Raw genomic sequence first — 56,078 nt, forward strand, 5'->3', positions numbered from 1 at the left:
AGCTCCTGGTACAGCCGCTGGGCCTCGGCGTGCTCGCCGCGCCGGGTGGCGGCGGCCGCGGCCAGGCGGCGGGTGTTGAGCGCGTCGGGCGAGTGGGCCAGGACGGCGGCGCACTGTTCGCCGACCTCCTCCCAGCGGCCCTGGGCGGCGGCCCAGCGGGCGCGCAGCCAGTGCGCGTCGGACGGGTCCTCGGGGCTGGCCGCGGCGAGCCGGGCGGCCAGCCGTTCGACGCCCTCGCCGTCCTCGGCGTCGATCAGCAACTGGCCGAGCATGCCGGTGAGGTACTCGTGGCCCGGGTCCAACTCCAGCTGCGCCCAGGCCAGTTCGGTGACGGCCCGGATGTGGCCGAGGGCGCCGAGGGCACCGGCCAGGTTGACCACCAGGACGGTGTCGGGCGTTCCGCCGAGGGCCAGTGCGGCGGCCAGCAGTTCGGCGCCGGTCTCCGGATCGGGGCGGTGCTCGGCCAGCCACTGCGGCAACTCCTCGACCGGAACCGGGAGTTCGGGCCGCGGCAGGGCCTCGGCGGCGGCCCGCAGCGCGGCCACCTGCTCGGCGACGCCCTCGGTGCGGCGGAGCTGCCCGAGCTTGCGCTCGCCGGTGCGGGCCAGGGTGAGGGCGACCTCGCGGGCGCCGCGGGCCAGGGCCAGCCGTCCGGCCCGCAACACCAGCTCCAGGCAAGGCCGGTGCGATCCCGCGACGTCCAACTCACCGGCCCAGGAGGCGAGTCGGGCGCCGAGCGCGGCGTCGTTCTCGAACTCCTTGGCGGCGACCAGCAGTTCGACGGCGGAGGACCAGCGGTGACGGATGTCGGGGTACCGGTCGGCCTCCTCGGCGTCCGGCAGCAGCTCCAGCGCGTGGTCGGTGCGGCCGAGCGCGGCGAACTGCAGGGCGCGGCCGGCCGCGAGCTTGCGCCGGTCGTCGTCGTCCAGCCGGTTCCCGGCGGCGACGTAGGCGCGCTCGGCGGTGTCGTAGGCGTCCAGCGCGTCCTGGTGGCGGCCGAGCCGGTACAGGGCGGAGGCGCGGCTGTGCGCGAAGGACAGCGAGGTGCGCTCGCCCGCCGCCCGGATCCGGGTCTCGGCCCGGTCCAGGTGGGTGAGCGCGTCGGCGGGGCGGCCGTCGTCCTCCAGGGTGTCGGCGTACTCGCGGGAGAGGCAGTCGAAGCAGGCCCGGGCCGGTTCGACCCGCTGCAGCGCCTCCTCCAGCACGGCGAGCCGCTCCGGGACGTAGCCGGGGCCGTCGATGTTGGCGTGGCAGATGGTGAAGTCCTGGACGGCGCACACCGACTGCGGGCAGGACGCGGTCTCCTCGCGGTGCGCGAACTCCAGCAGCGACACCGCCTCGGACATCGCGGCCTCGCCCTGGTGGCGCTTGTTCAGCAGGTTCTGCAGCCGCCAGTGCCGCAGGAACACCTCCACCCAGGGCAGGCCCAGCGCCCGCGCCGAGGCCAGCGCCTCCGGGAACATCGCGTCCAGCTGCTCGTTGCGGCCCTCGACGGCGTGCCCGGCGATCTCGGCGAGCGCGTCGGCCAGCCGGTGCTGGCCGGACTCGGCGAGCTGGCGGTGGGTGTCGTGCACCCAGGACCAGATGTCGGTGGTCATCGTTCCTCGTCCCCTCGCGGAAGGTCTGCTGCGGAGATGGTGTCGGGCACCGCCGACACGCCGTCGGCGGGGACGGGCGCGGTGAGCGCGGCCACCGCGGTGGAGATCCCGGACAGCGCCGCCCCCAGGTCGCCGCCCGCGGAGCCGGAGGCCGCCGCCATGATGACCTTCAGCGAGCGCAGCAGCGCCGCCGCGGTGGCCGCCCCGGTGCGCCCGTCCCGGTACGCGGCCAGCAGGTCGCGGACGGCCGGCGAGGCCAGGTTCAGGTACAGCCGGGCCTTGACCGCGCCGTCGGTGCGCGCGGTGAACGCCCGCGCCAACTGCAGGGCCGCGGACGGGATCCGGGCGTCCGCCCGGTCGTCCTCGATCCGCGCCTTCAGCTCGGCCTCGCGGTCCGGCACCAGCACCAGCGGCAGCCCGGGCGGGTCGAACCTGGCGGGCACCAGCTGCTCGCCGTCCTCGGCCAGCGCGGCCGCCAGCCACGCCTGCTGCTCGGCGGGCAGCGGCACGTCCGGGGCCCGGAACAGCTCCTTGTTGCCGCTCTCGCTGCCCAGTTCGACGATCCGGCACTCGCGCAGCCGCGCGTAGCGGCGCAGGAACGGCAGCACCGCGTACCGGTCGCCGCGGGCGATCGGCACCTGCATCGCCCGGTACAGCATCTCCTCGAAGCCGCCGCCGCTGCCCAGCGCCACGTGCACCGCGCCGGAGCCCGCGGCCCGCAGCGCGCCCGCGGTCAGTTCGCCCTGCGAGGTCGGCACCGGGACGTCGTCGGCGAGCAGCGTGAACAGCCGCTCGTCGCAGAGCGCCGCGCCCAGCAGGTCCTGCCCGTGCCGGGCCAGGATCCGCCGCCAGGCCGCCGGGTGCAGCCGGGCGGTCTCGTACAGGCCGTCCACGATCGCGTCGGTCAGCGCCTGCTGGAGCGCCCGGTAGTGCTCGTCGCGCTGCAGGTCCTCGCGGCTGGCGGTGGGGGTGAGCCGGGACGACTCGACCACGCCGCCGATGAAACCGGCCCAACTGGGCAGCAGGTCACGGGCGTCGTCGGCGAGCAGCATGCCGCGCAGGTACACCGCGAGGTCCCGGTTGTCGCTCGACCCGTACGTCCCGCCGTCCTGCACCCACAGCAGCCCGACCGCGTCGGTGCGGCCCTCGACGGGCGCCACCGGGAAGGCGGTCAGCGGCTCGAAGCTGCGGGCGAACGCCGAGGCGAACCGCATCCGGTGCTGGTGCACCGGGCCCGGCAGGTCCTGCCGCCAGGGCACCGCCACGTCGTTGACCGGCTGCTCGTCCTCGCCGACGTACACCGCGATCGGCAGCAGCACGCAGTACCGCGCCAGCACCTCGCGCAGCGCGGACTCGTCCGCGAGGTGCGCGTGCTCGGCCTTCAGCCGCAGCCGCAGCACCGTCCCCGGCCCGGGCCGCGCCGGGGCGGGCTCCACGCTGTACTGCTCGCCGCCCCGGCTGCGGTAGGTGTGCGCGGCCAGCGGCTCGCGGTGCGAGGCGGTGGTCACGGTCACCTCCTCGGCCACCGAGAACGCCGAGAGGAAGCCCAGCCCGAACGCCCCGATCAGGTCCTGGTTGCCGGTGAGGTCGCGCAGCATCCGGGTGTAGCCGGTGCCGACGGTCGCCAGGTACGCGTGGATCTCCGGCTCGGTCAGCCCCGCCCCGTTGTCCTCGATCGCCACCGTCCGCGCCGCCGGGTCCCCGGTGACCCGGATCAGCGGGCGGTACGCCCCCTCCGGGTCCTCCAGCTTCCGCCGGGTGTGCGAGTCGTGGGCGTTCTGCACGAGTTCGCGCAGCGCCACCAGCGGCGTGGAGTACAGGTGCGTGGCGAGCACTCCGACCAGTCCGCCGAGATCGACCTCCGTGGTGCGGAGATTCGCCGAGTTCTCGGACGCGGGGAATTCGGCGCCGCTTCCGTCGGGCCCGGAAGCGGGGGGAAGACCATCAGACATAAGGCCCCAGTGTGCCAGTACGACAATCAGGCGACCACTGTTTTCTGATTTCCGGTTTCTGTCGATCCTCGGTCAAGCCGGTGTTGACGTGCAGGGACTCCGGCCGACCCGCCCGGAGCGGTGAAATCCCTTGTCAGCGTGGTGTTCCGGCGGTCACGGCCGGTTCCGGGGCTATTCCACGAGAGTGACACCTTCGAGCGAACCCGCGTGCCCCCGCTGGAACCCGAACGGCCCAGTGGGCAATCCTGATGACGCGACGTCAGGAACCGGCGCGGACGGGGCGGCCACCCCGCGGCGTCACATTCGCACCAGTTAGCAGGGAGACCACCGTGTCCCGTATTCGCGCAGTCGCCGTCGTCACCGCCCTCGGCGCCTTCCTCCTCGCGGGGGTCGGCACCGCCGCCGCCGACAACGGCGCCGGCGCCGACCACTCCTCCAACAGCAGCGTGGTCAGCAACATCGGCTCCAACAACATCGTCGGATCCGTCCACGGCAACGCCAACGGCTCCCAGCAGACCGCGACCGGCTCCGGCGCCGGCAACCAGAACAACACCCTCGGCGTCACCGGCAACTCCGGCGGCGTCGGCGCCCTCCAGTCCAACGCGAACCTGGCGCACACCGTCTACTACCCCTTCGTCCTGTACTGAGCCGCCCCGCGGGCGCACCGCCGGAACGCGCACCGCCAGGGGCGCGGGGAACCGCGCGAGCAACCCCGCACCCACCGCAGGATCGCGAGGTGACGTCGACTCACCGTCCACCTCGCGATCCTGCTGGCGTTCACCCCTCCCGCACCACCCCGCCCAGCGCCGCGGCCGCGTACGCCGCCACCGCCGCGGGTGTTCCCGCTCCGCTGCGGGCGGTGTCGATCGCGACCGCGATCATCGCGTGGACGCGCACCCGGGCCTCCGCCGACGGTTCGCCCGGCATCGAAGTGTGCTCGACCCAGGCGCGGAGGAACTCGCGGCGGAAGTCGACCGCGGCGCGGCGCTCACCCGGCGCGAGGCGTTCGGTCTCGGAGAGCATCACGCCGAGGTAGTCGCGTTCCCGCCAGGCGAACGCGGCGAAGGCCGCCACCGCGGGAGCGGGGCCCGCCGCGAGGACCGGCAGCACTTCGCGGCGCAGTTGCTCCCGGCCGCGGTCGAGGACGGCGGCGAGCAGCGCGGACTTCGTGCCGAAGTGCTTGTAGACGCTGGGCCCGGCGATGCCGACGGCCGCGCCGAGTTGCTCCATCGAGACGTTGTCGAAGCCGCGCCGGTGGAACAGCCGGGTCGCCGCCGCCACCAGAGCGTCCCGACGCCCCACCCCCTCCGACACCGACGGGCCGGGCGGGCCGGGCGGGCCGGGCGAACCGGACCGTCCGGGCACCACCGCCGCACCGAACTCCCGCACGGCCAACAGGCGTTCGCGCATCCCGCCCAGGAGCTCCAGGTACCGCCGCCGGGGCAGGACCACCCCGTGGTGGCTCAGGCTGCCGTAGGCGGAGAGCACCGCCCACCGGGCCAACTCGCCCTCCTCGCCCGCGGATTCACGCACCGCCGCACGCAACTGTCTTCGCAGCACTGCCCGTTGCCCCGGCGGCAGCAGTCTCGCGTCGCGCTGCCACAGCGTCCCGAACTCCCGCCGTTCCAGGGCGAGTTCGGCGAGCTCGACCGCCCCGCCGGAGGCGGTCGCCGCGCAGACCGCGTGCAGGCCGGACTCGACGGCGCGCAGCAGGAGTTCGGACTTGTTGCGGAAGTGCCGGTAGAGCGCGGGGGCGGTGATGCCGACCTCGGCGGCGATCTCGGCCATCGAGACCCGGTGGTAGCCGTCGCGGTGGAAGCGGGCGGCCGCGACGGCGAGGATCCGGGCCCGCCGACCGGGCGGCCTGCGCACCACCGGACGCCGCTGCACCACCGCGTTCCCCTCCCCGGCTGCTTCTCCCGCCCCTCACGGCCAGGCTAGCAACGGTTCACTTAACCCCCGCCGACGCCCGTCACCGAGCGGCTCGACGGGCACGTCGTCCGCCCTGGACACCGGAAGCTACCGGCGATTAACTTAACTGCGCGATCAGCCGCAGCCGAAGGGAGCGCACCGTGCGCCGCACCGTGTACAACGAGGACCACGAGGCGTTCCGGGAGACCATCCGGGACTTCATCGCCAACGAGGTCGTCCCGGTCTACGAGAGCTGGGAGGCGGCCGGCCACCCGCCGCGCGACTTCTACCGCAAGCTCGGCGAGCTCGGCGTGTTCGGCATCGAGGTCCCGGAGGAGTACGGCGGCGCGGGCGAGACCGGCTTCAAGTACCAGGCGGTGATCTACGAGGAGACCGCCCGCGCGGGCGTCACCTTCGGCTCCTCGGGCGTGCACACCGGCCTGGTGCTGCCGTACCTGATGGAGTACGCCAACGAGGAGCAGAAGCAGCGCTGGCTGCCGGGCTTCGTCTCGGGCGAGATCATGACGGCGATCGCGATGACCGAACCGGGCGCGGGCTCCGACCTGGCGGGCATCTCCACCACGGCGAAGCTGTCCGCGGACGGCACCCACTACGTGCTGAACGGCGCGAAGACCTTCATCACCGGCGGCGTGCTGGCCGACCTGGTGCTGGTGGTCTGCCGCACCGCCCCGTACGACCCGGCGGACCGCCGCGCGGGCCTGTCCATCCTGTGCGTGGACACCAAGTCCGAGGGCTACGCGGTCGGCCGCAAGCTGCAGAAGATCGGCCTGCGCACCTCGGACACCGCGGAGCTGTCCTTCAGCGACGTCAAGGTGCCGGTGGAGAACCTGCTCGGCGAGGAGGGCAGGGCGTTCTCCTACCTGACCCACAACCTGGTGCAGGAGCGCCTGGCGATCGCGGTCGGCGCGTACGCCTCGGCGGCCGCGGCGGTGCAGTTCGCGGTGAAGTACGTCAAGGAGCGCAAGGTGTTCGGCAAGGCCGTCGCCGAGTTCCAGAACACCAAGTTCTCGCTGGCCGACTGCCAGGCCCAGGTGCTCGCCCAGCAGGCGATGGTCGACCAGGCGCTGGAGCTCTACCAGAACGGCGAGCTGACGGTGGCGGACGCCGCCGCGGCCAAGCTGTTCTGCACCGAGTCGGCCTCCGAGGTGATCGACAAGTGCCTGCAGCTGCACGGCGGCTACGGCTACATCCTGGAGTACCCGATCGCCCGCCTCTACACCGACAACCGGGTGTTCCGGATCTACGGCGGCACCAGCGAGGTCATGCGGACGATCATCGCCAAGTCGCTCGGCCTGTGACCCGCCGCTGAGCGCCGGGACCGGCCGCGGACACGAGCCCGGCACCGGGCACGGCCGCAGCCCCGGGCACGGACACGGACACGGACACGGCGGAGGCGGGCACCCCCACCGGGTGCCCGCCTCCGTGCCGTCCCGCCGCCTCTCCGGTCAGTTGACGCTGCTGCGCCACGCCTCCAGTCCGGCCGCCGAGGCGGCCCTCGCCTGGTGCAGGGTGCGCTGCGCGAGTTCGGTGGGCGGGGTCTCCAGTGACCGGACCCACCCCCGGCCCGCGTTCGCCAGGGCGGCGCAGACCAGCGCCGTGCCGGTCAGTCCGACGACGGCGCCGAGCCCGGTGAGGGCCGCGCCGGCGGTGAGCATGCCGCGGTTCACCTGGAAACCGCCGAAGGTGATTTTCTGATTGGTCGCCATAGGGACACCTTCGGCCCGGTCCCGCCGCCCCGCACGCCGAGCGGCCCACTCCTTAACCCCTGCGCGTGACCCAGCGCGCGACACGCGCGGGGCGCGGCCTAGGGTCGGCCGCGGGCCCGGTCGGCGGGCCCGGTGGTGCGGGGGCCCGACGGAGGAGAACGCGATGACCGAGCAGCCGACCCGGATCGACCTGAACGCCCTGGCCGAGGAGCACGCCGCCAAGGCCGCCACCAGCCCGCACGGCCGCAGCGCCCACCTGCTGCTGCACGACGGCGTCCTGCGGCAGACCGTGATCGCCCTGCGGGCCGGGGCGGTGCTGGACGAGCACAACGCCCCGGTCGCCGCCAGCCTGCAGGTGCTGCGCGGCCGGGTCGCGCTGACCGTCGAGGGCCGCCGCCAGGAGGCGGGGCCGGGCGAGCTGCACTCGATCCCGCAGGAACGGCACGGCCTGCTGGCCCACACCGACGCGGTGGTGCTGCTCACGGCCGTCACCGCCTGACGCCCGCGCCCCCGCGCGCACCGGGCCCCGCCCCGGCCCCGTACCGGGCCGCGCCCGCCGCGCCCCCGTTCAGCCCCTCGCCGCGGTCCCCGCCGCCCCGGCCGCCGCCCCGACCGGCGCCTTCTCCCCGACCGGCACACCGCCGGGCACACCGCCGGGGACGCCGCCCAACACGTCGCCGCAGACCAGGGACAGCCCGCGCAGGTACTCCTCGCCGCTGGGCGCCAGTTCGGGCTTGATCAGCCACTGGGCGGCCTGCCCCAGCAGCAGCGACTGGTAGAAGACGCCGCGGGCCAGGTCCTCCGGCGTGTCCTCCTCCTCGGCCTTGCCGTGGAACAGCGCGGCCAGGCCCAGCCGGCCCGCCTTCTGTGCCGCGGCCAGCCGCTCGGCCAGCCCCGGCAGGCTGTCGAGCTGCCCGAGGATCTCGAACTGGACCGTCCAGAGCCCGCGGTTCGCGGCGAAGCTGTCGCGCACCGCGTCCCAGGCCCGGACGAAGCGCTCCTGCGGGTCGTCGACCTCCGCGGCGGCGGACAGCGCCCCGCCGATCGTGTCGCCCCACCGGCCCATCGCCTCCACCAGGGCCTCCACCAGCAGGGCGTCCTTGGAGCCGTAGTGGTAGCCGATCGCGGCCAGGCTGACTCCCGCACCGGAGGCGATGTCCCGGGCGGTGGTCCGCCCGTAGCCCTTCTCCTGCAGGCAGCGGGTGGCACTGGCCAGGAGGTCTTCGCGGTTTCCCATGCGCCCGATCGTACCGCGTCCAAGACGAATGTCTTGGTCAAACGTCTGGAACGATCGACTTAGACGCTTGTACTAGACAGATGTGCAAGACGCTCGTACAGTCATCGTCATGACCACCGACCAAGGCCCCGCGGGCCGCCGGGCCTGGCTCGGCCTCGCCCTCCTGCTGCTGCCGACCCTCGTCCTCGCCATGGACATGGGCGTGCTGTTCTTCGCCGTCCCCTTCATCGCCACCGACCTGCACCCCAGCGGCACCCAGCAGCTGTGGATCATGGACATGTACACGTTCCTGCTGGCCGGGATGCTGATCCCGATGGGCGCCCTGGGCGACCGGATCGGCCGCCGCAAGCTGCTGATCGCGGGCACCGCCGCCTTCGCGGGCGCCTCGCTGGTCGCCGCCTGGTCGAACGGGGCGAACCAGCTCATCGCCGCCCGCGCCCTGTTGGGCGTCGCGGGGGCGGTCTTCGGGCCCTCCACGCTGGCCCTGATCCGCAACATGTTCCCCGACCCCAAGCAGCGGCAGGGCGCGATCGGCGCCTGGAGCGGCGTGATGATGGCGGGCGCCACCCTCGGACCGGTGCTCGGCGGCGTGATGCTCAACCACTTCTGGTGGGGCTCGGTCTTCCTGATCGCGATCCCGGTGATGCTGCTGGTGATGGTCGCCGCACCGTTCCTGCTCCCCGAGTACCGCGCCCCGCAGGAGGGCCGCTTCGACCTGGTCGGCGCCGCGCTCTCGATCGCCACCGTGCTGCCGGTCGTCTACGGCGTCAAGGACCTCGCGGTGGACGGCTGGAACCTTCAGCCCGCCCTGGTGCTCGCCGCCGGACTCGCGGTCGGCGTCGCCCTGGTGCACCGGCTGCGGACGGCCGCCAACCCGCTGATCGACATCACCCTGTTCCGGATCCGCACCTACACCGGCGCGATCACCGTCAACACCATCGCGATGTTCGCGATGATGGGCTTCACCCTCTTCACCTCCCAGTACCTGCAACTGGTCAAGGGCTACAGCCCGCTGTCGGCCTCGCTCTGGGCCCTGCTGCCGAGCATCGGCGTCGGCGCGGCCGTCGGCGGCTTCGGCGCCCTGGCCGGCAAGGTGCGCCCCGCGGTCCTGCTGGTCGCCGGGTTCCTGGCCAGCGCCGCCGGGTTCGTCGCGATGGCCTTCGTCGTCCCCGACTCCTCGCTCGCCCTCCCGCTGGTCGCCGCCGGTGTGATCGCCGCCGGCTCGGTCGGCACCGTCAGCATCACCGGCGAGATGGTGCTCGCCGCCGCTCCCCCCGAGCGGGCCGGTGCGGCCGGCGCCACCTCCGAGACCGCCCAGGAGCTCGGCAGCTCGCTCGGCATCGCCGTCCTCGGCGCGGCCGGCGCGGCCGTCTACCGCTCGCAGATGGACGGTTCCGCCCCCGAGGCGGCCCGCGACACCCTCGGCGGGGCCGTCACCACCGCCGCCCACCTGTCCGGTGACGCCGCGGACCAGCTGCTCACCGGCGCCCGCAACGCCTTCGCCGACGGGATGCACGTCGCCGCGGTGGTCGGCGTGGTGGTCATGCTGGGCGCCGCCCTGGCCGCCCACCTGCTGATGCGCCACCTGCCCGCGTCGAGCGGCCCCGCCCCGGAGCCGGAGCCGGAGCAGCCGGAGGAGCAGGCCGTCGCCGCCTAGCGGCACAGCGGCCCGGCAGCACGGCGACCCGGACGCCCGACGGCCGGGACACCGGAGCGGGGCACCCGCGGGGAACCTCCCCGCGGGTGCCCCGCTCCCGCTCTGCGCGCCGCCCGCTCCCGCCCTAGGGTCGCCGTATGGCGGAGGAGGACGAGGAGCCGCAGGAGCTGGACTTCCGGTTCACGCTGGCGAACGAGCGGACGTTCCTGGCCTGGATCAGGACCGCGCTGGCGCTGCTCGCCGGGGCGGTGGGCCTGGACCAGCTGGCGCCGGACCTGGCGCCGGTGCCGGTCCGGGTGACGCTCTCGGTGCTGCTGGCCGCGGGCGGGGCCGGGCTCGGGGTGGCCGCGTACCACCGGTGGGTGCAGGTGGAGCGGGCGATGCGGGCGGGCGGGCCGCTGCCCGCGACCCGGATCATGCTGGTGCTGACGGTGTGCACGGCGGTCGCGGCGGCGGTCTTCTCGGTGCTGATCATCGGCTGGTCGCGGTGACCGCCGCCCCCCGCGACCCGGGCCTGCAGCCGGAGCGGACGCTGCTGGCGTGGAGCCGCACCGCGCTGGTGCTGGCCGCCGACGCGCTGCTGGTCCTGCGCACCGGCTACGTCCGGGGGCTGCCCGGACTGGCCGCGCTGGGCGGGCTGTTGGCGGTGGCGGCGGTCGGGCTGTACGTGCACGGGGTGCGGCGGCGCAGTGCGGTGGAACACAGTCCGCACGTCACGGCGGGCCGGTGGTGGATGCGCGGGCTGACCCTCGCGGCGGTGCTGGCGGCGGCCGGGTCGACCTGGTCGGTGCTGGTGAACCGGGGCGGGTGAGCCTCGGGCGGGCCCGCCGGGCCGGGCCGCCGGACCCGCCAGGTGGTACAGACCACATGACTCGGATCACCTGTTTTTCGGCGGCTGTTTGCCGACGGGTGTATACGTTCGCCGACAAGGCCAGGCATACTGGCCGAGTCGGGCGTTCCGCCCGAGCCCTTAGTCACAGCGAGAACTTCCACGAAAGGACCGGTGGTCAGGGATGTTCCGTAACGGTCTTGAGCCCTGGCACATCGCCATCATGGTGGTGGTGCTGGTCCTGCTGTTCGGCTCGAAGAAGCTGCCCGAGATGGCCCGCGGCCTCGGCAAGTCGATGCGCATCCTGAAGGCGGAGACCAAGGCCCTCCGCGAGGACGACGCCCCCGCGGAGACCCAGAACGGCACCGCCGCCTCGCAGGCCGAGCAGCCGCGCCCGGCCGTCGAGCCGACCAACGTCACCAAGGCCGCCGAGCCCACCAAGACCACCACGGCCTGACGCCGCGTCGGCCCCGGCCGACGCCGTCCGCCGTACCGGAGCCCCCGGCCCGTCGCTCCGACGGGCCGGGGGCTCCGGCGTGTCGGCACGCCCGAGTGGCTGACCGATTTGTTCTGTTATCTCCTGGTATCCAGCTGACGGCGGATCACCAGGGAGGCACGGATGGCGGCGGACCCGTCGGAGGAGCACGAGCTCGCGGAGCTGCGCGAGCGGATCGCCGTCCTGGAGGAGCAGAAGGCCCCCCGGCGGGAGCACCACCGGGTGCGGTCCTTCTTCGCGGTGCTGCTGATCGTGCTGGCCGCGGTGCTGACCCCGCTCGGGGTGGTCGCCGCCTGGAGCAAGTCGCAGGTCACCGACACCGACCGGTTCGTGTCCACGATGGCGCCGCTGGCCTCCGACCCGTCGGTGCAGAACGCGCTCACCAACCGGGTCACCGCCGCGGTGATGGAGCAGCTGCCGATCACCGACCTGCTGAACGACGTCGCGCCCGCCGACCGCCCGCTGCTGGACGCCGCGCTGGGCAAGCTCGGACCGGCGCTGACCAGCGGGCTGACCGGCTTCGTCCACGACCAGGTGCTGCGCTTCGTCCAGTCCGACGCGTTCGCCACCGTCTGGACCGGGGTGCTGCGCAACGCGCACGGCGCGTTCGACAAGGTGCTGACCGGGCAGGGCGGCGGGGCGGTGCAGGTCAAGGGCGACACCGTCAGCCTGGACCTGGGGCCGGTGGTCGCGGCGGTCAAGGACCGGCTGGTGGCCAACGGGCTGGGGCTGGCCTCGAAGATCCCCGAGGTGCACACCGACTACACGCTGGTGCAGTCGAGCGCGGTGCAGAAGGCGCAGACCGGGCTGCGGCTGCTCGACCTGGCCGGGTTCTGGGTGCCGGTGCTGGCGCTGCTGTGCGCGGTCGGCGGCGTCCTGCTGGCGGTGCACCACCGCCGGGCCGCCGTCGGGGCGGCGCTCGGCATGGCCGCCGCGGCGGGCCTGCTGGGCATCGGGCTGACCGTGTTCCGGGCGCTCTACCTGGACAAGCTGCCCGCGGGCGTCGACCAGGCCGCCGCGATGGCGGTGTACGACACCCTGGTGCGCTACCTGCGGGCCGCGGTCCGGATGCTGCTGGCGCTGGGCGTGGTGGTCGCGCTGGCGGCCTGGCTGACCGGACGGGGCCGCCGGGCCGGCTGGGTGCGGCACCTGTGGCAGGAGGGGCTGGGGGCGGTGCGGCGGGCCGCCGAGGGCATCGGCATGCGGCTGGGACCGGTCGGCCCGTTCGTCCACCGCTGGAAGGCCTGGCTGGGCTGGGGCGCGGTCGCGGTCGCCGCCGTGGTGCTGCTGACCTGGAGCTACCCGACCGGCGCGGTGGTGCTGTGGATCGCGGTGGTGCTGCTGGCCGGGCTGGCCGTGCTGGAGTTCCTCGACGCCCCCGCCGCCCCTACCGCCCCCGGCGCCCCGCCGACCGCCCCGCCGACCGCCGGGCCGCCCGCGGACCGCCCCGGCGGTGGGAAGGCCGCGGCGGCGTGAAGGACCTCGTCCGGACGTACGTCGGCCTGCTGGCCGGACCGGTGGTGCTGCTGGTCGCCTACTTCACGGTGCCGGTGGGCTGGTTCGGGCCGCACCACCCGCGGATCAGCTGGACGGCGTTCGGCGTGCTGCTGGCCGTGCTCGGCGCCGGGGTGCTGCGCGAGGTGCGGATGCAGGTGCTGGGGCAGTCCCGGCACCCGGTGCCGCGGATCCTGGTCCTGCTGTGCGGGGCGCTGGTGGTGTTCTCCACCGCCTACCTGGCGATGTCCAAGGAGCCGGGCGAGCTGGACGGGTTGGTCACCAAGGTCGACGCGCTGTACTTCACGGTGATCACGATGGCGACCGTCGGCTACGGCGACATCCACCCGGCCGGGCAGGCCGCCAGGATCGTGGTGATGATCCAACTCCTGTACACCGTGGTGTTCCTGACCACCGGGGTGACGGCGCTGACCAGGCAGGTGAAGACCAGGGCGGTGCAGCGGGCCCGCCACCGCGAGCAGCGGGACGACCGGCGCTAGTCCTGCTGGGCGGCCTGGGCGTGCACCAGCGCGGTGAGGGCGGTGAGCCGGGCCTGCCAGCCGATCAGGAGCGGGGCGTCCACGGCCTTGCGGCGCTGCAGGTCGTGGACCAGCTTCTGGGCGTCCTTGAGGGAGTCCTCGGCGTCCGCGGGCTGCTTGTCGTTGACGTCCTGGGTGGCCCGGTCGAGCAGGCCGGTCAGGTCGTCCTGCTTGTCCCGGTCGCGCTTGAAGTCGGCCTGCGCCACCTCGGCGCGCAGCTGGGCGAGTTGGGCGGCCACCGGGCCGCCCCTGGGGGTGGCGGAGGGCTTGGGCGAGGCGCTGGGCCTGGCGCCGGCGGACGCGGACGCGGAGGCGGACGGGGAGGGCGTCGGGGCGGCGGGGCTGCTGGCGGCGGCGGTCGGGGCGGGGGTGTGCGCGGCCTTCGGGGCGGGGTCGCCGCCGCCGAGCGAGAACGCGGCGATGCCCGCCACGACGGCGATCACGGCCGCGCCGATGCCCGCGTACACCAGCGGGTTGCGGGTGGACCGCGGCCCGGGCTCCTCGTCCTCGTAGCGGGCCGAGGGCAGCAGCGGGGCCTGCACCGGCGGCAGCACCGAGGTGCGCTGCGGCTCGGTCCACGGCTGCTGCGGCGGGGGCGGGGGCGCGGCCGGGAAGGCGGCGGCGGGGACGGGCGGCAGCACCTGGGTGGCCGCGCCGAGCAGTTGGGCGGTGCGGTCGGCGGGGGCGGCCGGGACGGCGGCGAGCAGCTCGGCGGCCGCGGACTGCGCGTCGGCGGGGCGCTGGTCCGGGTGCTTGGCGAGCAGCCGCAGCACCGCGGCGTCCAGCGCGGGCGGCACGTCGGGGCGGTGGACGGACACCGGGGCGGGGTACTCGGTGACGTGCTTGAAGGTCACCGCGACGGGGGTGTCGGCGGTGAACGGCGGCACGCCGGCCAGCATCTCGTACAGCACGCAGCCGACCGCGTACAGGTCGGCGCGGCCGTCGACCTGCCCGGCGGTGGCCTGCTCCGGGGAGAGGTAGGCGGCGGTGCCGAGCACCGAGGCGGTCTGGGTGAGCTGCTGGCCCGCGGAGGAGCCGGCCCGGGCGATGCCGAAGTCGACGACCTTCACCCCGCCGTCCTGGGTGATCATGACGTTGCCGGGCTTGATGTCGCGGTGCACCAGGCCCTGGGCGTGCGCGGCGGCCAGCGCGTCCAGCACGGCGGCGGCGGTGCCGACCGCGCGCTCCACCGGCAGCACGCCCTGCTCGGCGATCACCCGGCCCAGGGTCGCGCCGTGCACCAGCTCCATCACCAGGTACGGGGAGCCCTGGTCGACGCCGGAGTCGAAGACCGTGACGATCCGCGGGTGCGCCAGCAGCGCGGCCGACCGGGCCTCGCGGGCGAACCGCTCGGCGAACCGCGGGTCGTCGGCCAGGCCGCCGTTGAGCACCTTGACCGCGACCGGGCGGCCCAGCTGGTGGTCCAGGGCGCGGTACACGGTGGCCATGCCGCCGACGCCGAGGATCTCGCCGAGTTCGTAACGCCCGTTCAGCGCGCGTCCGATCATCGGATACTCCTCTCAACTCCGGGCGGGCACCCGTGAACCATAGCGGGCCCCGTCCGCCGGGGTTCACGGACGCTGGACGAGCAGCAGCGCGGCCAGCGCGGCGAGGGCCGCCGCCAGCAGGGTGCGGGGCACCGCCCGCGGGCCCCGGGCGGTGCGGCGGGCGGACCGGCGGACGGCGCGGCGGGCGGCGCGTTCGGCGGCGGGCGAGGTGCGGGGGAAGGTCATCGCGTCAACTCCGGTTCGCCGGGGCCTGGAGGGAGCCGTAGCGCTGCATCCGCTGCCAGCGCAGCCGGTTGCCGGCCAGCGCGGTCCACACCGACTGGATCACCACCAGGTACATCAGCTGGCGGTAGACCACCTGCTGGAGCGGCAACGTCCACAGCGGGCCCGGCCGTTCCCCGTCCAGCCGGAACGCGTAGCAGGCCGACAGCACCTGCAGCACCAGGAAGCCCAGCCAGACCGCGGCGATCCGCACCGGGTCGAGGAACAGCAGGCCGTAGACCGCGAACACGTCCACGGCCGGGGCCAGCAGCGGCAGCAGGACCTGGAACACCAGCAGGTAGACCAGCCCGCGGCGGCCCAGTTTGCCGGCCTGCCCGCGCTGGGCGAGCGCCCGGCGGTGCTTCCACATCGCCTGCAGGGTGCCGTAGCACCAGCGGTAGCGCTGGCGCCACAGCGCGGAGAGCGAGGCCGGGGCCTCCGTCCAGGCGATCGCCCGCTCCTCGTAGACCACCCGCCAGCCCGCCCGGCACAGCGCCATGGTGAGGTCGGTGTCCTCGGCCAGGGTCTCCTCGGCGACGCCGCCGAGCCGCAGCAGCGCCGAGCGGCGGAACGCGCCGACCGCGCCGGGGACGGTGGGCATGCACTGGGCGAGGTCGAAGAAGCGGCGGTCCAGGTTGAACCCGACCACGTACTCGATGTGCTGCCAGCGGCCGAGCAGCCCGCCCCGGTTGATCACCTTCGCGTTGCCCGACACCGCGCCGACCCGGCGGTCGGCGAACGGCTGCACCAGCAGCCGGACGGCGTCCGGCTCGAACACGGTGTCCCCGTCGACCATCACCACCAGCTCGCAACTCGCGTGCCGCAGACCGTTGTTGAGGGCCGCCGGCTTGCCCGCGTTGGTCTGCCGGAGCACCCGGACGCCGGGCAGGCCGAGCGACTCCACCAGGTCCGCGGTGCCGTCCGTGGAGCCGTCGTCGACCACGATCACCTCCACCGGGTGGTCGGAGGCCAGCAGCGAGCGCACCGCCGCCTCGATGCCCGCGCGCTCGTTGTACGCGGGCACGGTCACGGTGACCGGCTCGGTGACCGGCGGGCCCCAGCCCCGGCGGCGCAGGCGCCGGTGGCGCGCGGCGGCGAACAGCAGCACCACCGCGCGCAGCACGCTGACCGCCCCCGCCGCCCAGAGCAGCCAGCCCAGCACCGCCACCGCCAGGTCGCCGCCGGACAGGGCGAGCAGCAGCGCCCGGCCCTGCCAGTGCTCGGCGCCGCTCGCCGGGTGCGCGGCGTCCGCGATCGACGCGGTCTCGGAGACCGTCCCGACCCGCAGGCCCGCCTGCTTCAGCTTCGGCAGCAGCTCGGCCAGCGCCGCCACCGTCTGCGAGCGGTCGCCGCCCGCGTCGTGCATCAGCACGACCTGCCCGGCCGGGCCCTGCGGGGTGGCGTTCGCGACGATCCGGTCGACGCCCGGGCGCCGCCAGTCCTCGCTGTCCAGGGTGGTCAGCACCGTCAGGTAGCCGGACTGCCCGGCCTGCCGGACCGCCTGCCAGTCGGCGTCGGTGAGCGCGTCGTTGGTCGAGGAGTACGGGGGCCGCAGCAGCGCGGTGGTGGTGCCGGTCGCCCCGGCCACCGCGAGCTGCGCCTCGCGCAGTTCGAGCGAGCGGCGCCACGGCGCGGCCTGCGCGAGGTCGGCGTGGGTGAAGGTGTGGATGCCGAGCTGGTGGCCCTCGGCGAGGATCCGGCGGGCGAGCTCGGGGTGGTCGGCGACCTGGGTGCCGACCACGAAGAAGGTGGCGTGCACCCCCTGCTGCTTCAGCACGTCCAGGATCTTCGGCGTCCAGACCGGGTCGGGGCCGTCGTCGAAGGTCAGCGCGACGGTGCCCGGGGCGGGCCGGGCGGTGCGCGGCGTCGCGGCGGAGGCGTCGATCACCGGCCCGCCGTGGGCGGCCTCGGGGGGCACGGCGTACGCGGGCCCGGTGGGGCGGGCGGCGCCGTCGGGCGCCGATCCGTACAGGTGGCGGGTGTAGCCCTGCAGCAGCAGCGCCGCGGCCAGGGTCACCACCAGGGCGGTGAGCAGCAGCCAGTGGGTGCGGGGCGCGGGCTGCCGCACCACGCCCCGGCGGCCCCGGCGGCCGCGCGGGGCGGGGCCGCTGCGGCGGGGGGAGGTCCGGGGGAAGGTCATCGGGGCTCGCTAGGGGTTCTTGACGGGTTTGCGGCTGTTGCCGGGCGCCGCGGTGGGTCGGCCGTGCGAAGCCGTGGGGCCGGGCGTCGCGGCCGTGGCGGTGGCGGTGGCCGCGGTGGTGGCCGCCGCGGTGCTCCGGAGCGCGGAGCCCGCCGCGGCCGGGGCGAGGGGGGCCTGGGCCGGACGGGTCGCGGGGGCGCCGGTGCTGCCCGGCCCGGGCGTGGAGCGGCCGTCCGCCACCGGGTCGGGGGCCCCGGTGGGGACCGGGACGCTCGGCCCGGCCGGGGCGGCCGGCTTCGGCACGAACGGCGCGTCGAAGGACGGGCCGCCCAGCGCGCTGCTCGCCACCAGGGCCAGGTACCCGGCGGCCGGGACGGCCAGCAGCCACCCGATCCGCCGCGAACGGCGCTGGCGCCTGCCGCTGGCGTCGACGAACACCGGGGCCGCCGGGACGGCGGGCCGCGCTGCGCGCGGGGTTTCGGTCACCGGGGCTCCAGGGCGTTCGGGCGGTACGGCGGGGCTGGGCTCCGGACGGACGGCGGACCCGGGGGAGTTCGGTCGTCCGTCCGGAGCGGGTTCCCCGACCGGCCGCGGACCCGGGGGAGTCGTCGACCGGTCGGAGCTGTCCCGGACGGGTGGGGGCCCGGGGGAGCCCGGCACCCGTCCGGAGTCGGTCCGGGCGGACGACGGGTACAGGGGCCCATCGGCCGCCCGGAGGCGGTGCCCGGTCGGACGGGGCCCGGGGGAGCCCGCGGTCCGACCGGAGTGCGGTGTCAGTCCTGGCCGTTCCCCCCGGCGGTCGGACGGTCGGTCCCGGTGCGCCCCGCCTTGCCGGACGAGGGCGTGGCCGAGGGCGGCGCGGACTGGCCCGGGCCGGTCGTGGGCCGCCCGTGGTCGTTCCCGCCCGGCGTCTCCCCGCCGTGCGCGGAGAGCAGCGCGCAGAACCCGGCCACCTTCTCCGGTGCACCGGCCGCCTTCAGCAGCTCGGCCAGCGCCGGGTCGGCGGCCGCGTCCCTGGGCTTGCTGCCGCCCGCGACCCGGCCGGCGAAGCCCTCGCAGAGCTGCTTCAGCGCCGGCAGGTCGGCCGGGCCCGAAGCCTGCCCGGAGGAGGGCCGGGCCGGGCCGCCGGAGCGGCTCGGGCCCGCGGTGGGCCGGTCGGTGCGGTCGGCACCGGGGCTCGTGGACGGGCTGCCCGGCCCCCCGCTCGACGGTGCGGGCGCGGCGCTGGTGGCCGACGGGGCCGGGGCGGAACCGCCCAGCACCTCCGGCAGCCGGCCGGTGGAGGCCGCGACCGCGACGCCGCCCACGGCGGTCACGCCCAGGGCGACGGCCACGGCCTTCGCGCTGAGGGCCCGCGCGAGCGCGCTGTCCGCCATCTTCCGTCGTCTCCGGTGCTGCTGGGGGGTCGGCTGGCGACGAGCCTGCCGGAACGCGGCCAGGGCCCCCTCTTCGCCGGGCAGCGGGCCGTCGCCGGCCGCCTCGCTCGTCGCAGCGGCGGCGAGCAGGGCGGCGAGCTCCGGCCGTCCTGGCGCGGACTGCTGCCCGGCGGAGGGGTCCTGACCGGCCTCCGGGTCGACCGTGACACCGCCGAGCAGTTGCTCGGCGGCGGCGCGATCGATCCGGCGGGATCGGTTGGTGCTCATCTCATGTCCTTCAGCGTCGGCGCCTGCGCCGGTGTCACACCCTGCGCGGAAATTTTTTTCCCGGCCGTCCTCCAGGCCCCCTGGCGGGGCACCCCGGCGGCCGCTCCCCCGCTCTGCTCCAGCACCTTGGCCAGCCGCCTGAGCCCCCGGTGGGCGGCCATCCGGACGCTGCCGGAGCGCTTGCCGAGCACCTTCGCGGCGCTCTCCGCGTCCAGCCCGAGCACCACCCGCAGCAGCACCGCCTCGGCCTGGTCGGGCGGCAGCGAGGCGATCAGCGCGAGCGCGTCGGAGGTGGCGACGGTGGCCATCGCCTGGCCCGCGGTGTCCTCGGCCGCGGCCAGCTCGGCCAGGTACTCCACCGGCAGGTCGGCGACCGGGCGGCGGCGCACCCGGCGCAGGTGGTCCATGGCCCGGTTGCGGGCGACCGTCGCGGCCCAGCCGCGGAACCCGTCCGCGTCGCCGCGGAAGTCCGGCAGGTCGCGGGCGATCTGCAGCCAGGCCTCGGAGGCGATGTCCTCGGCGTCCTCGGCCCGGCCGCCGACCAGCACCCGCAGGTAGCGCAGCAGCCCCGGCTGGACGGCCCGGAACAGGACCCGGAACGCCTCCTCGTCGCCGTCCTGGGCGGCGCGGACGGCCGTCGCGAGGTCGGCCCGCCGGGTGGAGGGCCCGGCAGGGGGCCCGGCGGACGGTCCGGCGGGAGGACCGGCGGACGGGGACGGACCGGCGGGCGGACGGTCCGGTGCCTTCGGAGGGTCGAGCCGGTGCCCGGCGTCCGCCCCGTGGTGTTCAGCTCTGTGCACCCGCCACATCATGCGCCATCCGGGGGACCCCGCCCACCTCCGGGGCGGCGCCCCTCCGGTGACGGGCCGGTGAGGGCCCGGTGCGGACGCGGAACGGTGTGACGGCCCGTCAGCCCCGCCCGCCGGGACAGGACGAGGGGCCCGCGCCGGACCGACCTTCGTCCCGTCCGCTGCTGTCCTTCGCCCGCGGTTCGGGCCCGCTCCCCCGCCCTACCGTGCAGATAAGGGGCAAATCACCCCTTTTCGCCGCTGACCGAGGAGGCCGGAGCCGGCATGCCCACCGCCCAGGAGCTGTACACGACCGGGATCCGCGACCACTTCGCGCCCGCGCTGCGCGCGCTCGGCTTCCAGGGCTGGCGGCACTCCTTCTCGCTGCCGGACCGCGACCGCTGGGCGGTGCTCGGCGTGCAGGCGGTGTCCGGCGACGGACGGGTCCGCTACACCGTCAACCTCTCCGTCACCGACAAGGCCGCCTGGGACCGGCGGAGCATCCGACCGGACGCCAACTCTCCTACTGGGCTCGAGCGTTGGCGCTCCCCGATCGGCGAACTGCTGCCGGTCGGCGGCGAGGTCTGGTGGGAGGTCGCGCCCGGGCCGCGCTGGCTGATCGCCGTGGAGGACTCGGTCGCCGCCGTCCGCGGCTACGCACTGCCCGAACTGCGCCGCCGGCTGCGCACCGGGGAACGCGAGCACTACCTCGGCCAGGCCGAGCTCGACGGCGTCAACGGCGCCCTCGCCGCGGCCGCCGTCGCCCGCATCCAGCGCGCCGAACTCACCGACGGCACCCTGGAGTTGCACGGCGCATGGAGCCGCCACGACCCGGCCGCGCACGCCGTCCTGGCCGGCGCCGCCCGCGGCTTCCTCTCCGCCCGGGACGCCCGGTTCCACGCCGTCCGGGTGCTCGACACCCTCGGCCGGACGCTCTGGGAGTTCCGCCCCGCCGCCGACGGGAACCATCCCGAAGCGGGCTGAGTCCCTGTCAGTGGCGGTGGTGCGCGCGTGCACCACCGGGACGCGAGGAACGGCACGGGACGCACGGAGCGCGTGGGGCGCACGGGGCGTACGGAACACAGCGGGGGGCTGACATGACGGGGACCACGGCGATACCGCACGAGGAACGCCGGATCGACTGGGACGGCTGCCTGAACGTCCGCGACCTCGGCCTGCTCCCCACCCTGGACGGCCGGCGCACCCGCACCGGCGCGCTGGTCCGCGCCGACAACCTCGACCGGCTCACCGCCGAGGGCCAGAACTCCCTGCTCGCGTACGGTGTACGCACCGTCATCGACCTGCGCGACGCCGCCGAGTACCGGCCGCTGCTGCCCGCCCCCGACGGCATCGACCTGGTCCGCGTCCCGCTCGACGCCCTGGCCGGGTCCGACTGGTGGGCCCGCTTCGGCGCCCTGGACGGCACCCCGCTGTCCTTCCGCCCCTACCTCGACCACTGCCGCCCGGCCGTCGCCGAACTGGTCGCCGCCGTCGCCCGGGCCCGTCCCGGCACCGTCGTGGTGCACTGCGGCGCGGGCCGCGACCGCACCGGCCTGGCCGCCCTCGTCCTGCTCGCCCTCGCCGGGGCCACCCCCGCCGCGATCGCCGAGGACTACCTGCTCTCCGCCGAGAACCTCCGCCCGCTCTGGAGCATCCTCGACCGCCCCGAGGAGGAGGCCGGCATCGCCCGCGTCCTCGCCGACGCGGGCACCACCCCCGAGCAGGCCCTGCACGAGGTGGTGGCCGAGTTCGACGCCGAGCAGTGGCTGCCCGCCGAGGACGTCGCCGCCGTCCGGGCCCGCCTGCTCGGCTGAGCGGCCGGCCGAGCGGCCGGATTTAATCGCTCGCCCGCCCGTCCGGCCGCGGACGATACTCCCGGCATGACGGACTTCTCCCTGTTCGACACCCGCGGTTACCCCACCGTCGACGTCCGCACCGGCTACGCCGGGTGGGTCGACAGCTACGAGGACACGGTCCAGGACGCGATGGACGTCGACGTCCTGGCCCGGCTCGCCGTCCCGCGCTGGGCCGAGGCCGGCCTCGCCGTCGACCTCGGCTGCGGCACCGGCCGCACCGGCGCCTGGCTGCGCGCCCGCGGCGTCGGCACCGTCGACGGCATCGACCTCACCCCCGAGATGCTCGCCCGCGCGAAGGCCCGCGGCGCCCACCGCCTCCTCCTGGAGGGCGACCTCACCGCCACCGGCCTCCCCGACGGCGGCTACGACCTGGCCGCCTGCTCCCTCGTCGACGAGCACCTCGCCGACCTCGGCCCGCTCTACCGCGAGGCCCACCGCCTGGTCCGCCCCGGCGGCCTGTTCACCCTGGTCGGCCTCCACCCCGCCTTCATCATGGCCGCGGGCATGCCCACCCACTACGACGGCCCCGACGGCCCGGTCGCCATCACCACCCACGTCCACCTCGTCAGCGACCACGTCACCGCGGGCCTCGCCGCGGGCTGGCAGCTCGCCGAGATGCGGGAGGAGGTCGTCGGCGACCAGTGGACGGCGCTCAAGCCCAAGTGGGAGCGCCACCGCGGCCAACCGGTCTCGGCGGCGTACGTCTGGCGCAAGGCGTAGGGCCCGCTCCCTCCTCCTCCTAGAAGCCGGAGTTCGGCGCCGTCACGATCCGGGTGCGCCCGTCCGCCCGCGCGGCGAGGCCCGCTTCGAGGCGGAGGGCGCGGGCGGGCCCGAGGAGCGCGAGCGCCTCGGGGACGGTGGCCCAGCGGTGGTCGTCGAGCTCGCCCGCCGGGAGGGTGACGGGGGTGTCGGCGGGGAAGGTGCCGAGGTCGAAGAGGAAGTGGCAGGCGGGGTGGTCGAGTTCGCCGCCGGGATTGGTCCAGGCGACGGCCAGGAGGTCCCCCGCCTCGCGGTGCAGGCCGGTCTCCTCGTGGAGTTCGCGGGTCGCGCACTGCCGCGGGTTCTCGCCGAGGTCGACGGTGCCGCCGACGAACTGCCAGGCGTCGCGGTAGCCGGCCTTCACGATCAGGACGCGGCCGTCGGGGTCGGTGATCAGGCAGCCCGCGGCGGCGTACACGCGGTGCAGGGAGGCGAGCCACTCCTCGCGGGAGGCGAACTCGGGGGCGTCGGCCATGGCACTCCTTCGGCGGGGGCGGAGCTTGCGAGCCCACTCTCCCACCCCCGCCGCAGCTCTCCCACCCCCGCCGGGGGTTCAGTGCGCGGAGTGCCGTTCCGCCCCGCGGTGCCGGTGACCCGGCAGCTCGGTGTGGGTGGCGGGCCCGGCGGCGGGGCCCGCCGCCTCCGGCGCCCGGCGACCGCCGTGGCTGAACACCGCGTCGCCGTAGTGCGGGCCGGTGCGGGTGCCGAGGTCGGTGTCGGTGCCCAGCTGCGGGGCGCGGGCCACCGGGGCGGTCACCATGCCGCGCTCCGCGAGCAGTTCCTCGGTGCCCCGGCGGAGCATGGCCGTCCGGTCGGTCGAGCGCTCGGTCATCGCCGATCTCCCTTCGTCGGACCTACATCAGACCGATATTCCCGTTATCCACCGATATATTCCGAGACACCTGAACTCCCTTGCCGGAACGGCCCGGTCGCGGTCCCGGCGGTGTGGGACCATGCCGCGTGGCCACGGTGATACAAGCCGACGAATCCCGGGAGTCCCGGACGCCCCCGCACCGGACCCGGACCCGGCGGGTGGACCGCGTCCGGCACCCCGCCGCGCTGATCCGGACGGTCGCCGGGGCGTGCTGGATCCTGCTGGTGCTGCTGCTGGCCGGGTACGCCCGCTCCTCCGCGCTCGGCCTGGACAGCGACGTGTCCCGCGGCGTCGACCTGCTGCCCTGGCCGCCCGCCAAGCTCACCGCCGCACTGTGCGGCGCCGCGCTGCTCACCGTCCCGCTCGGCTTCGCCGTCGACCGGGTGCTGCGCGGGGGCGGCCGCCGGATCGCCGACGGCGTGCTGGCCGCCGTCCTCGCGTACGGGCTCTCGCTCGGCCTCGACCTGCTCGCGGGCAGCCTCACCGCGCTCACCCACCCGCTGCCCGCCGGCCCCGGCCGCACCGACCCGGTGTACGGGCACCTCGCGCCGGTGCTGGCCTTCATGACCGCCCTCGACACCGCCGGACGGCGCCGCTGGCGCACCGCGCTGGCCGTCACGCTCGCCCTGTCCGCCCTGTCCGGGCTGGTCACCGGCTACGCCACGCCGCTGTCGGTGGTGCTGGCGCTGCTGCTCGGCTGGACGGTCGCGCACGCCGCCCGGTACGCCGTCGGCGAGCCCGTCGGCTCCCCCAGCGAGGAGCAGATCGCCGCCGCCCTGGCCGGCACCGGCGTCCGCCCCGGCGCGGTGCTGGCCCTCGGCCCCAGCCGCTACCTGGTCACCCAGCGCGACGGCCGCCCCGAACTGGACGTCCACCTGCTCGACCGGTACGCGCAGGCCAGCGGACTGCTCGGCCACCTGTGGCTGGCGCTGCGGCTGCGCACCGCGCCCCGCCCGCTCGGCCTGGGCCCGCTGCGCGCCGGGCTGGAGCACCAGACCCTGCTCGGCCACGCCGCGACCGCCGCCGGGGCCCGCACCCGCACCCCCGTCGCGGTGGTCGAACTCGGCCCGGACAGCGCCCTGGTCGCCTACCGGCGGATCGACGCCCGGCCGTTCGGCGAACTCTTCGAGGAACTGCCCGCGAGCCCCGACGGCCCGGACGTCGGCCCCACCGACGCCGAACTACGGGACGCCTGGCAGCAGTTGGCGCTGCTGCAGCGCCGCCGGATCGCCCACCGCTCACTCTCCCCGAGCACCGTGCTGCTGGACGCCGAGGGCCGGGTCCACCTGGTCGGGCTGGCCCGCGGCGAGATCGCCGCGAGCGACCTGCTGCTGCGCCTGGACGTCGCCGGGCTGCTCGCCGTCCTCGCCCTGCACGCCGGGCCGCAGCGGGCGGTGCGCGCCGCGATCGAGGTGCTCGGCCCCGGGCCGGTCGGCGCCGCGCTGCCGCTGCTGCAGCCGATCGCACTGGCCCGCGGCACCCGGGACGCCCTCGCCCGGCACAAGGAGCTGACCGCCGACCTGCGCGCCGAGGTGCAGCGCCGGATGCCGCAGGCCACCGCCGTGCCCGTCCGGCTGGAACGGCTGCGGCCGCGCACCCTGCTCACCGTCCTCGCCTGCGTCGCGGTCGGGTACGCACTGCTGCAGTTCCCCAACCCGGTGGCGGTGATCTCCGGGGCCGACCCGCTGTGGCTGGCCGGCGCGGCGCTCTGGTCCGCGGTCAGCTACCCGGTGGCGACCTTCGCGTTCAGCGGCTTCGTCCCCGAGAAGCTGTCCTTCCGCCCCACCCTGGCCACCCAGGTGGCCGGCTCCTTCGTCAAGGTGGCCGCCCCCGGCGGCGTCGGCGGGCTCGCCCTGAACACCCGCTACCTGCAGTGCGCGGGCATCCCCACCGCGCAGGCGATGTCCAGCATCGGCGTCAGCCAGCTGTTCGGCCTGGTGCTGCACATGCTGCAGCTCGCCGTGTTCAGCGCCCTGGTCGGCGTGGACACCACCGCGGTCGACGGCGAGGGCTCCGCCCTGCCCAGCGGCTGGGTGCTCTGGCTGGCCGGTGCGGTCGCCGCCGTCGTCGCGGTGTCGGTCGCCGCGGTGCCCTCGCTGCGGCGGCGCGCCCAGACCCTGCTGCGGCCGCTGCGCGCCGAGGTGCTGCCCCGGCTGCTCGACCTGGCCCAGCGCCCCGGCCGGCTCGCCACCGGCGTGGCCGGACAGCTCCTGGTGTCGATGTGCTTCGTGGCCTGCCTGTACTGCTGCACCCGCGCGGTCGGCCAGTACCCCGGCTTCGACGCCGTCGCGATGACCTTCCTGGCGGGCAACGGGGCGGGCAACGTGGTGCCGTCCCCCGGCGGCGTGGGCGGGGTGGAGGTGCTGATGTCCACCCTGCTGACCCTGACCAGCGGCCTCGACGACGACAGCGCGCGGGCCTCGGTGATGCTGTTCCGGCTGCTGACTTTCGTCCTGCCGGTGCTGCCGGGCTGGGCCGCCTTCGCCTGGCTCAAGCGCCGCGAGGCGATCTGACCGGCGGAGGCGGCCCGGCCCGGCGGACGGCTACTCGCGGTAGTCCTCGTCCTCCAGGGCGACCTCCCGGACCTGCTCCACCGCGTCGCCCTCGTCCGCGGGATCGCTGCCCCGCTCGCGCTGCTGCCGCAACACCTCCAGGTCGTCCACCTCCGGCTCGACCGCCGCCCGCTCCTCGTCGGCGGCCTCCAGCACGGTCGGGGACTGCTCGTCGTCGTCCTCGGGAAACTCCGGGTTCTCCGCATTGGCACGCATAGCGCCAGTATCCGACCGATCCGGCGCGAACCCGAGCCTTTCCGGCGGCGGGTCTCGCATCCGGCCGTTCCCCGCCGGCTTCAGGCCCCGGCGGAGGCGGGGGCCCGGCGGTTCGCGGCCGGGACGACCAGGGGGGTGCCGGTCTCGGGGTCGGGGATGACCCGGCAGGGCAGCCGGAAGACCTCCTCGACGAGTTCGGCGGTGACCACCTCCCCGGGCGGCCCGGCGGCGACCAGCTTCCCGTCGCGCAGCGCGACCAGGTGGGTGGCGTAGCGGGCGGCCTGGTTGAGGTCGTGCAGGACGGCGACCAGGGTGCGGCCCTGCTCCCGGTGCAGGCGGGCGCACAGGTCGAGGACCTCGACCTGGTGCGCGATGTCCAGGTAGGTGGTGGGCTCGTCGAGCAGCAGCAGCGGGGTCTGCTGGGCCAGCGCCATGGCGATCCAGACCCGCTGGCGCTGGCCGCCGGAGAGCTCGTCCACCGGCCGGTCGGCGAGTTCCGCGACGCCGGTGTCGGCCATCGCCTCGGCGACCACCCGCTCGTCCTCGGTGGACCACTGGCGCAGCACGCCCTGGTGCGGGTAGCGGCCGCGGGAGACCAGTTCGGCGACGGTGATGCCGTCCGGGGCGATCGAGGACTGCGGGAGCAGGCCCAGGGTGCGGGCCACCTGCTTGGCGGGCAGCGTGGCGATCGACCGCCCGTCCAGCAGCACCTGCCCGGCGACCGGCTTGAGGGTGCGGGACAGTGCGCGCAGCAGGGTGGACTTGCCGCAGGCGTTCGGGCCGACCACCACGGTGAAGGAGCGGTCGGGGACGTCGACGGTCAGGCCCTCGGCGATGGTGCGCCTGTCGTAGGCGAGGGTCAGGTCGCGCCCGGCCAGGCGCGGCTCGGTCTGGGCCATCGGGGGCTCCGTTCGGGACGGCGGGACGGACGTGGACGGGTTCTCGGAGGGGCCGGGGGCGTTCTTCCCGGAGGGGCCGGGGGCGTTCACAGGCGCCCGGCCCGGCGCTGGGTGGCGAGCAGCCAGAGCAGGTAGCCGCCGCCGAGGACACCGGTGACCACGCCGACCGGCAACTGGCGTTCGCCGAACAGGTGTTGGGCGGCGAAGTCGGCGGTGACCAGCAGTGCGGCGCCGGTGCACATCGACGCGGCCAGGTTCGGGCCCGGTGAGCGGGTGATCCGGCGGGCCAGCTGGGGGGCGGTCAGGGCCAGGAAGTTGACCGGCCCGGCGGCCGCCGCGGCCAGCGAGGCGAGCAGCACGGCCGCGCCCAGCAGCACCGTCCGCAGCCGCTCGGGGTGCACGCCCAGGCCGCTCGCCGCGTCGTCGCCCAGCTCCAGGGCGCGCAGCGCGGGCCCGCAGGCCAGCAGCACCAGCGGGACGAGCACGGCCAGCGCGAGCGCCAGCGGACGGGCCTGCTCCCAGCCGCGGCCGTCCAGGCTGCCGGTCAGCCAGAGCACCGCGCGGGCGGCGTCCATCAGCTGGGTGCGGGTCAGCAGGTAGCCGTTGACGCCGGTGAGGATCGCGGCCGTCCCGATGCCGACCAGCACCAGCCGGGCGCCCTGCACGCCGCCGCGCCAGGCCAGCGCGTGGATCAGCGCGCCGGTGACCAGCCCGCCCGCGACCGCGCCGCCCGCCAGCGCGGCGCTCGACCCGCCCGCGACCACCACCAGCAGCGCGCCGGTGGCCGCGCCCTGGGTGAAGCCGAGGACGTCCGGGCTGCCCAGCGGGTTGCGCACCAGCGTCTGGAAGAGCGCCCCGGCGAGCGCCAGCGCCGCGCCGACCAGCAGCGCGGTGACGACCCGGGGCAGCCGCAGCTGGTTGACCACGAAGTCCTCGGCCGCGCCGCCGTTGCCCAGCAGCGCCCGCACCACCTCGCCGGGCGCGATCGGGTAGTCGCCGCGCCCGAGCGCCAGCACCGCGACCGCCGCCGCGACCGCCAGCGTCCCCGTGCACACGGCCAGCGCCCGCGGCCGGTACCGCACCGAGAACCGGGCCACCCTCAGGGTCTTCATGCGCGGGCCTTCCCCCGTCGTGCGAAGTACAGGAAGAACGGGCCGCCGAGGACGGCCGTGACGATGCCGACCTGCAACTCGCCGGGACGGCCCAGGACGCGGCCCAGGACGTCCGCGCCGAGCAGCAGGACGGGGGCCAGGACCGCGCAGTACGGCAGCAGCCAGCGCAGGTCGGGGCCGGTGAGGGCGCGGACCAGGTGCGGGACCATCAGGCCGACGAAGACGATCGGGCCGCACGCCGCGGTGGCCGCCCCGCACAGCAGGGTGACGGCGGCGATCGCGGCGGCGCGGACCGCGGCCGGGCGGGCCCCCAGCGCCCGGGCGGCGTCGTCGCCGAGCGCGAGCGCGTTCAGCGGGCGGGCCAGGCCGAGCGCGAGCAGGGCGCCGACCGCGACGAACGGCAGGATGCCGAGCACGGTGGAGGACTGGGCGCCGGCGAGCGAGCCGACCGTCCAGAAGCGCATCCTGTCGAGCGAGGCGGTGTCCAGCAGCATCACGGCGCTGACGTACGAGTACAGGGTCGCGTTGAGCGCGGCCCCGGCCAGGGCGAGCCGGGCGGGGGTGGCGCCGCGGCCGCCGCCGACCGCGTACACCAGGACGGAGACCAGGGCGGCGCCGGCCAGCGCCCACCAGACGTAGCCGGTGAAGGAGGTGACGCCGAGCAGGGCGACGGCGGTGGCGACGGCCGCGGAGGCGCCCGCGTTGATGCCGAGCAGGCCGGGGTCGGCGAGCGGGTTGCGGGTGAGGGCCTGCATGACGCCGCCGGCCAGGCCGAGCGCGGTGCCCGCGAGCAGCCCGAGCAGGGTGCGGGGCAGGCGCATCCGGTGGACGACGGTGTAGCCGGGGGCGTCCGGGTCGAGGAGTCCGTGCCAGACCTCGGCGGGGCCCAACTGCTTGGCGCCGAGGCCGAGGCTGAGCACCAGGACGACGAGCAGCACGAGCAGTCCGGCGGTCAGGCCGAGGGCGCGGGCCGGGCCGCGGCGGGCGGTGGCGGCAGTGACGGCGCCGGGGCCCGGGTCACGGCCGGGGCCCGGGTCACGGCCGGGGCCTGGGCCCGTACCGGTGTCCGGGCCGGGTATCGGGAGGGAGCCGGTGGTGCTCAAGGGTGCTCCGGATCGGTCGGGGGACGGGTCGGCGGGCCCCGGGGGGGCTCTCCGTGCCGCAACTTAGGTTAGGTTAACCTACGTACGCCCGGCGGCCGCCGCCGGGTGCCGCACCCCGGCACTCCCGTCGACGTGCCGCTCCCCCCTGCCCCGAAGCGCCCGAACCGAGGTACCGCCATGTCGCCTTCCCCCCGCCTGACCCGCCGCGGCCTGCTCGCCGCGGGCGGAGCCACCGCCCTCGGCGCGGTGCTCGCCGCCTGCGGCTCCTCCGGCGACAAGGCGTCCGGCGGGTCGGGGTCCGGCTCCGGGGACGCCGCGGCCGGCGGCCCGTGGACCTTCACCGACGACCGTCCGCAGACCGTCACCGCGAAGACCACCCCCACCCGGGTGGTCGCCTTCACCGGCGCCGCCGCCGCGCTCGCCGACTTCGGCCTGGACCGGCAACTGGTCGGCGTCTTCGGCGAGACCAAGGCCGCCGACGGCAAGGCCGACCCGCAGGCCGGCAGCCTCGACGTGAACAGGATCGAGATCATCGGCAACGCCTGGGGCGAGTTCTCGATCGAGAAGTACGCGGCGCTGCGCCCCGAGCTGCTGGTGACCCACATGTACGACCCGGGCGCGTACTGGTACGTGCCGGACGAGTCCAAGGACAAGATCCTGCAGCTGGCCCCGCAGGCCCTGGTCTCCACCGGCCGGGTCACCATCACCCAGCCGATCGAGCACTACGCCAGGCTCGCCGAGTCGCTGGGCGCCGACCTCGGGGCGGCGAAGGTGGTCGACGCCAAGGCCCGCTTCGAGAAGGCCTCCGAGGAGCTGCGGCAGGCCGTCAAGGCGGCGGGCGGCGTCAAGGTGATGGCCTGCTCCGGCAGCGCCGACCTGTTCTACGTCTCCAACCCGAAGATCTCCTGCGACCTGATCTACTTCGCCGAACTGGGCGTCGAGTTCGTCCAGCCGGAGAAGACCGACGGCGGCGACTACTACGAGGGCCTGAGCTGGGAGAACGCCGGCAAGTACCCGGCCGACCTGCTGCTGCTCGACCAGCGCTCCACCGCCCTCCAGCCCAAGGACCTGGCCGCCAAGCCCTCCTGGGGCCAGCTGCCCGCCGTCAAGGCCGGACAGATCACCCCCTGGGACGCGGTGCCGCGCTTCTCGTACGCCGGGTTCGCCCCGCTGGTCGAGCGGCTGACCGCCGCGATCCAGAAGTCCCGCAAGCTGAGCTGAAGGGCCGTCCGATGACCGACCGGGCTCCGGTCCAGGAGTACGACTTCTTCCCCGCCCGGGTGGTGCGCACCCGTCGGCTCGGCCCGACCGTGCTGCGGGTCACCTTCGGCGGCGAGGCGCTGCGCTCGTTCGCGAGCGGCGGGCGCGACCAGTCCTTCTCGCTGTTCCTGCCGCAGCCCGGCCAGGACGAGCCGAACCTCCCGTACCGGGAGGGCGAGGGCTGGTTCGCCGCCTGGCGGGCGATCCCGGCGGACGAGCGGGCCGTGATGCGCTCCTACACGATCCGCGCGCAGCGGGGCGGTGACGGTCAACCGCCGGAGGTCGACGTCGACTTCGCGCTGCACGGGGTCGGGACGGGCGGTTCCGGCACCGGCACCGGCACCGGCGGTGCGAGCGTCGGCACCGCCTCGGACGGCCGCCCGCCCGCCGGGCCGGCCTCCGGACCGGTCACCGGACCGCCCGCCGGACCGGCCGCCGCCTGGGCCGCCGCGGCGGTGCCCGGCGCGCGGGTGGTGCTGCTCGGCCCGACCGTCGCCGACAACCGCTCGGTGTCCTTCCGGCCGCCCGCGGACGCCGACTTCGTGCTGCTGCTGGCCGACGAGACGGCGCTGCCCGCGGTCGGCGGCATCCTGGAGTGGCTGCCGACCGGCACCCGCGCACTGGTCTGGATCGAGGTGCCGCACGCCGCCGACATCCAGGACCTGCCCGCCCCCGACGGCGTCGAGCTCACCTGGCTGGTCCGCGCCCCCGGCGCCCCCTCCGGCCTGCTGCCCGCCCTGCGGGCGGCCGAACTGCCCGACGGCGCCCCGTACGCGTGGATCGCCGGGGAGTCCGGCACCGTCAAGGAACTGCGTCGGCACCTGGTGCGCGAGCGCGGCGTCGACCGGCGGGCGGTGACCTTCTCCGGCTACTGGCGGCGCGGCGCGTCCGAGGACCGGCTGCGCGAGGAGGCGTACGCCGAGCCGTCCTGACTCCCGCTCCGCCGCGAAGGCCCGCCCGGGTTCCCGTTCCCGGGCGGGCCTTCGCCGTGCGGCGACCGGCGAGCGTCGACCGGCGTACGGCGACCGGCGTACGGCGACGCCGTGCGGTGACACGGGGCCATCCGAAGCCATCCGGGGCCACCGGGGGCCATGTGACGACACCGAGCCTTAATGACCCATCATCGCTTCTGCAAGTTATGTGCAATAAGGTGTCACTCGCAACTGACCCTCCGTCGAACGAGAAGGGCTGCTCCGCCATGGGTGCCTACACGCTGCCTGACCTGCCGTACGACTACTCCGCCCTGGAGCGGGCGATGTCCGCTGAGATCCTCGAACTGCACCACTCCAAGCACCACTTGGCGTACGTCAACGGCGCCAACTCGACCCTCGACCAGCTCGCCGAGGCCCGCGACAAGGAGCAGTTCGGCGCCTTGGTCGGCCTGCAGAAGACCCTGGCCTTCCACCTCTCCGGCCACGTCCTGCACTCGCTGTTCTGGGAGAACCTCTCCCCCGACGGCGGCGACCGCCCCGACGGCGCCCTCGCCGACGCCATCACCGAGCACTTCGGCAGCTTCGACGCCTTCCGGCAGCAGCTCACCGCCGCCACCGTCGGCGTCCAGGGCTCCGGCTGGGGCATCCTCTCCTGGGAGCCGCTCGGCAAGCGCCTGATCGTCGAGCAGGTCTACGACCACCACGGCAACGTCGGCCAGGGCAGCGTCCCGCTGCTCGCCTTCGACGCCTGGGAGCACGCCTACTACCTGCAGTACCGCAACGTCCGCCCCGACTACGTCACCCGCCTCTGGGACGTCGTCAACTGGCAGGACGTCAGCGCCCGTTACGCCGCCACCCAGGGCTGACGGGCCCGGCGGTCTCCGGCCCCGGGTGGGGCGTCACGCCGAGCCACGCCGGGGGCCGCCGGGGGCCGCCGGGGGCCGCCCCACCCGAGGGCTCAGCGGAAGGCCGACAGCGCCCCCGCCGCCCAGTCGGCGAACGTCCGCGCCGGACGGCCCAGCACCCGCTCGACGTCCGGCCGGACCGCGGACTCCTCGGGCAGCGGCGCGCCCAGCACCTCCAGCGTGCCGTCGGCGACCTGCGGCGGCATGAACCGCACCAGGTGGGCGTACGCCTGCTCGCGGCTCTGCTCCACGAACTCGACCTTCTCACCGAGGAGTTCGCCCAACAGCTCGGCCTGGCGGCGCGGGGTGACGGCCTCCGGGCCGGTCAGCGCGTACACCCGGCCCACGTGCTCGTCCGCGGCGTCCCCGTCCCCTTCCCCGGAGCGCAGTGCCGCCGCCGCGACGGCCGCCACGTCCGCCGGGTCCAGCACCGGCATCGCGACCCCGCCGAACGGTGCGAACACCGTACGCCGGGCGCGCACCGACTCCGCCCAGGCGAAGGTGTTGGACGCGAACGGGCCCGGCCGCAGCACCGTCCACGGCAGGCCGCTACCGCGCACCGCCGCCTCGAACTCGCCCATCCGTCCGTGCCAGCGCTCCGCGGGCCGGGTCGCGGTGATCAGCGAGGAGAGCAGCACCACCCGGCGCACCCCCGCCGCCGCGACCACCTCCAGCAGCTCCGCGGCCGGCGCCCCCGGCGCGTTCAACTCCGGCGCCAGCATGAGGAACAGGGCCCGCGCACCCGCCAGCGCCGACCGCAGCCCGGCGAAATCCGCCAGGTCCGCCCGGACCGGGCGCACCCCGTCCGGCAGTTCCTCGGCCGTCACGCTCCGGGAGAGCGCGACCACCTGCTCCCCCGCCGCCGCCAACTCCGCGACCAGCGGCCGACCGACGTTCCCGGTCGCCCCCACCACCACGATCATCTGCCAACAACTCCCTTTTATTTCATGCCAGTTGAGGCAACACCCGCACCGTCCGGGCGTTCGCCACCGCGAAGCTAGCACCCCGAGGACACTAGGTACCCAGACGAAAGCCGCTACCCGAGGAGCCCCCGTGCCGCCCCGCCCCTGCCCCGTCGCCGCCGCCGTCGACCTCGTCCACAGCCGCTGGACCACCCCCGTCCTGTGGAACCTCGACCACCGCGGCCCGCTCCGCTTCAGCCAACTGCAGCGCCACATCGGCGACATCAGCCCCAAGACGCTCACCGAACGCCTGCGCCACCTCGAACGCCACGGCCTGGTCACCCGCACGTACCACCCCGAGATCCCGCCCCGGGTCGAGTACGCGATCACCCCGCTCGGCCGCAGCCTCGCCCCGCTCTTCACCGCCCTCACCGCCTGGCAGGACCGGCACCTGCCCGCCGTCGAAGCCGCCCGCCGCGCCTACGACGCCGCCGACTGAGACCTCGACCGCCGCCCCTGCCGCAGCACTCGCCCCGCGAGCACCGCTCCGCACAGGAAGGCACCCGCCGCGACCAGTGCCGAGGCGTGCAGCCCACGCACCGGGCCCAGGCCGCCCGTCAGGGTGCCGAACAGCGCCACGCCGAGCGAACTGCCCACCTGACGCGAGACGTTGAACACCGCCGAAGCCGTCCCCGCCACGGCCGACGGGGCCGCCTCCAACACCGCGACGGTGGCCGCGACCACGGTCACCGGCGTCGCCAGGCCGGTCGCCGCCAGCGCGAACAGCAGCACCGGGTAGGGCGTCTCCGGCCCCGCCACCAGCCAGCCCAGGAACCCGGCCGCCCCCAGCCCCAGCGCCCCCGCCATCGGCGGGTAGGGGCCGTACCGGGCCGCCAGCCGACTCGACAGCGGGGCCGCGAGCAGGCCCATCCCCACCGAGGGCAGCAGCGCCAGCCCGGCACCCAACGACCCGTATCCGCGCACCAGTTGGAAGTGCAGCGTCAGTACGTACAGCATCCCGTAGTAACCCAGACTGAGCAGCAGACCGACGACGTCCACCGCGGCGAGCCGCCCGTCCCGCAGCAGCGCGGGCGGCAGCAGCGGCGCCCGGCCGCCCCGACCCGCCGCCGAGCGCCGCTCCAACCACCACTCCACCCGGACGAACCCGGCCAGTGCCACCGCCCCCACCCCGAAGGCCGCCAGCACCCACGGCGAGCCCCAGCCCCGCGCGCCCGCCTCGTTCACTCCGCCGACCAGGGCCACCAGCCCGGCCACACCCAGCAGTTGGCCCGCCGGGTCACCCCGCCGCCCCGACCGGCCCGGCCGTCCTGCCACCGACGGGCGGACGTACCGGCAGGTCAGCACCGCTCCCAGCACTGCGACCGGCAGGTTCACCCAGAACACCCACCGCCAGCCCAGCCCGGCGACCAGGAGCCCGCCCACCGCGGGCCCGGCCCCGAACGCCACCGCCGAGACCAGCCCCCACACCCCCACCGCCCGAGCCCGCAACGCTCCGTCCGGATACGCCGCCCGCAGCAGCGCGAACGACGCCGGCACCAGCAGCGCCGCCCCCGCCCCCTGCCCGAACCGGGCCCCCACCAGCACCGCCCCCGACGGAGCCGCCGCGCACCCCGCCGACGCCACCGCGAACGACCCCAGCCCCGCCAGGTACAGCCTCCGGTGCCCGAACCGGTCACCGAGCCCCCCACCGAGCAACAGCAGCCCCGCGAACACCGTGCTGTACCCGTCCACCACCCACTGCAGCCCTGCCGCCCCCACCCCCAACGAGGCCCGCACCCCCGGCCCCGCCACGTTCACCACCGTCACGTCGAGCATCACCAGGAAGTGCCCCAGGCTCAACGCGACCAGCGGCGGCAGCACGAGCCGCTCCACCGGCGGCCTGACGGGGGACGCGAGCACCTGCGGTACGGAAGTCATGACGGCAGTCTCGGGCCGGAACACTTCGCTGCCCGGCGAACTGTGCTCGCCTCCGGAGAAGCGGCGGCCCGCCAGCACACTTCGCGGTCCAACGAACCGTGCCCGCCGCGAGCAGGACTGCGATTCCGCCCGCCACACTTCGCTGTCCAGCGAACCGTGCCCGCTCCGAGAAGAGCGGCAATCCCCGACACGGAACACTTCGCCGTCCAACGAACCGTGCCCGCCCTAAGCTGACCTTGTGCCAGCCTCCCTCAGCCCTGCCACCCCCGACGACGCCATCCCCAACGCCGCCACCCCCGCTCCCCCCGTCCCCGCCTCCTCCCGCTTCGGCCCGCCCGTCCGCCCGGTTCCCGCCCAGGCCGCCGGCCAGCCCGACGTCGCCCGGGCCGCCGCGCTGCTCGCCGACCCGTCCCGGGCCCGGATCCTGAAGGCGCTCAGCGACGGCCGTGCCCTGACCGGTGCCGTCCTCGCCGCCGAAGCGGGCATCGGCGCACCCACCGCCAGCGCCCACCTGACCCGGCTGCTCGACGCCGGACTGGTCACCGTCCGCAGCAGCGGCCGCAACCGCTTCTACCGGCTGTCCGGACCCGAGGTCGGCCACGCCCTGGAGGCCCTCGCCCTGATCGCGCCCCCGCTGCCGATCACCTCACTGCGCGAGAGCAGGACCACCAGTGCGCTGCGTCGCTCCCGCACCTGCTACGACCACCTCGCGGGCCGGCTCGGCGTCGCCCTGATGGGCACCCTGCTCGACCGCGGCCTGCTGACCGGCCACGACGGCACCCACCGCCCCGCCACCGCCGTCCGCGACCGCTCCTCCGGCTACGGCCACGACCACCACTACCGGCTCACCCCGTCCGGCCGGGCCGCCCTGCACCAGCTCGGCATCGACCTCGACGCCCTCCCGCCGCGTCGCCCGCTGGTCCGCTACTGCGTCGACTGGAGCGAGCAGCAGCACCACTTGGCCGGCGCCGCCGGAGCCGCTCTCACCGCCCGCCTGCTCACCCTCCGCTGGCTCCGGCACGGCACCAGCCCCCGCGTCGTCCACCTCACCCCGTCCGGCACCACCGGCCTCGCCGACTGGATCGGCCTCCACCCACCGGACTGAACCCGCCGGACTGAACCCACCGAACCGGACCCGCCGGACCGGACCCTCCGAACAAACGGATCGGGCCCACCGGACCCGCCGCGGCAAGGCCGGTGAGGTGCTCTAGCGTGGAGCCATGGACGGGGAACGGGACGAAGCGGTACGGGAGTTCGAGAGCCACCGGCAGCGGCTGTTCTCGCTGGCGTACCGGATGCTCGGGTCGGCCGCCGAGGCGGAGGACGCCGTGCAGGACGCGTACCTGCGCTGGCACGGCACCGAGCCGGGGCAGGTCGCCGCGCCCGGGCCCTGGCTGAACAAGGTGGTCACCAACCTGTGCCTGAACCGGCTCACCTCGGCCCGGGCCCGGCGCGAGGAGTACCCGGGAACGTGGCTGCCGGAGCCGGTGGCGAGCGGAGCGCTCGGGCCGATGGAGCGGGCCGAGCAGCGCGAGGCGGTGTCCTTCGCGGTGCTCACCATGATGGAGCGGCTCTCCCCGCCCGAGCGCGCCGCCGTCGTCCTGCGCGATGCGTTCGGCTACAGCCACCGGGAGGTCGCGGGCGTCCTGGACTGCACCGAGGCCGCCGCCCGCCAGCTCCACCACCGCGGCCGCAAGCGCCTCGCCGAGGAGGCCCCGCGCCCCGGCACCGTCGACGCCGAGCAGAACGCCGCCCTGCTCGGCCGCTTCCTGCAGGCCGCCTCGGAGGGGGCGCTGGAGCAGCTCGAACAGCTCCTCGCCGCACAGGTCGTGGTGTGGGCGGACGGTGGCGGCAAGGTCCGCGCCGCGCTCCGGCCGGTGCACGGCCGGGTCAACGCCGCCCGCTTCCTGGCCGGCCTGTTCGAACGCTTCACGGACGGCGTCCGGTTCGAGCTCGCCGAGGCCAACGGCGCCCCCGCCCTGCTCGGTTGGGAGGGTGAGGAGCTCACCTCCGTCGGCATGGTGGACGTCGGCCCCGACGGCGTCACCGACATCCGGATCCTGCGCAACCCGGACAAACTCGCCCACTACGCGCACCGGCACCGCACGCTGTCACAGAACGGCTGACCGTCCGGTTCTTTCCGGGGAGAGCACCCCTCGCTCCCTCCCCGGAAGGAACCGGACCATGAACGACCGCACCGACCTCCCCGGTCACCACGACCTCCCCCGACTCCCCCGGCTCCCCCTGCTGGTGACCGGCGCGACCGGCGTCCTCGGCCGCGAGGTGCTGCGCCACGCCCGCAGCACCGGCAGCCCCGTCCACGCCCTCACCCGCCGCGCCGCCTTCCCCACCGCCGCCCCCGACACCCCCGCCCCCGACACCCCCGCTCTCGACACTCCTGCCTCCGACACTCCCACCCCCGACAGCACCGATCCCGCCACCGCCGATCCCGCCACCACCCCCGCTCCCCACTGGCACACCGGCGACCTCACCACCGGCACCGGCCTGGACGAGGCGCTCACCGGCATCGACACGGTGATCCACTGCGCGAGCGACCCGCGCCACCCCGGGAACGACCTGCCCGCCTTCCGCCACCTGGTGGACGCCGCCCGGCGAGCCGGGGTCCGGCACCTGGTCAACATCTCGATCGTCGGCGTCGACCGGATCCCGATGCGCTACTACCGGATCAAACTCCGGGGCGAAGAACTCCTCGCCGCGTCCGGCCTGGGCTGGACCAACCTGCGCGCCACCCAGTTCCCCCAGCTCCTCGACGGCATGCTCGGCTCCCTCGCCAAGCTCCCCCTCCTCCCCATGGTCTCCCGCACCCCCGTCCAGCCCGTCCACCCCGCCGAGGTCGCCGCCCGCCTGGTCGAGCTGGCCCTGGGCGACCCGGTCGGCCACGCCCCCGACTTCGCCGGGCCCGAGACCCGCCCCGCCACCGACCTCGCCGCCGACTGGCTCCGCGCCGAGGGCCGCCACCGCCGGGTCCTCCCCGTCCACCTCCCCGGCCGGGCCGGCCGCGCCCTGCGCGCGGGCGCCCTCACCGCCCCGCAGAACGCGTACGGCAGCCGCACCTGGGCGGAGTACCTCGCGGAGCGGTGAGGCACCGGGGCCGCCGCCCCGCCGCCCCACCCTCCTCGTTCACCGCGGGGCCGCCCTACTGGAACGCCCCTCGCGCGTCCCGCGCCCAGTCCGCGAAGCTCCGGGCCGGGCGGCCGAGGAGGCGTTCGACGTCGGCGCTGGGCCGCTGCTCCTCGGGCAGCGGCGTGCCGAGGATGTCGAGGGTGCCGTCGATGACCTCCTCGGGCATGAAGTGGGCCAGGTGGGCACGGGCCTGCTCGCGGCCGAGCTCCACGAACTCGACCGTCTCGCCCAGGACTTCACCGAGCACGGCCGCCTGGCGGCGGGGCGTGATCGCCTCCGGGCCGGTGAGGACGTACACCTGCCCGCGGTGCCCGTCCTCGCGGAGCGCGGCCGCGGCGACCGCCGCCAGGTCCGCCGGGTCGACGACCGGCAGGGCGACGTCCGCGAACGGCGCGTGCACGGTGCGGCGCGTCCGAACGCCCTCCGCCCAGGCGTACGCGTTGGAGGCGAACCCCCCGGCGCGCAGCACGGTGTACTCCAACCCGCTGAGCTGCAGCGCCCGTTCGAACTCGCGGAGCCGGGCGTGCGAGGGCGCGTCCGGCCGGGTTCCGTTGATCTGCGAGGAGAGCAGGACGACCCGCCGGACGCCGGACCCCCTCGCGAGGTCGAACAGTTCCGCCGCGGGGGCGCCGGGGCCGTTGAGCTCCCCGGCCAGCAGCAGGAACAGCGCGTCCGCCCCCTTCAGCACGGGGCCGAGGCCGGCGAAGTCCGCGAGGTCGGCGACCGCGTGGGTGACCCCGGCGGGCAAGCCGTCGGACGGTGCGCGGCGGGAGACCGCGGTGACCTGCTCGCCCGCTCCGGCGAGCAGGGAGACCAGTGGACGGCCGACGTTCCCGGTGGCTCCGGTGACGACGATCATGAGCGTGCTCCTCGATCCAGTGGGACTCAAGTCCCTTTCCACGGAAGCCCTTTCGGCTACGTCCACGACGCTAGCATCACAAAGATATTAGGTACCTAGAGGAAACCGACCCCTTGTTCCGCCCCGGATCCGACAGGTCTGCCGGTTCTTCTACAGGGTTCTGCAAAGTCCCCGGCCGCCCGCCGGAGCGCCCCGCAGGCTGGCCCCATGACCGAAACCACCGCACCCACCCTTCCCCCCACCGCACCCGCCCTTCCCCCCACCGACCCCCGCCCGGGCTTCCACGCCGCGGCCGAGGTCCTCGGCGAGGTCCTCGCCGACCTCCGCCCGGACCAGTACGGCCTGGCCACCCCGTGCCCCGACTACACCGTCCGCGACCTGGCCAACCACGTCGTCGCGGTGCTCCGCCGCAGCACCGTGATGGCGGGCGGCGGCCCGTTCGCGGCGGTGCCGCACCTCGCCGACGACGTCCCGGACGGCGGGTGGGCCGCCGCCTGGGAGACCGCCGGCGCCGGGTTCCGCGCGGCCTGGGACGACCCGGCCGTACTGGGCCGGAGCATCGCGCTGCCGTGGGGGGCCGTCCCGGGCGCGGTCGCCGCGGTGATCTGGACCAACGAGCTGGTGCTGCACGCCTGGGACCTCGCACGGGCCACCGGCCGCCCCGTCGACTGGCCCGCCGAGGCACTGGCGGGCCCGCTCGCGGTGATGGAGCGCGCCGTCCCGGCCGAGCCGCGCGGCGGGCAGGTGCCGTACGGGCCGGTCGTCCCGGTGCCCGCCGACGCACCCGCGATCGACCGCCTGGTCGGCTGGTACGGGCGCCGTCCCTGACGCCCGCCCCACCCGCGCGGGGCCGTCGGACCACCGGTCCGACGGCCCCGCGCCGCACTGCCCGCCTCCCGCGGCCGACCCGCCGGCCGCACGCCCGGCGACCGAACCGTCAGCCGCGCGGCACCGGCGGCTCGCCGGTGGCCCTGGTGAGCGGCAGCAGCACCAGGGCCACCAGGAAGGCCGCCCCGGCGAACACCCCGCCGACCAGGAACGCGTCGTGGAACACTTCGGTACGCGCCTGCAGCACCAACTCCGGTACGCCGTGCGCCCGTTCGGTGAGCTCGGCGACCCGCCGGAACGCCCAGGTGGCGGCGACGGCGAGGCCCAGCGCACCACCGACCTCCTGCGCCGTGTTGATCAGCCCGGCCGCCAGCCCGGACTCCTCCTCGGTGCTCCCCGCGAACGCCGAGACCTGCACCGGCACGAACGAGGCGCCCAGTCCCAGCCCCATCAGCACGAAGGCGGGCAGCACGTCGGTGAGGTACGAGGCGTCCGCCGGGACGCGCCACAGCAGCAGCATGCCCGCGGCGGCCAACGCCAGGCCGACCAGCAGCACCGGCTTGGCGGCGACCTTGGTGACCAGCTGGGAGGCGGCGCCCGCCCCGACCGCGGTCAGCACCGCGAGCGGCACGTACGCGAAGCCGGTGCGGACCGCGGAGTACTCCAGCACCTGCTGCAGGAACAGCGAGGCGAAGAAGAACAGCGTCACGCAGGTGCCGAGCAGCAGCACCGCAACCACGTTCGCGGCGCGCAGCGACTTGCGGCGGAAGACCGAGAACGGGACCAGCGGGTTCGCGCTGCGCCGCTCGACCAGCACGAAGGCCACCAGCAGCAGCACCACCAGCGCGGCCCCGCCGTAGATCCGGGCGTAGGGGAGTTCGCCGTCGGAGACGGTCTGGCCGAGCGTGAAGATCAGCAGCACCAGGGCGGCGGTGAGCGAGACGGCACCGGCCACGTCGAAGCCGCGGCCGCGGTCGGCGGAGCGGCTCTCGCCGACCACCCGGGGGGCCAGCACCGCGCCGAGCAGGCCGATCGGCACGTTGATGAAGAAGATCCAGCGCCAGCCGGGGCCGTCGGTGAGCACCCCGCCGAGGGTCACCCCGACCACCGCCGCCAGCCCGGACAGCGCACCCCAGGCGCCGAGCGCCCGGTTGCGCTCGGCGCCCTCCGCGAAGTTGCCGCTGAGCAGGGCGAGCGCGGCGGTGGCGATGAACGCGGCACCCAGGCCCTGCGCACCGCGGGCGGCGATCAGCTCCCAGGCGTTGCGGCCGAGGCCCGCGACCAGCGAGGCCGCGGCGAACAGGACCAGCCCGGTCTGCAGCATCCGGCGCCGCCCGAGGGTGTCGGCCAGTCGGCCGGCCAGCAGCAGGAAGCCGCCGAGCACCATGCCGTAGGTGGTGACCACGTACTCCAAGGTGGTCTGGGAGATGCCCAGTTCGTGCTCGATGGTGGGCAGGGCGACGTTGACGATCGAGACGTCGAGGAAGGTCATGAAACCGGCCAGGCACAGGAAGGCCAGGATCAGGCCGGGGCGTCGGACAGGTCCGGCCGCGGGGGCGGCGACCGGGGCGCGCAGCGTGTCTTGCACGGACATCTCACTCCTGGAGGTCGTGGTGGTGCGGAGAACGGAGCCGGGTCGCTAGCTTTTGGAAAGCTAGCACCCCCGATACAGTGGGTACCTAGAAGAAAGCGACTGACGAGAGGGTGGACGCGATGGCCGCACCGGGCCGACCCACGACGAACCGGGCCCCCGCCGGGCACGGCACGCCGAACGACGACACGCGGGACGACGACACCCGCAGCAACAGCACCCCGGGCAACGGCGCCCCGGGTGACGGCGGTCCGGGCAACGGCGGCCCGCAGGCCTGCCCGATCACGCCGGTGCTCGACATCGTGTTCAGCCGCTGGACGACGCCGATCCTGTGGACGCTGAACCGCTTCGGCCGGCAGCGCTTCGTCGAGCTGAACCGGAACGTCGGCGCCATCACCGCGAAGGTGCTCACCCAGCGCCTGCGCCAACTGGAGCGCGACGGCCTGGTGGTGCGCACCTACCACCCGGAGGTGCCACCCCGGGTCGAGTACGAGATCAGCGAACTGGGCCTCAGCCTGGCCCCGCTGTTCGCCGCCCTCACCGACTGGTCGGAGGAGCACCTGCCCGAGGTCGAGCACGCCCGCGCCGCCTTCGACGCGGCCGACGGCTGACCCGCCCCGGGGCGGGCCCGTCCACTTCTCCTTCCGTACTGCCCGCCACCCGAGGATGCGGGCCCGCCGCCCCGGCCGGACAGCGGCTTTCCACACCCCTGACAATCCGCGGAGCAATCCCTGACGCCCCTGGCCAGGCCCTGACGCGCCGCACCAAAACATCCAGACCTACACGCTTCTAAACCACCCCAAATCTCACCAACTCACCCATTCGGCCCCAGCCAACCACCCCATAACCCACTAACAACCAGACAAGTCTGTTTGCTATCCTCGCCAGGTGCGCGCCCGACCCCGTCGACACGACCCGCCCGTACCGACCGGAGCGCGCCCGAGGGGGACAGATGAACCGGCCCGCCGCACAGCTGCTCGACCCCCCGCCCGCACCGCACCGCGGCGCCCGGGCCCTACGCGTCCTGCTCGTCGAGGGCGACCCCCGCGCCGCCGCACCCCTGCTGCAGGCCCTGGCCCGCCAGGGCTACGCCGCCCGCAGCGTGACCACCGGGGCCGCGGCCCTGCGCGACCACCCCACCGCCGACCTGGTCCTGCTCGACCTCGACCTGCCCGACCTCGACGGCCTGGAGGTCTGCCGCGGCATCCGCGCGGTCAGCGACACCCCGATCATCACCGTCACCGCCCGCAGCTCCGAACTCGACCGCGTCCTCGGCCTGCAGGCCGGCTCGGACGACTACCTGGTCAAGCCCTACGGCTTCCGCGAACTCCTGGCCCGGATGGACGCCGTCCTGCGCCGCACCCACCCCCACCCCTCCCCCCGCTCCGTCCTCACCCACGGCCCCCTCCGGATCGACCCCGGCGCCCGCCTCACCACCCTGCACGGCACCCGGATCGACCTCACCCGCAAGGAGTTCGACCTCCTCCACCTCCTCGCCACCCACCCCGGCACCGTCCTCCCCCGCCCCCAGATCATGGCCCGCGTCTGGTCCGACACCTGGTCCCCCCGCGGCCGCACCGTCGACACCCACGTCAGCACCCTGCGCGCCAAACTCGGCCCCACCTGGATCATCACCATCCGCGGCATCGGCTTCCGCCTCGGCCACCCCGCCCCCTGACCCGGCCCGGCCCAGCCCGCCCCCGCAAGCCGCAGAAAACCCAAAGGCCCAGACCGGAAACCATCCGATCTGGGCCTTCACTGAGCCGCCTATGGGATTCGAACCCATGACCTACGCATTACGAGTGCGTTGCTCTGGCCAACTGAGCTAAGGCGGCACCGCTGCCGGTGACCCGGCCCGTGAGGGCAAGGGTCGCATCGGCAACGCGCGCCAGTCTACACAGTTTCCGGGGGTGATCCGTACGCGGTGGCCGGGCCGGTGCAGACGGGAGGGCGCGGCGGGCGGGTCAGGCGGAGGAGACGGCGAGCTTGGCGGCGAAGCCGGCGAAGAGGACGGCGACGGAGGAGGTGAGGCCGGCGGAGAGGCGCTTGCGGCGGCGGAAGGCATTGGCGAGCGTGGTGCCGGTGAAGATCAGCAGGGAGAGGTAGAGGAAGGAGAAGACCTGCAGGACGCCGCCGAGGAGGGCGAAGGAGAGGACCGGGGCGCCGTAGGAGGGGTCGACGAACTGGGTGAAGAAGGAGAGCAGGAAGAGGATCGCCTTGGGGTTGAAGAGGCTGATCATCAGTGCGCGCCGGAACGGCCGCTCACCGGCCGTCGCGGCGGCGTCCTCGGCGGCGGGGGCCTCGACCAGGGCGCGTTCGCGCCACATCTGGCGGGCCGCCCGCAGCATGCCGTAGCCGATCCACAGCAGGTAGGCGGCGCCGCCGAACTTGACCACGGCGAAGACCGCGGGGTTGGCCCGGAGCAGGGAGGCCGCGCCGAGGGAGGTGAGGCTGATCAGGACGAGGTCGCCGAGGAAGACGCCGCAGGCCGCGCGGTAGCCGGTGCGGACGCCCCGGCGGGCGGCGACGGAGAGCACGTAGAGGGAGTTGGGTCCGGGCAGCAGGACGATGGCCAGTGCGCCGAGGACGTAGGTGGCCAGGTCGTGGACTCCGAGCACTTCGGTCTCCAGGGAGCGGGCAGGCGGGGGGACGCCGCGAGGGCTGCGCCATGCTATCCGCCAGCCCCGTCGACCCGAAATGCTCCTGTCGGTCACCCGCCCCGGCCACCCACCGGCCCCCGGACCGGCCGGATCAGTCCTTGCAGACCTTCCCGTTCGCGGGCGCCTGCCCACCGAGCAGGTAGTCGTTGATCGCGTTGTCGATGCACGCGTTCTGCCGCTGGTACGCGGTGTGCCCGTCGCCCTCGTAGGTGAGCAGCCGCCCGGCCTCCAACTGCCCGGCCAGCGACTTCGCCCAGGCGTACGGGGTGGCCGGGTCCCGGGTGGTGCCGACGACCACGATCGGGTCGGACCCGGCGGCGCGCACGGTGTGCGGGGCGCCGGTGGCCTTGTCGGGCCAGTACGCGCAGCTGAGCGCCATCCAGGCCATGTTGCGACCGAAGTGCGGGGCGGCCTTCTCGAAGGCGGGGACGGCCGCGGCGACCGCGGCCGGGTCGGCGAACGGGGCGGGCAGGTCGAGGCAGTTGACCGCCGAGTTGGCGTACATCAGGTTGTCGTAGCTACCGTCGCCGTTGCGCCCGTAGTAGCTGTCGGCGAGCTTGAGCAGCCCGCTGCCGTCGCCCGCCTGCGCGGTGGTCAGCGCCTCGCGCAGGTAGGACCAGAGCGACTCGGCGTACATCGCCTCGGCGACGCCGGTGAGCGCCTGGGGCTCGGTCAGCGGGCGGTTCTGCTCGGTGGGCAGCGGCTTCGCGTCGAGTTGCGCGAACAGCGCGGTGAGCTTCTTCCCGGCCTCCTCGACGCTGCGCCCGACGGGGCAGTCGTCGCGCTTGACGCAGTCCTTGGCGAACGCCGTCCAGGCGGTCTCGAAACCACCCGCCTGGGTGAGGTTGCCGGCGGCGGCGTCCAGCGAGGGGTCCATCGCCCCGTCCAGGACGACCTTGCCGACCCGGCTCGGGAACAGGCCCGCGTACGTCGCGCCGAGGAAGGTGCCGTACGACTTGCCGACGTAGTTGAGCTTCCGGTCGCCGACCAGTTCCCGCAGCACGTCCATGTCGCGGGCCGCCTCCACGGTGGAGACGTGGCCCAGCAGGTCGCCCGCCTCCGCCCGGCAGCCGGCCGCGAACTCCTTGTCGGCGGTCACCACCGCGTCGATCTCGCCCTGGTCGTCGGGGGTGAGGTCGACGGTGGTGTACGCGTCCATCCGGTCGCCGGACAGGCAGGTGATCGGGGCCGAACGCCCGACCCCGCGCGGGTCGAAGCCCACCAGGTCGTAGTCGGAGCGCACCCCCGCGTCGTAGCGCGCCGCGACCCGCTCCAGGTAGTCGACCGCCGACCCGCCCGGGCCGCCCGGGTTGAGCAGCAGCGAACCGATCCGGTGCGCCGGGTCGCCCGCGGGCTTGCGCACCACCGACAGCTCCACGTCCCGCCCACCCGGGTGCGCGTAGTCCAGCGGCACCTTGAAGGTCGCGCACTCGAAACCGGAGTCGCACGCCCGCCAGCCCAACTTCTGCGCGTAGTACGGGTCGAGGCCCGCCGGTCGCTCGACCGGCAGCGGCTCCAGCGGGGTGGCCCCGGACGGGGGCGCGCCGGTCGCCACGCTGTCGGTGGAGCTGTCCGGGCTGCCGGACGGGGTGCCGGACGAGGTCGGGTGCCCGGAGCTACAGCCCGCCAGCAGCAGCGACAGGGCGGCGGCCAGCGCGGCGGACACCGACCGACGGCTCCGGGCGACTCTCATGAAGGTGGGTCCTCTCCCCTGGGAAACGGCGCGGCAGCCGGGGCCGACACCGGGAGGCCGAGCCTAGCGGGCAGCACCGCCACGCCCGGCGACCCGCTCCGCGCACCCCCCGCCCGGCCGACCGGCACGCCGCCGATCGCACCACGGCCCACGCCGAACGGCCCAACCCCGGCCCACGCCGAACCACCCGCGCCGAACCACCCGCGCCGAACCACCCGCGCCCAACGCCCCGACCCCGCCCCCCGGCGAACGGCCGCTACTTGGCCAGGCCCTCCGCCAGGTACTGCACCGCGACCCGCACCAGCCGCAGCCGCTCCCGCTCCGGCGTGTAGTCCTGCACCACCTCCGAAGTCCGCACCTGGGCACGCGACTTGGCGCCCTGCAACGCCGTCTGCACGGCCCGCCCGGACGCCAGCCCGTCCGTGTCGCGCTTCGCCGCGGCCAGCAGCAGCCGTGCCGTCACCGCACCGGGCGCCTCCGCCGCCGCCCCGACCAGCGCCCGCGCGTCGTACCGGCCGGAGACCGCCGCGGCCGCCCCGTACAGGTCGGGCCGGGCCAGTCCGGCCGCCGCCGCGCAGGGGGCGCCGCCGTCCACGCCGAGGACGCTCCAGCCCGCGGGGCCGGGCGGCAGGGTGCGGAAGGCCGTGCCGACGGCCGAACGCAGCGCCGCGTCGTCCGCGACCGCCTGCGGGGCGGCCGCCACCAGGTCGCAGGGGTGGCCGGTGCCGCCGGGCGCCTCGGGGGCGACCACCACGAACGGGCGCGCCCTGCCCTGCTGCACCGCCGACGCCACCCCGTCGAACACGTCCGGCAGGTCGGCGTCGGCGGTCCGCCCGGGCGTCCCGGAGTGCAGCACGATCACCGGGAACCGCTCCGCCGGGCTCTTCCCGTACTCGGCCGGCAGCCACACCCGCACCGTCCGCGACCGCCCGTCCGGCCCGGGCACCGAACCCTGCATCAACTCCCCGCCCGCCGCCCGGCCCACGCTCGCGAACGCCACCGCCGGAGCCGCAGCAGGGGCCGGGGCCGCAGCAGGACCCGAAGCCGAACCCGAAGGAGCGGACGAAGCGGACGCCGAGGGCACCGGCGGGGGCGCCACCCGGTCCGCACCGCCCGCCTCCGCCGCGGCCGCCCGCACCGCCCCGCGCCCGCCGCGCTCCCCCAGCAGCACCGCCACCCCCAGCGCGCTCACGCACGTCAGGCACAGCGCCGCGGCGAACGCCCGCACCAGCACCGGCCGCGCCTCCGCCGCCAGCTCGTACGTCTGCGCGGCCCGCAGGTCCCGCCAGCGCACCATCGCCGACCGGGCGAGCCAACTGCCCGCCACCACCGCCACCAGCAACGACAGGACGAGGAGCGAACGGGGCATGGGACGCACCACCTCGGGGAAGGACCGGCCGCCGGACGCGGGCGCGTGGTCAGTGCACAGGGTGCAAGACCAGGTGCCCACTCGCCCCGGGGCGGTACGGGCGTCTCCGCACGTTCACTCGAACGAGCGACGGCCGGACGGCCCCGAACCCCGGCCTCGAACCCGGAGCCCCGAGCCCCGGCCCCGGCCCCGGCCCCGAGCCCCGGCCCCGAGCCCCGAGCCCCCCGAATCCGAGCCCTCCGGCCCCGGAGCGCTCAGCCCGCCCGCAGCGCCACCGTCATCGCCTCCACCGCCAGCAGCGGGTCCACGTTCCGCTCCAGCGCCCGGCGGCAGGCCAGTACCGCCTCGATCCGGCGCAGCGTGTTCTCCGGCGCGCCCTGGCCCGCGACCCGCTGCAGCGCCGGGCGCTGGTCGTCGTTGGCCAGCGCCCCGCCCGCGCCCAGTTGCAGGGCCAGCACGTCCCGGTAGAAGCCCAGCAGGTCGCCCAGCGCCACGTTCAGCGTCTCGCGGCGGGTCCGGGTGGCCCGGCTCTTCTGCCGCTTCTCCAGCTCCTTCACCGCCCCGGCCATGCCGCGCGGCGCCCGGCTGCCCTCCGCGGCGCCGTACGCGGCCCGCAGGTCCTCGGTCTCCCGGGCGTCCTGGGTCTCGGCCAGCGCCTCGGCGTCCGCCTTCGCGGTGTCCACCAGACGCTGCGCGGCCGCCAGGCAGCCGCCCAGGTCGGCCACCTCCAGCGGGATCCGCAGCACCTCGGCCCGGCGCGCCCGGGCCTGCTCGTCCACCGCGAGGCGCCGCGAGCGGTCGATGTCGCCCTGCCCGGCCAGCGCCGCCACCCGGGCCGCCTCCGGCTCCACCCCGTCCCGCCGCACCAGCATGTCGGCGACCGCCTCCGCGGCGGGCGTGCGCAGCACCAGCAGGCGGCAGCGCGAGCGGATCGTCGGCAGCACGTCCTGCACCGAGGGCGCGCACAGCAGCCACACCGTCCGCGGCGAGGGCTCCTCGACGCCCTTCAGCAGCGCGTTCGCCGCCGCCTCGGTGAGCCGGTGCGCGGCGTCCACCAGGATCACCGACCAGCGGCCGCCGGTCGGGTAGCTCGCCGCCCGCAGCACCAGGTCGCGCATGTCGCCGACGCCGATCGACAGGCCGTCGGTGCGCACCTGCTTCACGTCCGCGTGGCTGCCCGACAGCACGGTGTGGCACCCGTCGCAGAACCCGCAGCCCGGCACGCCGCCCAGGTCCAGGTCCGGACTGGTGCACTGCAGCGCCGCCGCGAACGCCCGCGCCGCCGTCACCTGCCCGGCCCCGGGCGGTCCGGTGAACAGCCACGCGTGCGTCATCAGCGAGGCGTTCCCCGCCGGGGCCTCCCTCCGGCCCGCCAGCACGCTCGCCCGGGCCGCCCGCGCCGCCGCCTGCAGCTGCTCGACCACCCGGTCCTGCCCCACCAGGTCGTCCCACACACTCACGCCGCGCTCCTCGTCACCACTGCCACCTGCTGCCACCGCCCCGCCGAGCCTAACCCCGCCCGCGGACAGCTCGGGGACACCCGGACGCCGCAGCAGGGGCCGCACGCCGACGAGGCCGCGACGCGGGCAGTGGCCTGCCTCCCGTCGCGGCCTCGCCGCACGTGCTGCGCCGCTCCGTCCGTTGCTCGGACGGTCAGTCCTTGCGCCGCCGCCAGCCACCCTTCTTCGGCTGCTGGTCCGCCCCGCCCTCGGGCTCGTCGGCCTCCCAGCGGGCCCACTCCTCGCGGGAGCCGAGCAGGCTGTCGGTCAGGCTGGGCAGGTCGTCGAGCGGCGTCTCCTCGGCCCACTCCGGCCGGGGCCGCAGCTCGCGGGTCCGCGCGGAGTCGTCCTCGTCCCGGAACAGGCCGCTGGGCACCCGCGCGGTCGGGTCGTCCGCCTTGGGCAGCACGGCCGTCTCCTCGACGTCCCCGCCCCGGCCCCCGTCCTCGACCACCGGCAGCACCGCGGTCTCGTCGGCCTCCGGAGCGGCCGACGCCGGAACAGCCGGAACAGCCGGAGCGGCCGACGCCGGAGCAGCCGGAGCGACCGGAGCAGCCGGAGCGACCGGCGCGGGCCTGGGCAGCTCGCGGGTGGTCTCCGTGTCCGCCCCCTCCTCCGCGGTCCCCGCGGCCTCCCCCGCGACCTTCGGCAGCACCGCGGTCTCGTCGGCCGCCGCACCGGCAGGAGCGGCCCCCGCCGCGAGCGCCGCCTCCGCCTCCGCGGCCCGCCGCGTGGCCTCCGCCCGCTGCAGCGCCTCCTCGGCGCGCCGCCGCTGCTCCTCCCGCTGCAGTTCGCGCTGGCGGGCGAACTCGGCCCGGGCGGCCTCCTCGGCCGCGGCCTCGCGGGCCGCCTCCGCCGCCGCCTCGGCCCGGGCGGCCTCCTCGGCGCGCCGCTTCGCGTCCTCCTCGGCGCGGCGCGCGGCCTCCGCCTCGGCGGCGCGCCGGGCGGCCTCGGCGGCCTTGCGGGCGGCTTCAGCCTCGGCGCGGGCGGCCTCCTCGGCGGCGAGCCGGTCCTTCTCGGCCTGCTCGGCGCGCAGCTGCTCCAGCAGTTCGAGGCGCTTGCGCTCGGCCTCCTCGGCGGCCTTGCGGGCGGCCTCGGCCTCGGCGGCGCGCCGGGCGGCCTCCTCGCGGGCCTTGCGCTCCTGCTCGGCCTTGGCGGCCTTCTCCTGGTCGGAGAGCGGCAGTTCGCGGTCGAGCCGGTGCCGGATCGCGGTGGTGACGACGGCGGGGGCCTGGGTGCCGTCGACGACCAGGTAGCGGGCCGGGTCGGCGGCGGCGAGCGCCAGGAAGCCGGAGCGGACCCGCTGGTGGAACTCGGTGGGCTCGGACTCCAGCCGGTCCAGCGCCTCGGTGAAGCGGTCCCGGGCGGCGGTCGGGTCGACGTCCAGGACGACCGTCAGGTCGGGGACGAGCCCGCCGGTGGCCCAGCGGGAGATCCGGGCGACCTCGGTGGCTGCGAGGTCGCGGCCCGCGCCCTGGTAGGCGATCGAGGAGTCCATGTACCGGTCGGTGATGACCACCGCGCCGCGCTCCAGGGCGGGGCGGATGACGTTCTCGACGTGCTCGGCCCGGTCGGCGGCGTAGATCAGCGCCTCGGCCCGGTGCGAGAGCCCGGTGTTGCCGACGTCCAGGACGAGGGCGCGCAGCCGCTGCCCGATCGGGGAGCCGCCGGGCTCGCGGGTGAGGACGACCTCGTGGCCCTTGGCCCGGATCCACTCGGCCAGGGCCTGCGCCTGGGTGGACTTGCCGGCCCCGTCGCCGCCCTCCAGGGCGATGAAGTAGCCCTTGCCGGCGGCCCGGTGCGGGGCGAGCGCGGCCTGCCCGCGGACGGCCCCGGCGAGTTCGCGGCCGAACGGGACGACGCCGCGCTGGTCGTCGGTCTTGAGCAGCACCACGGCGGCCAGCACCAGGGTCAGCAGCCCGGCGGTGGAGACGGCGAGCGCGGCGCCGTCGTGGATGAAGGTGAAGTGGCCGCGGCCGACCTCGCCGAGGGCGACCTGCCCGTACGCGGCGGCCAGCAGCGGCATGCCGACCAGGGCGGCGCCGACGACGGCCCGCAGGACGGCGTACAGGTGTTCGGTGACCTTGCCGAGCCGGATCTCCTCGATCTCCTGGGCGAGCAGGCCGCGTCCGGTGGCGATGACCACGCCCGCGGCCAGCCCGGCCAGCACGGTGAGCAGCAGCACCAGGACGAAGTCGAGGACGAGCCCGGCCAGGATCAGCGCCACGCCGGAGGTGACCAGGCCGAGGGCCAGCAGCCGGCGGCGGGACAGGCCCGGCAGGGTGGCCCGGCTGAGCCGGACGCCGATCGCGGGGGCGCCCGCGGCGGCCAGCACCAGCAGGCCGTAGCCGATCGGCCCGGCCAGGTGCTCGCCCGCGGTGAGCAGGCCGAGCGCGGCGACCCCGGCCATCGAGGCGTACGCGGCGGCGATCGAGAAGGTGAAGTACGGGGCGGAGCCGGTGCGGCCCTTCTTCAGGGACGGACCGGGCGTGGCGTCGGTGGGGGCGCGCAGGCCCTGCAGCGGGGAGCGCGGCGCGGCGCCGGCCCCGGCCGGGAGCTCCTGGAGGTACAGCAGCGCGGCGTTGGTGACGAACAGCGCGGCGGCGCCGAGCCCGGCGACGGTGAGCTGGTGCGTGCGCAGCCACTCCAGGCCGAGCGCGGCGAGCACGTTGTTGAGCAGGGTGAAGCCGACCAGCCCGGCGGCGGCCAGCGGCAGGGCGGCCCAGCCGGTCCGGGCGTCGAGGGTGCGGACGGCGTCCAGCGCGGCGGCGGACGGCGGGCCGGGCTGCTCGGGGACGGCCAGCAGGCCGGGGACGGCGGCGGCCTTGCCGATGGTCCAGACCCGTTCGGCGGCGCCGGCCAGGAAGGCGGTGCCGAGCAGCAGCCAGGTCGCCGAGCCGGGCGACCAGACGGCCCACCAGGGGGCCAGGCCGATCAGCAGGGCGCGGAACAGGTCGGCGCCGAGCAGGCTCCAGCGGCGGTCGAGCTTGCCGCCGACCAGGGCGTGGACGGGGCCGAGCAGGACCGCGCCGACCAGGCCGGTGGCGAACAGCCGGGCCGCGAACAGCGCGGCGACGGCGAGCGCGAGCGCCCGGTAGCCGTGCCCGAACTGGCCGCCGAGCGCGGCGGCGACCACGGTGAGCGGCACCAGCACCAGGACGGCCAGCCGGTCGGCCGTGCCGCCGAGCAGCTGGGTGGTCCAGAGTTTCCGGTAGGGCCGCAGCCTCAGCAGCGCACGGGCCCGCTCGCCGGGCGTCCCGGCGGGGGCGGCCTCGGGGAGGCCGGGGGCGGCGGTGCGTGCGGTGGGGGGCAGCTCCTCGCTCGTCATACGGTCAGCGTAGCGAGTGCGGGTGCCCGTCCTTAACGGGCCCGCCCGGATTCGAACAGGCCCGTTACGGAGCGTCCGTCAGCTCTCCTCGGAACCGCCGTCCGCGGCGCCGGTCTCCCGGGCGGCCGCGGCCTTGGCGGTGGTCTTCTTCGCCGCCGTCTTCTTCACCGTCGCGGTCTTCTTGGCCACGGTCTTCTTGGCGGCGGTCTTGGTCGCCGTCGCCTTCTTCGCCGCGGTCTTGGTCGCGGTGGCCTTCTTGGCCGGGGCCTTCTTGGCGGTCTTCTTCACCGGCCCGCGGGCGCGCTTCTCGGCGAGCAGCTCGTACGCCCGCTCCGGGGTGATGGTCTCGACCTCGTCGTCCTTGCGGAGCGTCGCGTTGGTCTCCCCGTCGGTGACGTACGGGCCGAACCGGCCGTCCTTGACCACCACGGGCCGCTCGCTGACCGGGTCGGTGCCGAGCTCCTTGAGCGGCGGCGCGGCGGCGGCCCGCCCGCGCGCCTTGGGCTGGGCGTAGATGGCCAGCGCCTCGTCCAGGGTGATGGAGAGCAGCTGGTCCTCGCTGGTCAGCGAGCGCGAGTCGGTGCCGCGCTTGAGGTACGGGCCGTAGCGGCCGTTCTGCGCGGTGATCTCGTTGCCCTCGGCGTCGGTGCCGACCACCCGCGGCAGCGAGAGGAGCTTCAGCGCGTCCTCCAGCGTGACGGTGTCCAGGTCCATCGACTTGAACAGCGAGGCGGTGCGCGGCTTGACGGCGTTCTTGCCGGTCTTCGGCGTGCCCTCGGGCAGCACCTCGGTGACGTACGGGCCGTACCGGCCGGCCTTGGCGACCAGCGGGTTGCCGCTGACCGGGTCGGTGCCGAGCTCGCGCTCGCCGCTGGGCTTGGCGAACAGCTCCTCGGCGAGCTCGACGGTCAGCTCGTCCGGCGGCAGGTCCTCGGGCACGTCGGCGCGCTGCTCGGCCTCGCCCTCCGGGGTGGGCCGCACGACGTACGGGCCGAAGCGGCCGACCCGGAGCACGATGCCGTCGCCGATCGGGAAGGAGCTGATCTCCCGGGCGTCGATCGCGCCCAGGTCCGTGACGAGTTCCTTCAGGCCGCCGAGGTGGTCGCCGTCGCCGTTCCCGGCGTCGGCGGCGACGCCGACCGCCGCGTCCGCCTCGCCCGCGCCGAAGTAGAAGCGCTTGAGCCACGGCACGGACTCGGCCTGGCCGGCCGCGATCCGGTCGAGGTCGTCCTCCATCTTCGCGGTGAAGTCGTAGTCGACCAGCCGGCCGAAGTGCTTCTCCAGCAGGTTGACCACCGCGAAGGACAGGAAGGACGGCACCAGGGCGGTGCCCTTCTTGAACACGTACTTGCGGTTGATGATCGTGTCGATGATCGAGGCGTAGGTGGACGGGCGGCCGATCTCCCGGTCCTCCAGCTCCTTGACCAGCGAGGCCTCGGTGTAGCGGGCCGGCGGCTTGGTGGCGTGGCCCTCGGGGGTGAGCTTCTCGGCGGCCAGCGGGTCGCCCTCGGCGACCTGCGGCAGGCGGCGCTCGCGGTCGTCCAGCTCGGCGTTCGGGTCGTCCGCGCCCTCGACGTACGCCTTCAGGAAGCCGTGGAAGGTGATGATCTTGCCGGAGGCGGAGAACTCGGCGTCCCGCCCGTCGGCGGCCCGGCCGCCGACCCTGACGGTCACCGACTGGCCGACCGCGTCCTTCATCTGGGAGGCGACGGTGCGCATCCAGATCAGCTCGTACAGCCGGAAGTCGTCGCCGCCCAGCCCGGTCTCGGCGGGCGTGCGGAAGCGGTCCCCGGACGGGCGGATCGCCTCGTGCGCCTCCTGCGCGTTCTTCACCTTGGAGGCGTAGGTGCGCGGCGCGGACGGCAGGTAGTCGGCCCCGTAGAGCTGGGTGACCTGGGTGCGGGCCGCGGTGACCGCGGTCTCCGACAGCGTGGTCGAGTCGGTGCGCATGTAGGTGATGAAGCCGTTCTCGTACAGCTTCTGCGCGACCTGCATGGTCCGCTTCGCACCGAAGCCCAGCTTGCGGCTGGCCTCCTGCTGCAGCGTGGTGGTGCGGAACGGCGCGTACGGGGAGCGGCGGTACGGCTTGGACTCGACGCTGCGGACGCTGAACGCGGTCTGCTGCAGCCCGGCGGCCAGCGCGCGGGCGGCCTGCTCGTCCAGGTGCAGGGTGGTCGCGGCGCTCTTCAGGCGGCCGTCCGGACCGAAGTCGCGGCCGGTGGCGACGCGCTTGCCGTCGACCGCGACCAGGCGGGCCCCGAAGGACTCCGGGTTCGCGGCGTCGGCGGAGGTGCGGCCGGTGCCGAAGGTGCCGATCAGGTCCCAGTACGAGGCCGAGGTGAAGGCGATCCGCTCGCGCTCGCGCTCGACCACCAGGCGGGTGGCCACCGACTGGACGCGGCCCGCCGACAGCTTCGGCATGACCTTCTTCCACAGCACCGGGGAGACCTCGTAGCCGTAGAGGCGGTCCAGGATGCGGCGGGTCTCCTGCGCGTCGACCAGGCGCTTGTTCAGGTGCCGCGGGTTGCGCACGGCCTCCTGGATGGCGTCCTTGGTGATCTCGTGGAAGACCATCCGGTGCACCGGCACCTTGGGCTTGAGCACCTCCTGCAGGTGCCACGCGATGGCCTCGCCCTCGCGGTCCTCATCGGTGGCGAGGAAGAGTTCGTCGGACTCCTTCAGCAACGACTTCAACTTGGTGACCTGGGACTTCTTGTCCGGGTTCACCACGTAGATCGGAGCGAAGTCGTGGTCCACGTCGACGCCGAGGCGGCGCACCTCGCCGGTGTACTCGTCCGGGACCTCGGCTGCCGTACCCGGCAGGTCACGGATGTGACCGACACTGGCCTCGACGATGTAGCCGGGCCCGAGGTAGCCCTTGATCGTCTTGGCCTTGGCCGGCGACTCGACGATGACGAGTCGCTTGCCGTGCGCGGTCTCGCTGCTCGGGGACACCTTCGCTCTTCTCTCCCGGTCGTTCACCAAAGCTCCTGGGCTGCCGTAGCGCGACGGCCCCACCAGCGGAGTGTGACCGTACCCCGGCCACCCTTGTCAAACGGACGGAACCTGCTTTTTCACCGGCAAGGCCGACCGACGCCACTCGAACGGTAACCCGATGGCAGGCCCCGGGGCATGTCTTTCCCCGGCAACCAGGCCCGCCACCGGGTGCCGACCGCCCTCCGACGAACGGCCGGAACCCGTCCCCGAGCCCGCCGGACGTCCCGTTCCCCGGATCCGGAGGAACGCGCTCCGTGACCGGTCGGCCACTCCGCCGCCCCGACCCGGACGCGTCAGCGCAGCGCCACGGCCAGCAGCGTCAGGCCCCCGGCCAACGCGGACGTGGCGAGCAGCGCCCAGAACAGGTCGGCGGGCAGCGAGGGAAGTTCCTCGTGCGCGGCCAGCACCACCCGCTCCGGCCGCTGCGGGTCGTAGGCGACCTGGACGGCCGCGCCCGGCGCCAGCCGGACCGGCCGCCGCAGCGGGGTGCTGCCCCGCGGCCGGGCCAGCACCAACCGGTACGACTCGCCCGGCCCGCCCGGGCCGGCGACCGGGTGCAGTTCGTGGACGACGCCGTGGACGGTGCCGGTGCCGGTGCCGGGGGCGGGGCCGGGGCCCGCGGCGCTGCCGGCCGGGACGCCGGGCGCCTCCACCGGGTAGGACAGCAGCGGGCTGCTGTCCATCGCGCCGCCCCGGTCCGGGTCGGCCACCACCTGCGCGGTGGCGGGCACGCCACGCCGACGCAGGTGGTGGCGAAGGCGCAGTTCCACGGCGCACCACAGCAGCAGCGCGCTCCCGAAGACCGTCAGGACCGCCCCGCCCACCAGCGTCGTCGGCGTCTCCACCCCGGTCCTCCCCCGCGCTTCCACAGCCTGTGGACAGCACCCTGGCAGCCGGTGGACAACCGGCGGCGGACACCCGGGGTACGCCCGGCCACGCGCGGGGAACGACGAGGTGAACACGCCGCCGACGGCGACCCGGCCGCCCTGCGGGGCGGGCCCGGGGCGCGCGGGTCGCCGGCC

The 56,078-nt window shown here is 75.4% G+C and carries 51 protein-coding genes and 1 tRNA gene (1 of these 52 only partly in view); 23 read left to right on the forward strand and 29 right to left on the reverse strand.

Going from position 1 to position 56,078, the window contains the following annotated elements; all coding sequences use genetic code 11:
• Nucleotides 1-1,598: the 5' portion of a tetratricopeptide repeat protein gene (locus QSK52_RS11635; RefSeq protein WP_285735892.1), read on the reverse strand. It extends 754 nt beyond the left edge of the window; 1,598 of the gene's 2,352 nt are visible here — the first part of the coding sequence; it begins with the start codon at nt 1,596-1,598; the stop codon falls past the left edge of the window.
• Nucleotides 1,595-3,433 (reverse strand): ATP-binding protein, encoded by a 1,839-nt coding sequence (locus QSK52_RS11640; protein WP_285735893.1) that lies wholly within the window; start codon nt 3,431-3,433, stop codon nt 1,595-1,597. The genes QSK52_RS11635 and QSK52_RS11640 overlap by 4 nt, the downstream gene beginning before the upstream one ends.
• A 446-nt stretch (nt 3,434-3,879) precedes the next feature.
• On the opposite strand from QSK52_RS11640, the gene QSK52_RS11645 reads away from it, so the two are divergent.
• Entirely contained in the window at nt 3,880-4,197 is a 318-nt protein-coding gene (locus QSK52_RS11645) for a hypothetical protein (protein ID WP_285735894.1), read from the forward strand.
• 130 nt (nt 4,198-4,327) lie between these two features.
• On the opposite strand, the gene QSK52_RS11650 is transcribed toward QSK52_RS11645, so the two are convergent.
• Entirely contained in the window at nt 4,328-5,443 is a 1,116-nt protein-coding gene (locus tag QSK52_RS11650; protein WP_285735895.1) for a TetR/AcrR family transcriptional regulator, read from the reverse strand.
• Between the two features lie 179 nt (nt 5,444-5,622).
• Here QSK52_RS11650 and QSK52_RS11655 point away from each other — a divergent pair, with 179 nt between their 5' ends.
• Complete coding sequence (locus tag QSK52_RS11655; RefSeq protein WP_285735896.1) at nt 5,623-6,780, forward strand: acyl-CoA dehydrogenase family protein; 1,158 nt, start codon at nt 5,623-5,625, stop codon at nt 6,778-6,780.
• A 147-nt stretch (nt 6,781-6,927) separates the two neighbouring features.
• On the opposite strand, the gene QSK52_RS11660 is transcribed toward QSK52_RS11655, so the two are convergent.
• Nucleotides 6,928-7,188, reverse strand: a complete 261-nt coding sequence (locus QSK52_RS11660) for a hypothetical protein (protein ID WP_285735897.1) — start codon at nt 7,186-7,188, stop codon at nt 6,928-6,930.
• Nucleotides 7,189-7,351: 163 nt separating this feature from the next.
• Here QSK52_RS11660 and QSK52_RS11665 point away from each other — a divergent pair, with 163 nt between their 5' ends.
• Nucleotides 7,352-7,687 (forward strand): cupin, encoded by a 336-nt coding sequence (locus tag QSK52_RS11665; protein WP_285735898.1) that lies wholly within the window; start codon nt 7,352-7,354, stop codon nt 7,685-7,687.
• A 69-nt stretch (nt 7,688-7,756) separates the two neighbouring features.
• Here the strand turns inward: QSK52_RS11665 and QSK52_RS11670 are convergent, their stop codons facing one another.
• Nucleotides 7,757-8,425, reverse strand: a complete 669-nt coding sequence (locus tag QSK52_RS11670; protein WP_285735899.1) for a TetR/AcrR family transcriptional regulator — start codon at nt 8,423-8,425, stop codon at nt 7,757-7,759.
• 109 nt (nt 8,426-8,534) lie between these two features.
• Between QSK52_RS11670 and QSK52_RS11675 the strand changes: the two genes are divergently transcribed.
• The 6 genes from QSK52_RS11675 to QSK52_RS11700 all read left to right on the forward strand — a co-directional run bounded on the left by QSK52_RS11675 (nt 8,535) and on the right by QSK52_RS11700 (nt 13,401).
• Nucleotides 8,535-10,082: an MFS transporter gene (locus QSK52_RS11675; RefSeq protein ID WP_285735900.1), complete on the forward strand. Its 1,548-nt coding sequence runs from the start codon at nt 8,535-8,537 to the stop codon at nt 10,080-10,082.
• Between the two features lie 137 nt (nt 10,083-10,219).
• On the forward strand, nt 10,220-10,573 hold the full coding sequence (locus QSK52_RS11680) for a YidH family protein (protein ID WP_285735901.1): 354 nt from the start codon (nt 10,220-10,222) through the stop codon (nt 10,571-10,573).
• The gene (locus tag QSK52_RS11685) at nt 10,570-10,893 is read left to right on the forward strand and encodes a DUF202 domain-containing protein (protein WP_285735902.1); all 324 of its coding nucleotides are present in this window, start codon (nt 10,570-10,572) and stop codon (nt 10,891-10,893) included. Before QSK52_RS11680 ends, QSK52_RS11685 begins: the two co-directional genes overlap by 4 nt.
• Before the next feature lie 202 nt (nt 10,894-11,095).
• Entirely contained in the window at nt 11,096-11,368 is a 273-nt protein-coding gene (gene tatA, locus QSK52_RS11690) for a Sec-independent protein translocase subunit TatA (protein ID WP_285735903.1), read from the forward strand.
• A 162-nt stretch (nt 11,369-11,530) separates the two neighbouring features.
• Nucleotides 11,531-12,883 (forward strand): hypothetical protein, encoded by a 1,353-nt coding sequence (locus QSK52_RS11695; protein WP_285735904.1) that lies wholly within the window; start codon nt 11,531-11,533, stop codon nt 12,881-12,883.
• The gene (locus tag QSK52_RS11700) at nt 12,880-13,401 is read left to right on the forward strand and encodes a potassium channel family protein (protein ID WP_285735905.1); all 522 of its coding nucleotides are present in this window, start codon (nt 12,880-12,882) and stop codon (nt 13,399-13,401) included. Before QSK52_RS11695 ends, QSK52_RS11700 begins: the two co-directional genes overlap by 4 nt.
• Here the strand turns inward: QSK52_RS11700 and QSK52_RS11705 are convergent.
• The 6 genes from QSK52_RS11705 to QSK52_RS11730 form a co-directional block, all read right to left on the reverse strand.
• Nucleotides 13,398-14,948, reverse strand: a complete 1,551-nt coding sequence (locus tag QSK52_RS11705) for a protein kinase domain-containing protein (RefSeq protein ID WP_285735906.1) — start codon at nt 14,946-14,948, stop codon at nt 13,398-13,400. The two genes, QSK52_RS11700 and QSK52_RS11705, sit on opposite strands and share 4 nt — an antisense overlap.
• 63 nt (nt 14,949-15,011) lie before the next feature.
• A complete protein-coding gene (locus QSK52_RS11710) occupies nt 15,012-15,173 on the reverse strand; it encodes a hypothetical protein (RefSeq protein ID WP_285735907.1) in 162 nt (53 codons plus the stop codon).
• 4 nt (nt 15,174-15,177) lie between these two features.
• Nucleotides 15,178-17,349, reverse strand: coding sequence for a bifunctional polysaccharide deacetylase/glycosyltransferase family 2 protein (locus tag QSK52_RS11715; protein WP_285735908.1), 2,172 nt, complete (start codon nt 17,347-17,349; stop codon nt 15,178-15,180).
• 9 nt (nt 17,350-17,358) lie between these two features.
• On the reverse strand, nt 17,359-17,835 hold the full coding sequence (locus tag QSK52_RS11720; protein WP_285735909.1) for a hypothetical protein: 477 nt from the start codon (nt 17,833-17,835) through the stop codon (nt 17,359-17,361).
• A 287-nt stretch (nt 17,836-18,122) separates the two neighbouring features.
• Nucleotides 18,123-18,992, reverse strand: coding sequence for a hypothetical protein (locus QSK52_RS11725; protein ID WP_285735910.1), 870 nt, complete (start codon nt 18,990-18,992; stop codon nt 18,123-18,125).
• Nucleotides 18,989-19,801 (reverse strand): RNA polymerase sigma factor, encoded by an 813-nt coding sequence (locus QSK52_RS11730; RefSeq protein ID WP_285736035.1) that lies wholly within the window; start codon nt 19,799-19,801, stop codon nt 18,989-18,991. Before QSK52_RS11730 ends, QSK52_RS11725 begins: the two co-directional genes overlap by 4 nt.
• Before the next feature lie 264 nt (nt 19,802-20,065).
• On the opposite strand from QSK52_RS11730, the gene QSK52_RS11735 reads away from it, so the two are divergent.
• The 3 genes from QSK52_RS11735 to QSK52_RS11745 all read left to right on the forward strand — a co-directional run bounded on the left by QSK52_RS11735 (nt 20,066) and on the right by QSK52_RS11745 (nt 22,356).
• Nucleotides 20,066-20,764 (forward strand): DUF4304 domain-containing protein, encoded by a 699-nt coding sequence (locus QSK52_RS11735; protein WP_285735911.1) that lies wholly within the window; start codon nt 20,066-20,068, stop codon nt 20,762-20,764.
• 113 nt (nt 20,765-20,877) lie between these two features.
• Nucleotides 20,878-21,594 (forward strand): tyrosine-protein phosphatase, encoded by a 717-nt coding sequence (locus tag QSK52_RS11740; protein ID WP_285735912.1) that lies wholly within the window; start codon nt 20,878-20,880, stop codon nt 21,592-21,594.
• A 66-nt stretch (nt 21,595-21,660) separates the two neighbouring features.
• Complete coding sequence (locus tag QSK52_RS11745; protein WP_285735913.1) at nt 21,661-22,356, forward strand: class I SAM-dependent DNA methyltransferase; 696 nt, start codon at nt 21,661-21,663, stop codon at nt 22,354-22,356.
• A gap of 19 nt (nt 22,357-22,375) precedes the next feature.
• On the opposite strand, the gene QSK52_RS11750 is transcribed toward QSK52_RS11745, so the two are convergent.
• Nucleotides 22,376-22,870 (reverse strand): NUDIX domain-containing protein, encoded by a 495-nt coding sequence (locus QSK52_RS11750; RefSeq protein ID WP_285735914.1) that lies wholly within the window; start codon nt 22,868-22,870, stop codon nt 22,376-22,378.
• Nucleotides 22,871-22,948: 78 nt separating this feature from the next.
• Complete coding sequence (locus QSK52_RS11755) at nt 22,949-23,227, reverse strand: hypothetical protein (protein ID WP_285735915.1); 279 nt, start codon at nt 23,225-23,227, stop codon at nt 22,949-22,951.
• 200 nt (nt 23,228-23,427) lie between these two features.
• Between QSK52_RS11755 and QSK52_RS11760 the strand changes: the two genes are divergently transcribed.
• Nucleotides 23,428-25,782 (forward strand): lysylphosphatidylglycerol synthase transmembrane domain-containing protein, encoded by a 2,355-nt coding sequence (locus QSK52_RS11760; RefSeq protein WP_285735916.1) that lies wholly within the window; start codon nt 23,428-23,430, stop codon nt 25,780-25,782.
• Between the two features lie 30 nt (nt 25,783-25,812).
• Here QSK52_RS11760 and QSK52_RS11765 read toward each other — a convergent pair whose 3' ends face one another.
• The 4 genes from QSK52_RS11765 to QSK52_RS11780 all read right to left on the reverse strand — a co-directional run bounded on the left by QSK52_RS11765 (nt 25,813) and on the right by QSK52_RS11780 (nt 29,004).
• Nucleotides 25,813-26,037, reverse strand: coding sequence for a hypothetical protein (locus QSK52_RS11765; protein WP_285735917.1), 225 nt, complete (start codon nt 26,035-26,037; stop codon nt 25,813-25,815).
• 80 nt (nt 26,038-26,117) lie between these two features.
• Nucleotides 26,118-26,936 carry an ABC transporter ATP-binding protein gene (locus QSK52_RS11770; RefSeq protein ID WP_285735918.1) on the reverse strand — a complete coding sequence of 273 codons (819 nt, stop codon included), beginning with the start codon at nt 26,934-26,936 and terminating at the stop codon, nt 26,118-26,120.
• Between the two features lie 86 nt (nt 26,937-27,022).
• Nucleotides 27,023-28,048 (reverse strand): FecCD family ABC transporter permease, encoded by a 1,026-nt coding sequence (locus QSK52_RS11775; RefSeq protein ID WP_285735919.1) that lies wholly within the window; start codon nt 28,046-28,048, stop codon nt 27,023-27,025.
• Nucleotides 28,045-29,004 carry a FecCD family ABC transporter permease gene (locus QSK52_RS11780; RefSeq protein ID WP_285736036.1) on the reverse strand — a complete coding sequence of 320 codons (960 nt, stop codon included), beginning with the start codon at nt 29,002-29,004 and terminating at the stop codon, nt 28,045-28,047. Before QSK52_RS11780 ends, QSK52_RS11775 begins: the two co-directional genes overlap by 4 nt.
• A 324-nt stretch (nt 29,005-29,328) precedes the next feature.
• Between QSK52_RS11780 and QSK52_RS11785 the strand changes: the two genes are divergently transcribed.
• The 3 genes from QSK52_RS11785 to QSK52_RS11795 all read left to right on the forward strand — a co-directional run bounded on the left by QSK52_RS11785 (nt 29,329) and on the right by QSK52_RS11795 (nt 32,209).
• Complete coding sequence (locus QSK52_RS11785; RefSeq protein ID WP_285735920.1) at nt 29,329-30,372, forward strand: ABC transporter substrate-binding protein; 1,044 nt, start codon at nt 29,329-29,331, stop codon at nt 30,370-30,372.
• Between the two features lie 11 nt (nt 30,373-30,383).
• Nucleotides 30,384-31,343, forward strand: a complete 960-nt coding sequence (locus QSK52_RS11790) for a siderophore-interacting protein (RefSeq protein ID WP_285735921.1) — start codon at nt 30,384-30,386, stop codon at nt 31,341-31,343.
• A 266-nt stretch (nt 31,344-31,609) separates the two neighbouring features.
• Nucleotides 31,610-32,209 carry a superoxide dismutase gene (locus QSK52_RS11795; RefSeq protein ID WP_285735922.1) on the forward strand — a complete coding sequence of 200 codons (600 nt, stop codon included), beginning with the start codon at nt 31,610-31,612 and terminating at the stop codon, nt 32,207-32,209.
• Between the two features lie 92 nt (nt 32,210-32,301).
• On the opposite strand, the gene QSK52_RS11800 is transcribed toward QSK52_RS11795, so the two are convergent.
• Complete coding sequence (locus QSK52_RS11800) at nt 32,302-33,171, reverse strand: NAD(P)H-binding protein (RefSeq protein ID WP_285735923.1); 870 nt, start codon at nt 33,169-33,171, stop codon at nt 32,302-32,304.
• A gap of 130 nt (nt 33,172-33,301) precedes the next feature.
• Between QSK52_RS11800 and QSK52_RS11805 the strand changes: the two genes are divergently transcribed.
• Complete coding sequence (locus QSK52_RS11805; protein ID WP_285735924.1) at nt 33,302-33,649, forward strand: winged helix-turn-helix transcriptional regulator; 348 nt, start codon at nt 33,302-33,304, stop codon at nt 33,647-33,649.
• Here QSK52_RS11805 and QSK52_RS11810 read toward each other — a convergent pair.
• The gene (locus QSK52_RS11810; RefSeq protein WP_285735925.1) at nt 33,631-35,088 is read right to left on the reverse strand and encodes an MFS transporter; all 1,458 of its coding nucleotides are present in this window, start codon (nt 35,086-35,088) and stop codon (nt 33,631-33,633) included. The genes QSK52_RS11805 and QSK52_RS11810 overlap by 19 nt on opposite strands.
• Nucleotides 35,089-35,326: 238 nt before the next feature.
• On the opposite strand from QSK52_RS11810, the gene QSK52_RS11815 reads away from it, so the two are divergent.
• The 3 genes from QSK52_RS11815 (at nt 35,327) to QSK52_RS11825 (ending at nt 38,190) form a co-directional block, all read left to right on the forward strand.
• A complete protein-coding gene (locus QSK52_RS11815; protein WP_285735926.1) occupies nt 35,327-36,193 on the forward strand; it encodes an ArsR/SmtB family transcription factor in 867 nt (288 codons plus the stop codon).
• 115 nt (nt 36,194-36,308) lie between these two features.
• Entirely contained in the window at nt 36,309-37,214 is a 906-nt protein-coding gene (gene sigJ / locus QSK52_RS11820) for an RNA polymerase sigma factor SigJ (protein WP_285735927.1), read from the forward strand.
• A gap of 58 nt (nt 37,215-37,272) precedes the next feature.
• Nucleotides 37,273-38,190: an SDR family oxidoreductase gene (locus tag QSK52_RS11825; protein WP_285735928.1), complete on the forward strand. Its 918-nt coding sequence runs from the start codon at nt 37,273-37,275 to the stop codon at nt 38,188-38,190.
• Between the two features lie 55 nt (nt 38,191-38,245).
• Here QSK52_RS11825 and QSK52_RS11830 read toward each other — a convergent pair whose 3' ends face one another.
• A complete protein-coding gene (locus QSK52_RS11830) occupies nt 38,246-39,091 on the reverse strand; it encodes an NAD(P)H-binding protein (protein ID WP_285735929.1) in 846 nt (281 codons plus the stop codon).
• A 207-nt stretch (nt 39,092-39,298) separates the two neighbouring features.
• Here QSK52_RS11830 and QSK52_RS11835 point away from each other — a divergent pair, with 207 nt between their 5' ends.
• Nucleotides 39,299-39,919 carry a TIGR03086 family metal-binding protein gene (locus QSK52_RS11835; protein WP_285735930.1) on the forward strand — a complete coding sequence of 207 codons (621 nt, stop codon included), beginning with the start codon at nt 39,299-39,301 and terminating at the stop codon, nt 39,917-39,919.
• 109 nt (nt 39,920-40,028) lie between these two features.
• Here QSK52_RS11835 and QSK52_RS11840 read toward each other — a convergent pair whose 3' ends face one another.
• A complete protein-coding gene (locus tag QSK52_RS11840; protein WP_285735931.1) occupies nt 40,029-41,513 on the reverse strand; it encodes an MFS transporter in 1,485 nt (494 codons plus the stop codon).
• A gap of 278 nt (nt 41,514-41,791) precedes the next feature.
• Between QSK52_RS11840 and QSK52_RS11845 the strand changes: the two genes are divergently transcribed.
• Together QSK52_RS11845 and QSK52_RS11850 are read left to right on the forward strand one after the other, a co-directional pair.
• Complete coding sequence (locus QSK52_RS11845; protein WP_285736037.1) at nt 41,792-42,121, forward strand: winged helix-turn-helix transcriptional regulator; 330 nt, start codon at nt 41,792-41,794, stop codon at nt 42,119-42,121.
• 341 nt (nt 42,122-42,462) lie between these two features.
• Complete coding sequence (locus QSK52_RS11850; protein ID WP_285735932.1) at nt 42,463-43,188, forward strand: response regulator transcription factor; 726 nt, start codon at nt 42,463-42,465, stop codon at nt 43,186-43,188.
• 83 nt (nt 43,189-43,271) lie between these two features.
• Here the strand turns inward: QSK52_RS11850 and QSK52_RS11855 are convergent.
• The 8 genes from QSK52_RS11855 to QSK52_RS11890 form a co-directional block, all read right to left on the reverse strand.
• A tRNA-Thr gene (locus QSK52_RS11855) sits at nt 43,272-43,345 on the reverse strand.
• A gap of 129 nt (nt 43,346-43,474) precedes the next feature.
• A complete protein-coding gene (gene leuE / locus QSK52_RS11860) occupies nt 43,475-44,128 on the reverse strand; it encodes a leucine efflux protein LeuE (RefSeq protein WP_285735933.1) in 654 nt (217 codons plus the stop codon).
• Between the two features lie 133 nt (nt 44,129-44,261).
• Entirely contained in the window at nt 44,262-45,863 is a 1,602-nt protein-coding gene (locus QSK52_RS11865) for an alpha/beta hydrolase (RefSeq protein WP_285735934.1), read from the reverse strand.
• Nucleotides 45,864-46,119: 256 nt separating this feature from the next.
• Complete coding sequence (locus QSK52_RS11870) at nt 46,120-47,232, reverse strand: alpha/beta hydrolase-fold protein (RefSeq protein ID WP_285735935.1); 1,113 nt, start codon at nt 47,230-47,232, stop codon at nt 46,120-46,122.
• Between the two features lie 254 nt (nt 47,233-47,486).
• Nucleotides 47,487-48,692, reverse strand: a complete 1,206-nt coding sequence (locus tag QSK52_RS11875; RefSeq protein ID WP_285735936.1) for a DNA polymerase III subunit delta' — start codon at nt 48,690-48,692, stop codon at nt 47,487-47,489.
• Between the two features lie 193 nt (nt 48,693-48,885).
• Nucleotides 48,886-52,059 carry a dTMP kinase gene (tmk, locus tag QSK52_RS11880; RefSeq protein ID WP_285735937.1) on the reverse strand — a complete coding sequence of 1,058 codons (3,174 nt, stop codon included), beginning with the start codon at nt 52,057-52,059 and terminating at the stop codon, nt 48,886-48,888.
• Between the two features lie 78 nt (nt 52,060-52,137).
• On the reverse strand, nt 52,138-55,014 hold the full coding sequence (topA, locus tag QSK52_RS11885; RefSeq protein ID WP_285735938.1) for a type I DNA topoisomerase: 2,877 nt from the start codon (nt 55,012-55,014) through the stop codon (nt 52,138-52,140).
• Between the two features lie 335 nt (nt 55,015-55,349).
• Nucleotides 55,350-55,901, reverse strand: a complete 552-nt coding sequence (locus tag QSK52_RS11890) for a DUF3592 domain-containing protein (RefSeq protein WP_285735939.1) — start codon at nt 55,899-55,901, stop codon at nt 55,350-55,352.
• Nucleotides 55,902-56,078 lie beyond the last annotated feature (177 nt).

The organism is Kitasatospora phosalacinea (assembly GCF_030268885.1).
In the GTDB taxonomy this organism is placed as follows: domain Bacteria; phylum Actinomycetota; class Actinomycetes; order Streptomycetales; family Streptomycetaceae; genus Kitasatospora; species Kitasatospora phosalacinea_C.

Coding starts and splice junctions, on each gene's coding strand:
- QSK52_RS11775 (WP_285735919.1), bottom strand. CDS start 28,048: ATGAAGACCCTGAGGGTGGCCCGGTTCTCGGTGCGGTACCGGCCGCGG.
- QSK52_RS11730 (WP_285736035.1), bottom strand. CDS start 19,801: ATGTGGCGGGTGCACAGAGCTGAACACCACGGGGCGGACGCCGGGCAC.
- QSK52_RS11850 (WP_285735932.1), top strand. CDS start 42,463: ATGAACCGGCCCGCCGCACAGCTGCTCGACCCCCCGCCCGCACCGCAC.
- tmk (WP_285735937.1), bottom strand. CDS start 52,059: ATGACGAGCGAGGAGCTGCCCCCCACCGCACGCACCGCCGCCCCCGGC.
- QSK52_RS11660 (WP_285735897.1), bottom strand. CDS start 7,188: ATGGCGACCAATCAGAAAATCACCTTCGGCGGTTTCCAGGTGAACCGC.
- QSK52_RS11870 (WP_285735935.1), bottom strand. CDS start 47,232: ATGCCCCGTTCGCTCCTCGTCCTGTCGTTGCTGGTGGCGGTGGTGGCG.
- QSK52_RS11665 (WP_285735898.1), top strand. CDS start 7,352: ATGACCGAGCAGCCGACCCGGATCGACCTGAACGCCCTGGCCGAGGAG.
- QSK52_RS11715 (WP_285735908.1), bottom strand. CDS start 17,349: ATGACCTTCCCCCGGACCTCCCCCCGCCGCAGCGGCCCCGCCCCGCGC.
- QSK52_RS11745 (WP_285735913.1), top strand. CDS start 21,661: ATGACGGACTTCTCCCTGTTCGACACCCGCGGTTACCCCACCGTCGAC.
- QSK52_RS11680 (WP_285735901.1), top strand. CDS start 10,220: ATGGCGGAGGAGGACGAGGAGCCGCAGGAGCTGGACTTCCGGTTCACG.
- QSK52_RS11705 (WP_285735906.1), bottom strand. CDS start 14,948: ATGATCGGACGCGCGCTGAACGGGCGTTACGAACTCGGCGAGATCCTC.
- QSK52_RS11675 (WP_285735900.1), top strand. CDS start 8,535: ATGACCACCGACCAAGGCCCCGCGGGCCGCCGGGCCTGGCTCGGCCTC.
- QSK52_RS11825 (WP_285735928.1), top strand. CDS start 37,273: ATGAACGACCGCACCGACCTCCCCGGTCACCACGACCTCCCCCGACTC.
- QSK52_RS11670 (WP_285735899.1), bottom strand. CDS start 8,425: ATGGGAAACCGCGAAGACCTCCTGGCCAGTGCCACCCGCTGCCTGCAG.
- QSK52_RS11735 (WP_285735911.1), top strand. CDS start 20,066: ATGCCCACCGCCCAGGAGCTGTACACGACCGGGATCCGCGACCACTTC.
- QSK52_RS11750 (WP_285735914.1), bottom strand. CDS start 22,870: ATGGCCGACGCCCCCGAGTTCGCCTCCCGCGAGGAGTGGCTCGCCTCC.
- QSK52_RS11785 (WP_285735920.1), top strand. CDS start 29,329: ATGTCGCCTTCCCCCCGCCTGACCCGCCGCGGCCTGCTCGCCGCGGGC.
- QSK52_RS11725 (WP_285735910.1), bottom strand. CDS start 18,992: ATGAGCACCAACCGATCCCGCCGGATCGATCGCGCCGCCGCCGAGCAA.
- sigJ (WP_285735927.1), top strand. CDS start 36,309: ATGGACGGGGAACGGGACGAAGCGGTACGGGAGTTCGAGAGCCACCGG.
- QSK52_RS11695 (WP_285735904.1), top strand. CDS start 11,531: ATGGCGGCGGACCCGTCGGAGGAGCACGAGCTCGCGGAGCTGCGCGAG.
- QSK52_RS11710 (WP_285735907.1), bottom strand. CDS start 15,173: ATGACCTTCCCCCGCACCTCGCCCGCCGCCGAACGCGCCGCCCGCCGC.
- QSK52_RS11765 (WP_285735917.1), bottom strand. CDS start 26,037: ATGCGTGCCAATGCGGAGAACCCGGAGTTTCCCGAGGACGACGACGAG.
- QSK52_RS11865 (WP_285735934.1), bottom strand. CDS start 45,863: ATGAGAGTCGCCCGGAGCCGTCGGTCGGTGTCCGCCGCGCTGGCCGCC.
- QSK52_RS11795 (WP_285735922.1), top strand. CDS start 31,610: ATGGGTGCCTACACGCTGCCTGACCTGCCGTACGACTACTCCGCCCTG.
- QSK52_RS11770 (WP_285735918.1), bottom strand. CDS start 26,936: ATGGCCCAGACCGAGCCGCGCCTGGCCGGGCGCGACCTGACCCTCGCC.
- QSK52_RS11755 (WP_285735915.1), bottom strand. CDS start 23,227: ATGACCGAGCGCTCGACCGACCGGACGGCCATGCTCCGCCGGGGCACC.
- QSK52_RS11840 (WP_285735931.1), bottom strand. CDS start 41,513: ATGTCCGTGCAAGACACGCTGCGCGCCCCGGTCGCCGCCCCCGCGGCC.
- QSK52_RS11790 (WP_285735921.1), top strand. CDS start 30,384: ATGACCGACCGGGCTCCGGTCCAGGAGTACGACTTCTTCCCCGCCCGG.
- QSK52_RS11810 (WP_285735925.1), bottom strand. CDS start 35,088: ATGACTTCCGTACCGCAGGTGCTCGCGTCCCCCGTCAGGCCGCCGGTG.
- tatA (WP_285735903.1), top strand. CDS start 11,096: ATGTTCCGTAACGGTCTTGAGCCCTGGCACATCGCCATCATGGTGGTG.
- QSK52_RS11740 (WP_285735912.1), top strand. CDS start 20,878: ATGACGGGGACCACGGCGATACCGCACGAGGAACGCCGGATCGACTGG.
- QSK52_RS11800 (WP_285735923.1), bottom strand. CDS start 33,171: ATGATCGTGGTGGTGGGGGCGACCGGGAACGTCGGTCGGCCGCTGGTC.
- QSK52_RS11835 (WP_285735930.1), top strand. CDS start 39,299: ATGACCGAAACCACCGCACCCACCCTTCCCCCCACCGCACCCGCCCTT.
- QSK52_RS11830 (WP_285735929.1), bottom strand. CDS start 39,091: ATGATCGTCGTCACCGGAGCCACCGGGAACGTCGGCCGTCCACTGGTC.